49 protein-coding genes and 1 riboswitch (2 of these 50 cut by a window edge) are annotated in these 57,671 nt (G+C 49.6%); of the genes, 43 read left to right on the top strand and 6 right to left on the bottom strand.

Going from position 1 to position 57,671, the window contains the following annotated elements; genetic code table 11:
- The 13 genes from OCV96_RS06120 to gatB form a co-directional block, all read left to right on the top strand.
- Positions 1–133: the final stretch of an ABC transporter substrate-binding protein gene (locus tag OCV96_RS06120; RefSeq protein ID WP_262593824.1), read on the top strand. Its footprint begins 1,223 nt before the window's first position; the window shows 133 of its 1,356 coding nt (coding positions 1,224–1,356); the start codon falls outside the window, past its left edge; it ends in the stop codon at positions 131–133.
- A gap of 73 nt (positions 134–206) precedes the next feature.
- The gene (locus OCV96_RS06115) at positions 207–1,085 is read left to right on the top strand and encodes a carbohydrate ABC transporter permease (RefSeq protein WP_117464603.1); all 879 of its coding nucleotides are present in this window, start codon (positions 207–209) and stop codon (positions 1,083–1,085) included.
- A 70-nt stretch (positions 1,086–1,155) separates the two neighbouring features.
- The gene (locus OCV96_RS06110) at positions 1,156–1,884 is read left to right on the top strand and encodes a carbohydrate ABC transporter permease (protein ID WP_117464792.1); all 729 of its coding nucleotides are present in this window, start codon (positions 1,156–1,158) and stop codon (positions 1,882–1,884) included.
- Positions 1,884–2,357, top strand: a complete 474-nt coding sequence (locus tag OCV96_RS06105; RefSeq protein WP_227064135.1) for a hypothetical protein — start codon at positions 1,884–1,886, stop codon at positions 2,355–2,357. Before OCV96_RS06110 ends, OCV96_RS06105 begins: the two co-directional genes overlap by 1 nt.
- Positions 2,308–3,597, top strand: a complete 1,290-nt coding sequence (locus OCV96_RS06100) for a right-handed parallel beta-helix repeat-containing protein (RefSeq protein WP_262593821.1) — start codon at positions 2,308–2,310, stop codon at positions 3,595–3,597. Before OCV96_RS06105 ends, OCV96_RS06100 begins: the two co-directional genes overlap by 50 nt.
- 193 nt (positions 3,598–3,790) lie before the next feature.
- Complete coding sequence (locus tag OCV96_RS06095; protein ID WP_262593820.1) at positions 3,791–4,786, top strand: ABC transporter ATP-binding protein; 996 nt, start codon at positions 3,791–3,793, stop codon at positions 4,784–4,786.
- Positions 4,761–5,639 (top strand): ABC transporter permease, encoded by an 879-nt coding sequence (locus OCV96_RS06090; protein ID WP_262593819.1) that lies wholly within the window; start codon positions 4,761–4,763, stop codon positions 5,637–5,639. The genes OCV96_RS06095 and OCV96_RS06090 overlap by 26 nt, the downstream gene beginning before the upstream one ends.
- 3 nt (positions 5,640–5,642) lie before the next feature.
- Positions 5,643–6,443 carry an ABC transporter permease gene (locus OCV96_RS06085; RefSeq protein WP_118502243.1) on the top strand — a complete coding sequence of 267 codons (801 nt, stop codon included), beginning with the start codon at positions 5,643–5,645 and terminating at the stop codon, positions 6,441–6,443.
- A 94-nt stretch (positions 6,444–6,537) separates the two neighbouring features.
- Positions 6,538–7,587: a polyamine ABC transporter substrate-binding protein gene (locus tag OCV96_RS06080; RefSeq protein WP_118668983.1), complete on the top strand. Its 1,050-nt coding sequence runs from the start codon at positions 6,538–6,540 to the stop codon at positions 7,585–7,587.
- Positions 7,588–8,172: 585 nt separating this feature from the next.
- Entirely contained in the window at positions 8,173–9,909 is a 1,737-nt protein-coding gene (aspS, locus tag OCV96_RS06075) for an aspartate--tRNA ligase (protein WP_227733004.1), read from the top strand.
- Positions 9,910–9,942: 33 nt separating this feature from the next.
- A complete protein-coding gene (gene gatC / locus OCV96_RS06070) occupies positions 9,943–10,236 on the top strand; it encodes an Asp-tRNA(Asn)/Glu-tRNA(Gln) amidotransferase subunit GatC (protein WP_227733008.1) in 294 nt (97 codons plus the stop codon).
- Between the two features lie 114 nt (positions 10,237–10,350).
- Positions 10,351–11,787, top strand: coding sequence for an Asp-tRNA(Asn)/Glu-tRNA(Gln) amidotransferase subunit GatA (gene gatA, locus OCV96_RS06065; RefSeq protein WP_227733005.1), 1,437 nt, complete (start codon positions 10,351–10,353; stop codon positions 11,785–11,787).
- 138 nt (positions 11,788–11,925) lie between these two features.
- Positions 11,926–13,371: an Asp-tRNA(Asn)/Glu-tRNA(Gln) amidotransferase subunit GatB gene (gatB, locus tag OCV96_RS06060; RefSeq protein ID WP_262593817.1), complete on the top strand. Its 1,446-nt coding sequence runs from the start codon at positions 11,926–11,928 to the stop codon at positions 13,369–13,371.
- 462 nt (positions 13,372–13,833) lie between these two features.
- On the opposite strand, the gene OCV96_RS06055 is transcribed toward gatB, so the two are convergent.
- A complete protein-coding gene (locus tag OCV96_RS06055) occupies positions 13,834–14,595 on the bottom strand; it encodes a hypothetical protein (RefSeq protein WP_262593815.1) in 762 nt (253 codons plus the stop codon).
- A gap of 358 nt (positions 14,596–14,953) precedes the next feature.
- Here OCV96_RS06055 and OCV96_RS06050 point away from each other — a divergent pair, with 358 nt between their 5' ends.
- The 9 genes from OCV96_RS06050 (at position 14,954) to pdxR (ending at position 28,293) form a co-directional block, all read left to right on the top strand.
- The gene (locus OCV96_RS06050; protein ID WP_227064849.1) at positions 14,954–15,448 is read left to right on the top strand and encodes a hypothetical protein; all 495 of its coding nucleotides are present in this window, start codon (positions 14,954–14,956) and stop codon (positions 15,446–15,448) included.
- A gap of 299 nt (positions 15,449–15,747) precedes the next feature.
- Positions 15,748–17,205 (top strand): IMP dehydrogenase, encoded by a 1,458-nt coding sequence (gene guaB / locus OCV96_RS06045; RefSeq protein WP_022312118.1) that lies wholly within the window; start codon positions 15,748–15,750, stop codon positions 17,203–17,205.
- A 268-nt stretch (positions 17,206–17,473) separates the two neighbouring features.
- Positions 17,474–20,065, top strand: coding sequence for a sensor domain-containing protein (locus OCV96_RS06040; RefSeq protein ID WP_262593814.1), 2,592 nt, complete (start codon positions 17,474–17,476; stop codon positions 20,063–20,065).
- Positions 20,066–20,293: 228 nt separating this feature from the next.
- A riboswitch (ZMP/ZTP riboswitch) is annotated at positions 20,294–20,387 on the top strand.
- A gap of 148 nt (positions 20,388–20,535) precedes the next feature.
- Positions 20,536–21,243, top strand: coding sequence for an IMP cyclohydrolase (locus OCV96_RS06035; RefSeq protein ID WP_022312120.1), 708 nt, complete (start codon positions 20,536–20,538; stop codon positions 21,241–21,243).
- Positions 21,244–21,321: 78 nt separating this feature from the next.
- Positions 21,322–22,500, top strand: coding sequence for a phosphoribosylaminoimidazolecarboxamide formyltransferase (locus OCV96_RS06030; RefSeq protein ID WP_022312121.1), 1,179 nt, complete (start codon positions 21,322–21,324; stop codon positions 22,498–22,500).
- 131 nt (positions 22,501–22,631) lie between these two features.
- A complete protein-coding gene (locus OCV96_RS06025; RefSeq protein WP_262593812.1) occupies positions 22,632–24,179 on the top strand; it encodes a DHH family phosphoesterase in 1,548 nt (515 codons plus the stop codon).
- A gap of 70 nt (positions 24,180–24,249) precedes the next feature.
- A complete protein-coding gene (locus tag OCV96_RS06020) occupies positions 24,250–25,944 on the top strand; it encodes a glutamine--tRNA ligase/YqeY domain fusion protein (protein WP_022312123.1) in 1,695 nt (564 codons plus the stop codon).
- 87 nt (positions 25,945–26,031) lie between these two features.
- Entirely contained in the window at positions 26,032–26,877 is an 846-nt protein-coding gene (locus OCV96_RS06015; RefSeq protein WP_022312124.1) for a DUF2225 domain-containing protein, read from the top strand.
- A gap of 9 nt (positions 26,878–26,886) precedes the next feature.
- Positions 26,887–28,293 carry a MocR-like pyridoxine biosynthesis transcription factor PdxR gene (gene pdxR, locus OCV96_RS06010; RefSeq protein ID WP_022312125.1) on the top strand — a complete coding sequence of 469 codons (1,407 nt, stop codon included), beginning with the start codon at positions 26,887–26,889 and terminating at the stop codon, positions 28,291–28,293.
- Positions 28,294–28,312: 19 nt separating this feature from the next.
- On the opposite strand, the gene OCV96_RS06005 is transcribed toward pdxR, so the two are convergent.
- Entirely contained in the window at positions 28,313–28,726 is a 414-nt protein-coding gene (locus OCV96_RS06005) for a hypothetical protein (protein WP_022312126.1), read from the bottom strand.
- Positions 28,727–28,839: 113 nt separating this feature from the next.
- Here OCV96_RS06005 and OCV96_RS06000 point away from each other — a divergent pair, with 113 nt between their 5' ends.
- Positions 28,840–29,478 carry a TetR/AcrR family transcriptional regulator gene (locus OCV96_RS06000; RefSeq protein ID WP_262593810.1) on the top strand — a complete coding sequence of 213 codons (639 nt, stop codon included), beginning with the start codon at positions 28,840–28,842 and terminating at the stop codon, positions 29,476–29,478.
- Between the two features lie 39 nt (positions 29,479–29,517).
- Here the strand turns inward: OCV96_RS06000 and OCV96_RS05995 are convergent, their stop codons facing one another.
- Positions 29,518–30,279: a DUF6062 family protein gene (locus OCV96_RS05995; RefSeq protein WP_227733803.1), complete on the bottom strand. Its 762-nt coding sequence runs from the start codon at positions 30,277–30,279 to the stop codon at positions 29,518–29,520.
- 194 nt (positions 30,280–30,473) lie between these two features.
- Between OCV96_RS05995 and OCV96_RS05990 the strand changes: the two genes are divergently transcribed.
- The 4 genes from OCV96_RS05990 to OCV96_RS05975 all read left to right on the top strand — a co-directional run bounded on the left by OCV96_RS05990 (position 30,474) and on the right by OCV96_RS05975 (position 35,596).
- Complete coding sequence (locus OCV96_RS05990) at positions 30,474–31,820, top strand: MBOAT family O-acyltransferase (RefSeq protein WP_255713384.1); 1,347 nt, start codon at positions 30,474–30,476, stop codon at positions 31,818–31,820.
- Between the two features lie 17 nt (positions 31,821–31,837).
- Positions 31,838–32,863: a GDSL-type esterase/lipase family protein gene (locus OCV96_RS05985; protein ID WP_262593809.1), complete on the top strand. Its 1,026-nt coding sequence runs from the start codon at positions 31,838–31,840 to the stop codon at positions 32,861–32,863.
- A 145-nt stretch (positions 32,864–33,008) separates the two neighbouring features.
- Positions 33,009–34,376, top strand: a complete 1,368-nt coding sequence (locus OCV96_RS05980; RefSeq protein ID WP_022312131.1) for a uracil-xanthine permease family protein — start codon at positions 33,009–33,011, stop codon at positions 34,374–34,376.
- A 113-nt stretch (positions 34,377–34,489) separates the two neighbouring features.
- The gene (locus OCV96_RS05975) at positions 34,490–35,596 is read left to right on the top strand and encodes a dipeptidase (RefSeq protein ID WP_117467015.1); all 1,107 of its coding nucleotides are present in this window, start codon (positions 34,490–34,492) and stop codon (positions 35,594–35,596) included.
- A gap of 106 nt (positions 35,597–35,702) precedes the next feature.
- Here the strand turns inward: OCV96_RS05975 and aroA are convergent, their stop codons facing one another.
- A complete protein-coding gene (aroA, locus tag OCV96_RS05970; protein WP_262593808.1) occupies positions 35,703–37,043 on the bottom strand; it encodes a 3-phosphoshikimate 1-carboxyvinyltransferase in 1,341 nt (446 codons plus the stop codon).
- 386 nt (positions 37,044–37,429) lie between these two features.
- On the opposite strand from aroA, the gene cysK reads away from it, so the two are divergent.
- The 6 genes from cysK to OCV96_RS05940 all read left to right on the top strand — a co-directional run bounded on the left by cysK (position 37,430) and on the right by OCV96_RS05940 (position 43,084).
- A complete protein-coding gene (gene cysK, locus OCV96_RS05965) occupies positions 37,430–38,368 on the top strand; it encodes a cysteine synthase A (RefSeq protein WP_262593807.1) in 939 nt (312 codons plus the stop codon).
- A gap of 123 nt (positions 38,369–38,491) precedes the next feature.
- Positions 38,492–39,502 carry a methionine ABC transporter ATP-binding protein gene (locus OCV96_RS05960; protein ID WP_262593806.1) on the top strand — a complete coding sequence of 337 codons (1,011 nt, stop codon included), beginning with the start codon at positions 38,492–38,494 and terminating at the stop codon, positions 39,500–39,502.
- Positions 39,492–40,154: a methionine ABC transporter permease gene (locus OCV96_RS05955; RefSeq protein WP_262593805.1), complete on the top strand. Its 663-nt coding sequence runs from the start codon at positions 39,492–39,494 to the stop codon at positions 40,152–40,154. Before OCV96_RS05960 ends, OCV96_RS05955 begins: the two co-directional genes overlap by 11 nt.
- An 83-nt stretch (positions 40,155–40,237) precedes the next feature.
- On the top strand, positions 40,238–41,143 hold the full coding sequence (locus OCV96_RS05950) for a MetQ/NlpA family ABC transporter substrate-binding protein (RefSeq protein WP_262593803.1): 906 nt from the start codon (positions 40,238–40,240) through the stop codon (positions 41,141–41,143).
- A gap of 240 nt (positions 41,144–41,383) precedes the next feature.
- Complete coding sequence (locus OCV96_RS05945) at positions 41,384–41,824, top strand: RrF2 family transcriptional regulator (RefSeq protein WP_022311798.1); 441 nt, start codon at positions 41,384–41,386, stop codon at positions 41,822–41,824.
- Between the two features lie 360 nt (positions 41,825–42,184).
- Complete coding sequence (locus tag OCV96_RS05940) at positions 42,185–43,084, top strand: DegV family protein (RefSeq protein WP_262593802.1); 900 nt, start codon at positions 42,185–42,187, stop codon at positions 43,082–43,084.
- Here the strand turns inward: OCV96_RS05940 and OCV96_RS05935 are convergent.
- A complete protein-coding gene (locus OCV96_RS05935) occupies positions 43,077–43,955 on the bottom strand; it encodes an HAD-IIA family hydrolase (protein WP_262593801.1) in 879 nt (292 codons plus the stop codon). The two genes, OCV96_RS05940 and OCV96_RS05935, sit on opposite strands and share 8 nt — an antisense overlap.
- A gap of 259 nt (positions 43,956–44,214) precedes the next feature.
- Here OCV96_RS05935 and OCV96_RS05930 point away from each other — a divergent pair, with 259 nt between their 5' ends.
- The 8 genes from OCV96_RS05930 to OCV96_RS05895 all read left to right on the top strand — a co-directional run bounded on the left by OCV96_RS05930 (position 44,215) and on the right by OCV96_RS05895 (position 54,831).
- Positions 44,215–44,658 carry an SseB family protein gene (locus OCV96_RS05930; RefSeq protein ID WP_262593800.1) on the top strand — a complete coding sequence of 148 codons (444 nt, stop codon included), beginning with the start codon at positions 44,215–44,217 and terminating at the stop codon, positions 44,656–44,658.
- 21 nt (positions 44,659–44,679) lie between these two features.
- A complete protein-coding gene (locus tag OCV96_RS05925; RefSeq protein ID WP_262593798.1) occupies positions 44,680–45,345 on the top strand; it encodes a hypothetical protein in 666 nt (221 codons plus the stop codon).
- Between the two features lie 84 nt (positions 45,346–45,429).
- Positions 45,430–46,182, top strand: coding sequence for an exodeoxyribonuclease III (locus tag OCV96_RS05920; RefSeq protein ID WP_022311792.1), 753 nt, complete (start codon positions 45,430–45,432; stop codon positions 46,180–46,182).
- A gap of 25 nt (positions 46,183–46,207) precedes the next feature.
- Positions 46,208–49,639: a helicase-exonuclease AddAB subunit AddB gene (gene addB, locus OCV96_RS05915; RefSeq protein WP_262593797.1), complete on the top strand. Its 3,432-nt coding sequence runs from the start codon at positions 46,208–46,210 to the stop codon at positions 49,637–49,639.
- 115 nt (positions 49,640–49,754) lie between these two features.
- Complete coding sequence (addA, locus tag OCV96_RS05910; RefSeq protein ID WP_262593796.1) at positions 49,755–53,798, top strand: helicase-exonuclease AddAB subunit AddA; 4,044 nt, start codon at positions 49,755–49,757, stop codon at positions 53,796–53,798.
- Between the two features lie 26 nt (positions 53,799–53,824).
- The gene (locus tag OCV96_RS05905; RefSeq protein ID WP_262593795.1) at positions 53,825–54,358 is read left to right on the top strand and encodes a GNAT family N-acetyltransferase; all 534 of its coding nucleotides are present in this window, start codon (positions 53,825–53,827) and stop codon (positions 54,356–54,358) included.
- 106 nt (positions 54,359–54,464) lie between these two features.
- Positions 54,465–54,716 (top strand): hybrid sensor histidine kinase/response regulator, encoded by a 252-nt coding sequence (locus OCV96_RS05900; protein WP_262593794.1) that lies wholly within the window; start codon positions 54,465–54,467, stop codon positions 54,714–54,716.
- A complete protein-coding gene (locus OCV96_RS05895; protein ID WP_182439128.1) occupies positions 54,673–54,831 on the top strand; it encodes a response regulator in 159 nt (52 codons plus the stop codon). The genes OCV96_RS05900 and OCV96_RS05895 overlap by 44 nt, the downstream gene beginning before the upstream one ends.
- Before the next feature lie 107 nt (positions 54,832–54,938).
- Here the strand turns inward: OCV96_RS05895 and arcC are convergent, their stop codons facing one another.
- A complete protein-coding gene (gene arcC, locus OCV96_RS05890; protein WP_227064739.1) occupies positions 54,939–55,874 on the bottom strand; it encodes a carbamate kinase in 936 nt (311 codons plus the stop codon).
- Between the two features lie 234 nt (positions 55,875–56,108).
- On the opposite strand from arcC, the gene OCV96_RS05885 reads away from it, so the two are divergent.
- Both OCV96_RS05885 and OCV96_RS05880 read left to right on the top strand, forming a co-directional pair.
- Positions 56,109–57,236 (top strand): acyltransferase, encoded by a 1,128-nt coding sequence (locus tag OCV96_RS05885; RefSeq protein WP_262593791.1) that lies wholly within the window; start codon positions 56,109–56,111, stop codon positions 57,234–57,236.
- Positions 57,233–57,671, top strand: the 5' end (the start) of a protein-coding gene (locus OCV96_RS05880; protein ID WP_262593790.1) for a hypothetical protein. It continues 1,523 nt past the right edge of the window; the window shows 439 of its 1,962 coding nt (coding positions 1–439); the start codon lies at positions 57,233–57,235; the stop codon falls past the right edge of the window. Before OCV96_RS05885 ends, OCV96_RS05880 begins: the two co-directional genes overlap by 4 nt.

The following is a 57,671-nucleotide window of genomic DNA, read 5'->3' as shown; positions in this document are numbered from 1 at the left end:
CTACGGTGCATACTACTCTGACATCAGAAGCGCACTGACAGATGCGATCACCAACGTTGTACAGAAGAACGCTGATATCGATACAGAGATCAAGAACGCTCAGGATACCGTAGAGTTTAATATCGCCGAATAATCACCAGAGTATGGAAACTGGATAGTACCGGGGGTGCAGCAGTGCGTTCCCGGTACTGTTGTAGGAGAGAAACATGGAAAAGAAGAAAGCAAAATTAAGTTTGGAAAAAAAGCATAATCTGACCGGATGGGCATTCCTGCTCCCGGCATCGATTTTAATATTTGTATTTTGTTTCTATCCGATGTCACAGGCCATCCTTCTTTCCTTCCGGAAGACAGGAGGAGTCTTTAATGGTGCAGCGAATTATGCCAGGATCCTCAAGGATAAGACATTCCAGCAATGCTTGTTCAATACCTTCTTTTATTTTGTGATTCAGGTACCGATCATGCTTGTGCTGGCACTGATGCTGGCGCAGCTGCTGAATAATCCTAAGATAAAAGGAAAAGGTATTTTCCGCACTTTAATCTTCCTTCCGTGTGCAACGTCACTGGTATCTTATTCCATGATATTTAAGTCATTGTTTGCTCCGGATGGAGTGGTCAACAGAGTGCTGATGGCCATCGGACTGTCTTCTGTGGACTGGTTCCAGAGTACATGGCCGGCGCGATGGGTCATTGTGATCGCACTGATCTGGAGATGGACCGGATATAATATGGTATTCTATCTGGCAGGATTGCAGAATATCGATTATTCTGTATATGAGGCAAGCTATATCGACGGAGCGACACCGTTCCAGCAGTTCATGAAGATCACGATACCGTTGTTAAAGCCGACCATTCTGATGACGGCGATCATGTCTACTTCGGGAACACTGCAGCTGTTCGATGAGTCTATGAACCTGACGGCAGGCGGTCCCGGAAAATCTACAATGACATTGGCGCATTACATTTACAATATCTCCTTTGTGGAGACACCGAAATTTAATTATGCGGCAGCGTTGTCTGTATGCATACTTGTGATGGTAGCGGTTCTGTCTGCAATTCAGATGAAGGTGGGTGACAAACGTGACTAAATTCAAACAAATAATTTCCTACACGATCTTAGTGATAGCAAGTTTTCTGTCGGCATTTCCACTGTATTATATGCTGTGCGGTGCGACTAACCAGAGTATTGATGTGGTAAGAGGACGGCTGATCCCGGGTACCTATCTGATCGAGAATTTCAAGACCCTGGTCGACATGCAGAATCTGGGACTTGCGATGTTTAACTCCTTCCGCAATGCGATCGTGATCACGGTTGTGACACTGCTGATCTGTTCCATTGCCGGTTATGGATTTGAGATCTATCATGATAAGGGCAAGGATATTCTGATGAGTATTCTGCTGCTGGCAATGATGCTTCCGTTCGTAGCGATCATGATCCCCCTGTTCAAGATGTTTACCTCCTGGAAGCTGGTAAATACCTGGATCGCACTGGCACTGCCATCCATCTCAACTCCGTTTATGATCATGCTTTTCCGGCAGGCGGCACGTTCTTTCCCTCATGATATTATCGAGGCTGCCAGACTGGAAGGTCTGAGCGAAATACAGATTTTCTTCCGGATGTTCATTCCGGTGATGAAATCTACCTATGGAGCGGCGATGACGGTTACATTTATGAATGCGTGGAACAATTATCTGTGGCCAACGATCATTTTACAGGACAGCAAGGCGATCACCATGCCGATGTTAGTAGCCAATCTGAAGAGTGGATACAGTGTGGATTATGGTATGCTGATGCTGGGAGTATTGATCTGTACACTTCCTACAGCGATCATCTTCCTGTGTTTACAGAAGAGCTTTGCAAATGGAATTACGGGAGCAGTGAAATAATGCAACAGAAAATGCCAAAACAGGAAACTATGACACAGGCGCATATCAGGAAGGCTCAGGGAGCCTTCCTTTTGGCGCATAGAATGGGCCTGATCGAGGATCCCACCATGGAGGGTCTGGAGACCCGACGACAGAAGCACAATGAAGAGCTGCGGAGAATGGAACAGGAAGGACAGCGGTTCTACGGACCGCATTATTTTTCCGCACCGGCGTATCTGCAATATGAGCTGACCCGCCTGAAGCTGGATTTTGTGCAGCCGTGTGAGAAGGTCCGGGAAGGTGGCTTCTGCCCGGATTTCACGGAGCAGGAGAAACGGGATTTTTACGAACAGAACAGAGATCTGTTCGGACGCTATCATGGGGATTATTTTACCTATGAGGAGGTGTCACAGATCATTGAGAAACGGTTACGGGAGGATGCATATGACAAGCTTATCTGCGACATATTATGTGAGTCAGAGAACAGGCAGTGATGAAAATGACGGACGCACATGCAGTACGGCGTTTGCCAGTCTGTCTGCTGTCAATCGAAGACACCTGCAGCCGGGCGACCGTGTCCTGCTGGAGCGGGGCAGTGTATTTAACGGACAATATCTGCATGTGACAGACAGCGGTACGAAAGAGGCACCGATCGTGATCGGAGCATACGGCACAGCAGATGCACCGCCGCGGATCGATGCCTGCGGACAGGGGATCTGGTATCAGGATTATGGGACTCCGCTGGATTCGCCTACGCATGTGTATCACGGCTATGTATCTTCCGCAGTGCTTTTGTACGATGCGGAGCATATTGTGGTCGAGGATCTGGAGATCACGAATGAAGGTAGCATGATCCCGGGAGAGCGTTATAGTCTGGGTGAGAAAATGAACCGTACCGGTGTGGCTGTGGTGGCTAAGGACAAAGGGGTGCGGGGCGGCATCACACTTAGGAATCTGTGGATCCATGATGTCCATGGGAATGTCTACGATAAACACATGAACAACGGTGGGATCTATATGACAGCGCTCCGTCCGGAATGTGAGGAGCTGACGGGTGTGGCACGGTATCGGGATGTCGTTATAGAAGGCTGCTTCGTGCACCGGGTCAGCCGCTGGGGCATTGCAGCAGGCTATACCTATGCCCATGATAAGTTCCGGGGAGCAGAACTCGATGAAGGGGTTTTTCTGAAATATGGGCATGAAAATATGCAGATACGGAATAATTATGTAAAAGAGGCCGGTGGGGATGGGATCACGCCGATGTATGCCCTGCGTCCTCTGGTGGAGCATAATATGGCAGACTCTGTGGCCTGCGAGATCAATGACCGGATCTATTGCGAGCCGGGCGACCGGATGGGAAAAGTGGCAGCCGGGATCTGGCCCTGGAAATGCAAGGATGCCCTGTTTCGTTATAATGAAGTCACGGACACCAGACTCAATCAGGACGGCATGGCATATGATGCGGATTCCGGGGACGGAACGGTGTATGAATCCAATTACAGCAGGCAGAATGAAGGCGGCTGTGTGATGTTCTGTCTGCAGGAGGCGATCCATAATACCTTCCGCGATAATATCAGCTATGATGATCTCGGTGGTACGATCAGCCCGTCAGAGAATCCGGATGCCCTGCTTCAGGATAATGTATACTATGTGCGCAGGGGTGTTCCCTTTGTACGTAAAAATATGGACGGAGGCAGCTTTACACAGGTGAATGACCGGGTTGTTGAGCTGTAAAATATGGTGCTGAGCCCAGGATGAAAACCTGTGGCTTGGCATTTTTTTAATGCCTGATATTCTGGCGGCTCTGAAGCCCGCAGCCTGTTTCTATCGTTTTTATCGCCTGGGGATAAAGGATTGACTGAGATAAAAAAATACGGTAGAATCTGTATCAAAAATGATATACGAAAATGAGGAAAGGAGCCGGTGCATGGGCGAAAGTATATTACAACTGCGGCAGATCCGGAAATCATTTGACAATACAGAAGTATTAAAAGGCATCGATCTGGAGGTGGCACAGGGAGAATTTATTACCCTGTTGGGAGCTTCCGGCTGCGGCAAGACCACGACGCTGCGTATTATTGCGGGGTTGGAACTGCCGGATGCCGGACAGGTGATCCTGGAAGGACAGGACATTACGAACCGTGAGCCGAACAAACGGGATGTCAATACGGTGTTCCAGAATTATGCCCTGTTTCCGCATATGAATGTGTCGGACAACGTAGGATATGGATTGAAGATCCGAAAAGTTCCCAAGGCAGAGATTGCAGAGAGAGTGGAGCAGGCCCTTCGTCTGGTACAGCTGGAAGGGTATGGAAAACGGATGCCGGATCAGCTGTCCGGTGGACAGAAGCAGCGTATTGCCATTGCCAGAGCGGTGATCAATGAGCCGAAAGTATTGCTGTTAGATGAACCGCTGGGAGCACTGGATCTGAAGCTGCGCAGGCAGATGCAGCTGGAACTGAAACGTCTGCAGAAGCAGCTGGGGATCACGTTTATTTACATCACTCACGATCAGGAAGAAGCCATCAATATGTCGGACCGCATCGGTGTCATGCACGAAGGCATCCTGGAACAGCTGGGGACGCCCAATGAGGTGTACTATCAGCCGCAGACCAGCTATGTGGCGGATTTTGTGGGAAATGCGAATATTCTGCATAAAAATGGGGAGACTTTTGCCATCCGCTCGGAAAACATTCTGATGAACGGGGAGGCAGTCTGCACACAGGAGGCTGTCGTGGTGGAAAAAAGCTTTGCCGGAGGGCAGCTGCGCATTCTGTTTGGCCTGCCGGACGGACAGACTATAACCGCCAGCCGCTATGGAATCGACAATGACTTACAGCCGGGACAGAAGGTGCAGATCGGCTGGGATGCGAAAGACGCAGTAAAGGTAATAGATAATGACAAAGACGAAAATCACAAGTAACAGCCGCAGGAGAAGCGGGAATGTCGGACTGATGATCCCTATGTATGTGTTCACGATTCTGTTCGTGGCTCTGCCGATCCTGTATCTGTTTCTGTTAAGCTTTTTACAGAGAGCACAGGTCTGGGGTGTGGACTTTACGTTCACGCTGGACAATTACAAAAGAATATTGGAACCGCTGTATCTGGATACTTTCTGGCAGTCGTTGAAGCTGGCGTTTACCGCCACCTTTTTCGTGGCGCTGATCGGATATCCGTACGGCTATTTCATGGCAAAAATGAACGCTGTCTGGAAGCGCAGGATGCTGTTGCTCATTATGATCCCTTTCTGGACCAGTGCGCTGATCCGCCTGTACGGCTGGATTATTGTCTTTCGCAGCAATGGTGTACTGGATAAGATCCTGATGGGGCTGCACCTGACGAAGCAGCCGTTAAAGCTGCTTTACACTTATCCGGCGGTGGTAGTGGGAATGGTTTATTCGCTACTGCCTTTTATGATCCTGGCGGTGTATTCCAGTGCGGAGAAGCTGGATGCCTCTCTGGTGGAAGCCTCCAGAGATCTGGGAGCCTCGGCGTGGAAAGCCTTCTGGACCGTCAGCTTCCGGCTGACGCTGCCGGGACTTTTGTCCGGCGTGGTGCTGTCCTTTATTCCGTCCATGGGACTGTTTTTCATAGCGGATATCCTGGGCGGCAATAAGATCGTGCTGGTGGGCAGTGTGATTCAGGAACAGATCACCAAGGGACGGAATCAGCCCTTTGCGGCGGCGCTGTCCGCAGTACTGATGGTGCTGACTTCGGTGATGATTCGTCTGTACCGCAAGATCACCGGAACCTCACAGCTGGAAGGGATGATGTAGCGTATGAAAAAGAAAAAATGGCCCTTTGTATATGTGGCGGTGATCACAGTGCTGACCTATATTCCAATCCTGCTGACGGTGGCGTATTCCTTTAATGCTTCCAAACTGACCTCTGTGTGGGAAGGCTTTTCCCTGAAATGGTACCGGGAGTTGTTCCGGGACAGAGATCTGGGGGAAGCACTGATCAACAGCCTGATCCTTGCGGTACTTAGCTGTGCCTTTGCGGTGTTGATCGGCACTTCGGGAGCACTGGGGATGAGCCGCAGAAAACGGAAACTGGACGATGCAGTGGCCTATGTGTCCACACTCCCCATCATGATCCCGGAGATCATTCTGGGCATGGTATTTTTGTCCGTATTTTCCCTGATGGGACTGCCCTTTGGTATGGTCACGCTGGTGATCGCCCATACCACGTTCTGTGTGCCCTATGTGTTCACTATGGTGCGGGCGAGACTGGTGGGAATGGACCGGTCGCTGGAAGAGGCGGCACTGGATCTGGGAGCCACAAAATGGCAGGTATTCCGGGATGTGATATTGCCGCAGATCCTGCCGGCGATCCTGTCGGGAGTGCTGCTTGCATTTGCCATGTCCTTCGATGATGTGGTGATCAGTATTTTCGTCACCGGACCGAAGGTCAACACCCTGCCGGTGAAGATCTATACGAAATTAAAGACCGGCGTGACCCCGGAGATCAATGCACTTGCAACAGTGATGCTGTTTGTGATATTGTTGTGTCTGGCGGGAGCGTATGTGCTGGGACGTAAGTCGCAGACAGCTGTAGAGAAAGCTGCCGGGGGAAAATGAGGAAAGAACGATTCCGCAAATGCAATTGCGGATAAATAACAACATAAAAATGCATAGCAGATGATGCAGGAGAACTGTATCGAAGGAGGAGATTATGAAGAAAAAGCTGGCAATGCTGTTGGCAGCGACCATGCTGGCCACGTTGTTTACCGGCTGTGGAGCAGGCGGGAAAGAAGATAAGGGAGAACTGAATCTCTATACCTGGGACGGCATGTTCCCCCAGGAGATTTTAGATGGTTTTGAAAAAGAGACCGGTATCCGTATCAATTATTCCAACTTTGATTATGATGAAGACATGCTGGCGAAGCTGGAAGAAACCAAGGGCGGTGATTACGATCTGGTCATTGCGGATGACTATATCATTGAGCTGGCCATTCAGGAGGGCCTGGCTCAGAAGCTGGATACTTCCAGGATCAGTACTTATGATAACCTGAATCCTGTATTTATGTCTCAGTTCTATGACCCGAAGAACGAATATACCGTGCCCTACGGAGCGGGCATACCTCTGATCGTATACGATCCGGGACTGACGGATGTGAAGATCACAGGCTATGAGGATCTGTGGAATCCGGCACTGGAAAATAACGTGGCACTGACGGCAAACTATCGTGTTATCGACGGCATCACCTTAAAGACCATGGGAGAATCCTTTAACACCGAGGATCTGGATGTGATCCGGGCAGCAGGAGAGAAGCTTCTGAGTCTGGCTCCCAATATCCGTGTGATCAATGACAATAATACGCAGGATTATCTGATCAGCGGTGAGGTGGCAGCAGCGTTCCTGTATACTTCCCAGGTATCTGCGGCACTGCAGGCGAGACCGGATCTGGAAGTGGTATATCCCAAGGAGGGACTGGGCTTCGGCATCATGGCCGGATTTATACCTTCCCAGGCACCCAATGCAGATGCGGCTTATGCATTTTTGGACTATATCAACGATCCTGAGAATGCGGCGAAATGCTATGAGTATATCGGCTACTACTGCACCAACAAAGCTGCGGAAGAGTATATTTCCGACGACATGAAGAAAATGATCGTATTGCCGGAAGATGCAGCGGAGGGCGAGATCGTGCAGAATATCTCCCAGGAGGCAGAGGATCTGCATGCGGAGATCTGGAATCAGTTCAAGAGTGCATGCAACTAAAGTTGCAGCAACTAAAGTTGCAGCAACTAATCTTCCGTTCAGCCCGCGCCATTCGCAAAGTCGCGTTGACACGCTTTCCATCACTTCGTGACTACCTTTGCTCATAAACCGGCGCTCATCTCATGAACATATTCGTTCGAAAAATCATTCAAGCATGATTTTTGCGCTCGGATATGTCCATGGCTGAACTGTTACAATAAAAAACGCTTGACAGATTTGATTTGTGCGAATATTATAAATCTAAGTTGAAAAACTATTTTGTAAATGCTATGAAAGAGACTCTTGCCAAGGGAAACGACAGGAATACAGCGTCACCGACTGAGAGCGCTGTTTGCGGAAGCTGGCGAAGGGAACACTCCGGAGCAGGTGATCTGAACTGCAGAATATCACATGCAGCTAGGATGACACGTTGCACGCGTTAAGTGACAAGAGTGGATAGGCAAAGGCGCCTGTCAATTCGGGTGGTACCACGGATTAGATGATTCGTCCCGGGATATGTTTTAACATGTCCCGGGGCTTTTTGTATTCAAAAATAAGCTGTACAGGGAGCGCACATTCGGGACACTATATAACAGGAGGTGCGATATGTACAGAGATTTAACAATGAAAGAGATCAGTGAACAGCAGATCGGACAGACTTTGCAGGTGGCAGGCTGGGTGGAGAACATCCGTGACCACGGCGGCGTATCCTTTATCGATCTGCGGGATATGTACGGTGTATTACAGGTGGTCATCCGTAAGCCGGAGCTTTTAAAGGGCATCACCAAGGAAATGTGCCTGTCCATAACCGGTCTCATGGAGCACAGAGACGAAGAAACCTACAACCCGAAGATTCCTTCCGGCACCATCGAACTGGAAGCACACAAGATCGATGTGTTGGGAAGAGTATATAAACAGCTTCCTTTCGAGATCCAGACGTCTAAAGAGATCCGGGAAGATGTGAGATTAAAATATCGTTATCTTGACCTTAGAAATGCAAAAGTAAAGGACAACATTGTATTTCGTTCCAAGGTGATCAGTTATCTGCGTCAGAAGATGACGGACATGGGATTTTTGGAGATCCAGACCCCGATCCTGTGTGCTTCTTCTCCCGAGGGCGCCAGAGACTATATTGTTCCCAGTAGAAAATTTAAAGGAAAATTCTATGCGCTGCCCCAGGCACCGCAGCAATATAAGCAGCTGCTCATGGCTTCCGGTTTTGATAAATATTTCCAGATTGCCCCCTGCTTCCGCGACGAGGATGCCAGAGCAGACAGATCTCCCGGAGAGTTCTATCAGCTGGATTTCGAGATGAGCTTCGTGACTCAGGAGGATGTCTTCAAGGTAGGCGAGGAAGTATTGCATGATACCTTTGTAAAGTTTGCTCCCGAAGGCAGCAGGATCACTGAGACACCGTTCCCTATCATCAGTTACAAACAGGCCATGCTGGAGTTCGGCTGTGACAAGCCGGATCTGCGCAATCCTTTGAGAATTATGGATGTGACGGAGTTCTTCCAGAGATGTACGTTTAAGCCGTTTATCGGCAGAACCGTCCGTGCCATCAAGGTACATGCGGAGATGTCCAAAGGCTTCCATGAGAAGCTGCTAAGCTTTGCAACTTCTCTTGGTATGGGTGGACTTGGTTATCTCGAAGTGGCAGAGGATATGAGCTACAAGGGACCCATCGATAAATTTATTCCCGAAGAGATGAAGGGAGAACTGGCAGAAATGGCAGGACTTTCTGCCGGAGATACCATCTTCTTTATTGCGGACAAAGAGGATAAGGCGAACTACTATGCCGGTCATATCCGTACTGAGCTGGGCGAGAAGCTGGATCTGATCGAGAAGAATGCTTACCGTTTCTGCTATGTGAACGATTTCCCGATGTTTGAGCTGGATCCCGAGACGAAGCAGATCGGATTCACCCACAATCCGTTCTCTATGCCCCAGGGCGGTCTGGAAGCACTGAACACCATGGATCCGCTGGAGATCCTGGCTTATCAGTACGACATCGTATGCAACGGTGTGGAACTCTCCTCCGGCGCAGTACGTAACCATGACATCGAGATCATGAAAAAAGCTTTCGCCATCGCAGGTTATGACGAAGAGACATTAAAGACCAAGTTTGGAGCACTGTATCAGGCGTTCCAGTTCGGAGCACCCCCTCATGCGGGAATGGCTCCCGGCGTGGATCGTATGATCATGCTGCTTCGGAACGAGGATAACATCCGTGAGGTGATCGCTTTCCCTATGAACGGCAATGCACAGGATCTGATGTGCGGGGCTCCCGGCGAAGTGACGGAACAGCAGCTGCGTGAGGTACACATTAAAGTGAGAGATTAGTGCGGAAAGAACAGGAAAGGAATGGAAATTAGTATGGCGAACGTGATCAGTGACGAGACCATAGAATATGTAGGCATTCTGGCAAAACTTGAGCTTTCTGATGAAGAGAAGGAAGCGGCGAAAAAGGATATGGGCAGAATGCTGGATTATATCGACAAATTGAGTGAACTGGATACAACGGGAGTGGAACCTATGTCTCATGTATTCCCGGTTCAGAATGTCTTCCGTGAGGATGTGGTGACCAATGGGGATGAGAGTGAACAGACCCTGGCCAATGCACCCGGTGAGAAGGACAACATGTTTGTGGTACCAAGGACTTTTGACTAATGTCAAAAGACTTGGACCTTCGATTAGAAATCGAGTAGAATACCGCTTTATAATCTGGTTACAGCATTTAGGCGGTAATGGTTTTCCGTCAGACATTAAAAAAGGAGAATGGATATGGATATTTTATCCCTGACAGCAGTAGAGCTGGCTAAGGCAATCCGGGAAGGTAAGACTACGTCGGTGGAAGCCACGCAGGCCGTTCTGGATAAGATCGCAGCCAGCGAAGATACCTACCACTGCTATGTGACCGTAGAACGGGAAAAGGCATTGCAGCAGGCAGCGGGAGTACAGAAAAAAATCGAAGCGGGCGAACTGACCGGGCCTCTGGCCGGGGTTCCCTTTGCTATCAAAGACAATATGTGCACCGAGGGAACCCTGACTACCTGCTCTTCTAAAATCTTAGAGAATTTTGTGCCGACCTTCAGTGCGGAAGCAGTGCTGAATCTGGAAAAGGCAGGCGCAGTGATTCTGGGCAAGACCAATATGGATGAGTTTGCCATGGGCAGCACCACGGAGACTTCTTATTACGGAGTGACAAAGAATCCCAGAAACCCGGAGCATGTGCCCGGCGGTTCCTCCGGCGGCTCTGCAGCGGCAGTGGCAGCGGAAGAATGTTTTGCAGCACTGGGTTCCGATACCGGCGGTTCCATTCGACAGCCCGCATCTTATTGCGGAGTCGTCGGCATGAAACCCACCTACGGAACGGTATCCCGTTACGGACTGATTGCTTATGGTTCTTCTCTGGACCAGATCGGACCGCTGACGAAGGACGTGACGGACTGTGCCACCGTACTGGAGGCCATCACCTCCCATGACCCTAAGGACTCCACTTCCATGAAGCGGGAGAACACAGATTTCACCTCTGCGCTGGTAGCGGATGTGAAAGGAATGAAGATCGGTATTCCCAGAGACTATTTCGGGGAAGGACTGGATCCCGAGGTCAGGGATGCGGTACTGGCAGCAGCGGAAGTGTTGAAAGCGCAGGGGGCAGAAGTGGAGGAGTTCGACTTAAGTCTGGTAGACTATGCGATCCCCACTTATTATACGATCGCGGCTGCAGAGGCAAGTTCCAATCTCGAGCGTTTCGACGGTGTAAAATACGGTTACCGTGCACAGGATGCGGAGGACCTGCACACCATGTACAAGAGAAGTCGTTCGCAGGGCTTTGGACCCGAGGTGAAGCGTCGTATCATGCTGGGCTCCTTTGTATTAAGCTCCGGTTATTATGATGCTTATTACCTGAAGGCACTCCGTGTGAAAGCATTGATCAAGAAGGCTTTTGACGAAGCTTTTGCAAAATACGATGTGATCTTAGGACCGGTGGCACCCACTACCGCACCGAAGCTGGGCAGCAGTCTGGCGGATCCCATCAAGATGTATTTGGGAGACATCTACACCATCTCCATCAACCTGGCGGGACTGCCCGGTATCAGCGTTCCCTGCGGTACGGATTCCCAAGGCCTGCCTATCGGCATGCAGCTGATCGGTGACTGCTTCAAAGAGAAGACACTGATCCGTGCAGCATATACCTATGAGCAGAGCGTGAAGTAGAACAACGGAAATATATACACATATGCATAGAAGCAATGCAGATACGGAAAGGTATTTAGCCCTTATCGCAGAATCAAATTTGAAATTTGATTTGCGATTCCTTCGATGAAAGGAAACGTCTGCGGAATGGAGATTACTATGGCAAAACAATATGAAACCGTCATTGGTCTGGAAGTTCATGTAGAGCTTGCCACGAAGACGAAAATATTCTGCGGCTGTTCCACAGCGTTCGGTGGCAGACCCAATACCCACACCTGTCCGGTATGTACCGGTATGCCGGGCTCTCTTCCTGTGCTGAACAAACAGGTGGTGGAATATGCGGTGGCAGTAGGACTTGCGACGAATTGTACCATCACACAGTATTGCAAATTTGATAGAAAAAATTATTTCTATCCCGATAACCCTCAAAACTATCAGATCTCCCAGTTGTATCTGCCCATCTGCAGGAATGGCTCGGTTGAAATCGAGGTAGCGGGAGAGAACGGCAACGCTTACACGAAGCCGGTGCGTATCCACGAGATCCACATGGAGGAGGATGCCGGTAAACTGGTGCATGACGACTGGGAAGATTGCACACTGGTGGACTACAACCGTTCCGGTGTGCCTCTGATCGAGATCGTATCCGAGCCGGATATGCGCAGCGCGGAGGAGGTCATTGCCTATTTGGAAAAATTACGTCTGCTGATCCAGTATCTGGGAGCGTCCGACTGTAAGCTTCAGGAAGGCTCCATGCGTGCCGATGTCAATCTGTCCGTGAGAGAAGTGGGAGCGGAAAAGTTCGGAACCCGTACCGAGATGAAGAACCTGAATTCCTTCAAGGCCATCGCCAGAGCCATTCAGGGGGAGCGGGAGCGACAGATCGATCTGCTGGAGGCCGGCAAAGAGGTCATTCAGGAGACCAGACGCTGGGATGATAATAAGGAATATTCCTATGCGATGCGTTCCAAGGAGGATGCGCAGGATTATCGTTATTTTCCGGATCCCGACCTGGTACCGGTCTATATCAGCGATGAGTGGCTGGATAGCATCCGCAGCAGACAGCCGGAATTCCGCACCGAGAAGATGAAGCGTTACAAGGAAGAATACGATATTCCGGAATATGATATCGATATCATCACCGGCTCCAAGCATCTGGCAGATATCTTTGAAGCTTCCGTGGCACTGGGAAGCCAGCCCAAGAAGGTGTCCAACTGGCTGATGGTGGAGACTATGCGCCTGTTAAAAGAAAAAGAGATGGAGCCAGAGGACATCCGGTTCTCCCCGGAGCATCTGAGCAGGCTGATCGCTCTGGTGGATGGCAAAGTGATCAATTCCTCCGTGGCGAAGGAAGTTTTCCAGGTGATGTTTGAGGAAGATGTAGATCCCGAACAGTATGTGGAGGAGAAGGGACTGAAGACCGTCAATGACGAAAGTGCATTGCGTAAAGTCGTGGAGGAAGTCATTGCCGCTAATTCCCAGTCTGTCGAGGATTACCACAACGGCAAGGAGAAAGCCATCGGCTTCCTGGTAGGCCAGACCATGAAGGCCATGAAAGGCAAGGCAGACCCCGCCAGCGTCAACCAGATGCTGAAGGAACTGCTGTAACTGGAAAGTTAGTGAAATACATTGGCAAAATCCACGAACTCCCGGAGCATGCGATACACATGTCTCGATGTAAGGTCTCCGGATGTGAATTTTCTACGAAAAGTGATGAGTAGTTCTCGTCATGACGGGGCCGCCTACAGTCGACATCCATGTCGACAATCGGCTGACGCGGACATCGTGTCCGCTTTCCCCCTGCCTTTCAGCACTTTTCTAGAAAATATCAACATCCTCCGACAAACATCTTCGACATGGCACCGCATACGCCGGGAGTTCTGCGTTTTGGAAAGTTTAAAAAAAACAGTAGCCCCGGCTGGGTATAAGAATAAGCAGTGCCGTAAGCAGACGTCGGTACTTAGCGGTCGTACTGTGACCGCTTATGTACCGCTACGCTCTGCGACAGAGCGCGAGCGTGCCGCGTTTCTTATACCCTGCCAAGGGCTACGGGGATATTTCGCTAACTTTCTATTTATTCAACAGATACTCCGCCAGATCCACCGCGGTCTGCACATGTTCCGCATTGGCATAGATGCCCATGACGATGCCGTCACCACGGAAGTAATAAGTATCAGTCAGATCCTTGCAGTCTGTGAGGCAGATGCCTACCGGTACGGGATCCTGCATGTCCTCCGGGTGGAGGGGATCGGGATAGTCTGGGGTATAATCGGTATTCATATCATCGTTGGCTGCTTCGATGGCCAGTACCACTTCTCTGTCTACGTAATAGAAATAAGGCTCCAGTGCCTGTACCTGCTCTTCAGTAAGAATATCCCGCAGATCATGAAACATGCTGCTGTTGGCATATTTCTGGAAAGAAGTGAAATCTGTGATCATACAGTCCAATTCATTGGCTGCCACATACACCATCAGCTTCTGGGAAGAAGTGATAGAAGTTTCATCCATGCTGTCTTCCACGATACGGATGGAAGTATCAAAAGTGATATCGCTGGTGTTCAGATCAATGCCCTCTTTTTCTGCAAAATCCGTAACAAAATCCGGCTGTTCCGAGGTCATCTGATCTAAGAGGCTGGCATTCAGCATTACGGCATAAAAAGCGGGATCCTTCCGGTCTGTAAGCTGTTTTACAAAACTGACGATCATAATGATCACCACCAGGGCAATGATCACATGCCACTTGTAATAATACCAGAAATACGCCAGTTTCTGCTTTGGCGTACCGTTTTTCAATGCCTCTCGTTCTTCTTTGAATTCATCCATTACTGCCATGGGGAGATCCGCCTTTCTGTTGCCGAAATATGGCAGAACGCCACATTCCGGGTAACTTTCTTCGCAATATACTAATGATAAAGGTTCGCTATCTGAAAGTCAATGAACGAAGTGTGAGGGGAATCTAAAAAAACAATTAAATCGATGGGAAAATCCGGGCATGCCTTGCAAGTTTTGTGAGGATGATATATCATAATAGAAAACGATTGTCAGGAGAAAACAGAATCCGGACAGCCGTAAACAGAGATTTCCCCAAAGAAAGGTGCGGGCGGTTTCAGAACCGGCCCGAAATAGAAGACCTTCCTTAAGAGGGGACAGACTCTGTCATAAAATAAACGAAGAGAAAAGGAAACAAAAAATGAGTGATTCTTACGTAGAATGTCTGGTAAAAGCAAAACAGCCTGCATGGGCAAAGATTTTAAAGGTATTATTGATCACACTGACGGTATTGAGCTGTCTGGTGATGTTCGTGTTTATCATTTTCCTGCCGGTGGCACTGGCAGCAGGTGTGGGAGCATATTTCCTGAATATGTACACTGACCTGGAATATGAATATCTCTATCTGGACAAGGAACTGTCCGTGGACAAGATCATGGCTAAGAGCAAGAGAAAGCGTGTCGGTACTTACAGCCTTGACCGCATGGAAGTATTTGCACCGGTTTACTCCTATCATCTGGATAACTTCAAAAACCGTCAGGTGAAGGAAAAGGATTATAGTATCGGCGAGGTATTGCAGCCAGACGGACGTTATGCTATGTACTATGAAGGTGGCGAGAAGATCCTCTTAAGCCCTAATGAGGAGCTGGTCAAGGTGCTCAAAAACATGGCACCCCGCAAAGTGTTCAGCGAATAATATTTCGCAACAGTCCGGTGCAGGGAACAGCATCAAAGCAGTTGAATGCCTGGCGAGTCAAAAATATAGGTCTGGTGTACATGATACGCCGGACCTTCTTTATTGCAGAAACAGAAATAAACGCAGTAATATGATTGCTAAATGATAAAAAATATAAGATATCCGGTTGACAGTCCTACGAAACTCTGCTAAACTCATGAAAATGCTATAAGTACAACGAATATGTAATATAATTACAACTTATAGCACAACAAGATATCATTCACAAATCTTATCAAATGAACACAGGAGGAAAGAAAATGGGACAGATTATTGGTGAAGGCATTACCTTTGATGACGTACTGCTCGTACCGTCTTACTCTCAGGTAGTCCCTAATCAGGTGGATTTGACCACATGGCTGACAAAGAAGATCAAGCTGAACATTCCTATGATGAGCGCAGGAATGGATACTGTTACCGAACATCGTATGGCGATTGCCATGGCTAGACAGGGTGGTATCGGTATCATTCACAAGAATATGTCTATCGAGGCACAGGCAGAAGAGGTAGATAAGGTAAAGCGTTCCGAGAATGGTGTCATCACCGATCCGTTTTCTCTGTCTCCTGAACATACTCTGGCAGATGCAGATGCTCTGATGGCTAAGTTCCGTATCTCCGGCGTACCTATCACCGAGGGCAGAAAATTAGTCGGCATCATCACCAACCGTGATCTGAAGTTCGAGACCGACTTCACCAAGAAGATCAAAGAGTCCATGACCAGCGAGGGCCTGATCACCGCTCCCGAAGGTATCACTCTGGAAGAGGCAAAGAAGATCCTGGCCAAGGCAAGAAAAGAGAAGCTGCCTATCGTAGATAAGGACTTCAACTTAAAGGGTCTGATCACCATCAAAGATATTGAGAAGACCATCAAATATCCTCTGGCAGCCAAGGATTCCCAGGGCAGACTGCTCTGCGGCGCCGGTGTAGGTATCACCGCCAACGTACTGGATCGTGTGGCAGCTCTGGTAGCAGCCAAGGTCGATGTTGTGGTACTGGATTCCGCACATGGTCATTCCCAGAACGTATTAAACTGCCTGAAGATGATCAAGGAAAAATATCCTGATCTGCAGGTTATCGCAGGTAACGTGGCTACTGGCGATGCTACCCGTGCCCTGATCGAGGCCGGCGCAGATGCGGTTAAGGTAGGCATCGGCCCCGGTTCCATCTGTACCACCCGTGTCGTTGCAGGCATCGGTGTTCCTCAGGTATCCGCTATCATGGATTGCTACAGCGTGGCAAAGGAATATGGTATTCCCATCATTGCTGATGGTGGTATTAAGTATTCCGGAGATATCACCAAGGCTATTGCAGCCGGTGGTAACGTATGTATGATGGGTTCCATGTTTGCAGGATGTGAGGAGAGCCCGGGAGAATACGAGCTGTTCCAGGGTAGAAAATACAAGGTATACCGTGGCATGGGTTCCATCGCAGCCATGGAGAACGGCAGTAAGGATCGTTACTTCCAGGAGAATGCGAAGAAACTGGTTCCCGAAGGTGTTGAAGGCCGTGTGGCTTACAAGGGCAGCGTGGAAGATACCGTATTCCAGCTGCTGGGCGGTCTCCGCTCCGGTATGGGTTACTGTGGTGCGCAGGATATCGAGACTTTGAAGGAGACCGGCAGATTCGTGAAGATCTCTGCAGCATCCCTGAAGGAGAGCCATCCTCATGATATCCATATCACCAAGGAAGCTCCGAACTACAGCGTGGATGATAAATAAGTTGTGAAAATAAGGCTATAATGAAAGAGGCGATTGTAAGTCTGACTTGCAACCGCCTCTTTATGGAAAAAGAAATCATTTGAATCTCAAAATATTTGCAATAATTGACAAAAACTTTGCAATTTTTCAAGCAATTTAACGAATATGGCAAAAAATGTAAAATAATATCTTGTATGAATTTCCCGTCACATGGTAAAATATATTTGTTCGGGTGCCGAGGAAGGGCGTATTCCCCGAATATTTAAAAGAGAAGCAGGGGAGCAAAAAAGTGGCTGAAATTTCATTTCGAGAATTGATCGATCCCAGACGTCTGCAGCATTTGCAGAATGAATTCTGCAAGGTGACAGGCGTGGCAGCTGTCTGCCTGGACAGTGAGAATCAGGTGGTGACGGAGCCGTATGTGGACAAGACATGGAAGAGACTGGATGGGGAAGACCCGATCAGTACGGAATATCGCAGGAAAGCAGCACAGGCACTGGACAGAGTGCAGGCCGGTTCGTTGGAGGAACAGGTGGTGGAAGAACTGCCGGACGGCGGACATGTGGCAGCAGTGGCTGTCAGTGTGGAGAACAACACGATCCTGTACTGGCAGGTGTATGATCTGAAGAAGATCGACACCATTTCCTTTTATCAGATATTGGATCTGCTGCGGGATACCAGCGTAGATATTTACAGAGATCGTATGTCCTGCTTCAGCGCGGAGGCAGAGAGCAGAAGGAGCCGTTCCGCTGAGGAAGAGATGAGTCGGAATCTCCATACTATTGAGGCAACCACGGAGATCGTCCAGCTCTTAGACAGTGATGAACAGATTGAACTTGCCATGAATAAGTGGCTGAAGATCCTGTCAGAGCATATCTGTGTAGATACTGCGGATATTTTTCAACTGCATTCCGACACGGATACCATGAACGTGGTCTGTGAATGGCGTGCCCCGGGACAGATTTCTTATTTTGACAAGATAAACGGAGTGGAAGTATATTCCTTCCTTCATGCTGAGAAACCACTGGTGGTATCCACGGACAGCCTGGGCAATGCCGGCTCGAAGGAAATCGAGGAGATCGGCATGAAGGCCGTGATGATCTTCCCGATCCTGAAGCAGGAGAGCGGAAATATGGTGCTGTCTCTGAATCATAGAACCCAGGGGCATGTGTGGAGCATGGCGGAGATCAAGTTCACAGCGGATGCAGTGAAGATCCTGCAGAGCATCCTCACCAGAAGGATCCAGAAGAATTCCCTGGCCGGTTCCTACGCAGCATTGGAGGAGATTCTGGACAACGTGGGCTGTGCCATTTATGTGACAGACCAGACCACAGGACGGATGCTGTTTGCCAACCAGATCCTGAAAAATACCTTTGCCAAGGAACTGCTGGATCACAATTTTGATGCTTTGTTACAGAGCAGTGTCCGCAAGGAAAAAACCAAGTCAGTCAGTGTAGTCTACCATGCGGAGAAGGAGACCTGGTACGATCTGCTGTGCAAGGAGATTGCCTGGGTGGACGGTAAAAAGGCCAATCTGTACTCTTTGTATGACATTACAGATAAAAAACTGTACCAGCGCCGCATCGAGCAGCAGGCCTATACGGATTTTCTGACGGGACTGTATAATCGTATGTGCTGTGAGAGGGATCTGGCAAGACAGATCGATCAGGCGAAGAAGACCGGCGGCGAAGGTGCTCTGCTGTATCTGGATCTGGATGATTTCAAGCATATCAACGACGGACTGGGGCACCAGTACGGAGATGTGCTGTTAAAATCCATTTCCCATGCATTAAAACGGATCAACGGCATCGAGAATACCTGTTACCGCATGGGCGGCGATGAATTTGTCATCGTGATCCCGCCCGACAGCTATTCCCGGTTTGAAAATATTGTGGAAGATATTAAAAAGATCTTCAGCAAGCCCTGGTTTTTGAAGGACGCGGACTATTACTGTACCATGAGTATGGGTATCGTCACTTTCCCGGATGCCGGGGATTCCGTGGCTGATCTGATCAAAAAAGCGGATATTGCCATGTACGAAGCAAAAAAGACCGGTAAGAACCGGGTGGCAACCTACCGCGAGGGCATTGATTCCGTATCGGGACGCCGCCTGGATATGGAAAAGAACATGCGTGATGCCACGGTGGAGGGCTACCGGGAGTTCGAGGTCTATTATCAGCCCATCATTGATATTCAGGGCGGCAGGGATGTCTGCGCCGGAGCTGAGGCACTGATCCGCTGGAACAGTGCAAAGCTGGGATTTATCTCCCCGGCGGAATTCATCCCGTTGGCAGAGTATCTGGGACTAATCAATCCCATCGGCAATTATGTGCTGACCGAGGCCTGCACCCGCTGCAAACGCTGGAACGAATCCGGTTATTCGAATTATAAAGTGAACGTAAATCTTTCCGTAGTACAGCTCCTACAGCCGGACATCGTGGAGACGGTGGAAAAGGCGCTTGCGGACACCGGTCTGTCCCCGAAGAATCTGACCCTGGAAGTGACAGAGAGCCTCGCCATCAACGATATGGAGCGCATGAAGGAGATCCTGAACCGGATCAAATCTCTGGGTGTTTCGCTGGCGCTGGATGATTTCGGTACCGGCTACTCCTCCCTGAATCATATCCGGGAGATTCCCATTGATGTCATCAAGGTGGATCAGAGCTTTGTCAAAGATCTGGCGGAGGATGCCTACTCCCAGTCCTTTATCAAAATGGTGGCGGAGCTGGCGGAGACCATCGGCGTCAGCGTCTGCGTGGAAGGTATCGAGACCCCGGAGCAGTTCAGAGTATTGCAGGGCATGAAGGTCAAATACATTCAGGGCTATTATTTCGACCGCCCTATGGAGAGACATGCCTTTGAGGCAAAATATGTGAAGTAACAGTTCAGCCATAGAATAGTAAAAGCGATGATCGGGTGCTTGCACACGGAGCATCGCTTTTGCTATTCTATGAGCGGAGCGCCCAAAACATGAATAAAAGATGAGCTGCATAGCAGCGACGGCTGCGCAGCAGACGCTTTTATGAATGTTTTGGGGCAGAACTGTTACGGAAGCAACAAAATTATCAAAATCCCTCTTGTCAAGTATCGGGGAACCATGCTACTATTAAAACAGCTACACGACTGGCGGAGCGCAGCTTGCTGCAGTGGAGATACCCACGGGGAGTGTAGAATAGTGAAAGCCGACCGCCTGGGCACCGTCTATTTCTGGTGCTTAGGCGGTTTTTTGTAACTATTCAGAGCCATAAAATATTGACAGGTGTTCGTCGAATGCTGACATTCGTAAGAACATTCGGCAATATTTTATGGTTCTGAATAGTTACGCGATATATAGTAAACGGAGGAAAAACTATGTTACAACTGGAACAGGAATTGAAAAGCAATGCTTATCCCGGCAGAGGTATCGTGATCGGACGTTCTGCTAACGGTAAATATGCCGTGACCGCTTATTTCATCATGGGAAGAAGCGCCAACAGCCGCAATCGTGTGTTCGTAGCAGAAGGAGAGGGAATCCGTACCCAGGCTTTCGATCCTTCCAAACTGGAAGATCCCAGTCTGATCATCTACGCACCCGTACGTGTCCTTGGTAACAAGACCATCGTGACCAACGGTGACCAGACAGATACTATCTACGAGGGAATGGACAAACAGCTGACCTTTGAGCAGTCCCTGCGCAGCAGAGAATTCGAGCCGGACGGCCCCAACTATACACCGAGAATTTCCGGTATCATGCACATCGAGAACGGCAAGTACAATTACGCTATGTCCATTCTGAAGAGTGACAACGGCAATCCTGATTCCTGTCTGCGTTTCACTTATGCTTATGAGAATCCTCTTCCCGGAGAGGGACGTTTCATTCACACTTATATGCACGACGGCAATCCGCTGCCCAGCTTCCAGGGCGAGCCGAAACTGGTAGAGATCCCCGATGATATGGATGCTTTTACCGATATGCTGTGGAACAGCCTGAATGAGGATAACAAGGTCTCTCTGTTCGTACGTTTCATTGATATCGAGACCGGTAAATATGAGACAAAGATCGTGAATAAGAATATGTAAAGTAGGTTGTGAAGACGCGTTTTGCGAATGCAGGTTCTGAATAGTTAATATCGTAGAATAGAATAGGAGAAAAATAAGATGAACGAGATTCAGTTAAAATACGGATGTAACCCGAACCAGAAGCCTTCCAGAATCTTCATGGAAGACGGCAGTGATCTGCCGGTGACCGTGCTGAACGGCAAGCCCGGATATATCAATTTCCTGGATGCTTTCAACGGCTGGCAGCTGGTAAAAGAGCTGAAGGAAGCTACAGGACTTCCCGCAGCCACTTCTTTCAAACATGTGTCTCCGGCCGGTGCTGCGGTAGGACTTCCTCTGAGTGATACTCTGGCGAAGATCTACTGGGTGGATGATCTGGGAGAGCTTTCTCCCCTGGCATGTGCTTATGCGAGAGCACGTGGTGCAGACAGAATGTCCTCCTTCGGTGACTTCATTGCATTGTCTGATATCTGCGATACCGATACCGCCCGCCTGATCAAGAGAGAGGTATCCGACGGTGTCATCGCTCCCGGCTACACCGACGAAGCACTGGAACTGCTGAAGCAGAAGAAAAAAGGCGCCTACAACATCATCCAGATCGATCCTTCCTATCAGCCTGCTCCTATCGAGCGCAAGCAGGTATACGGCATCACCTTCGAGCAGGGGCGTAACGAACTGGATATCAACGGCGATCTGCTGTCCAATATCGTGACTGTGAACAAGGAGATCCCGGAGAGTGCCCTGATCGATATGAAGATCGCTCTGATCACCTTAAAATATACCCAGTCCAATTCCGTATGTTATGTCAAGGATGGTCAGGCTATCGGTATCGGTGCAGGACAGCAGTCTCGTATCCACTGCACCAGACTGGCAGGCAGCAAGGCAGACAACTGGTTCTTACGCCAGTCTCCGCAGGTACTGGGCCTGCAGTTTGTAGACAGCCTGGGCAGAGCCAACCGTGACAATGCCATTGATGTCTACATGGGCGATGAGTACATGGACGTGCTGGCGGACGGTACCTGGGAAGGCATCTTCAAGGTAAAGCCCCCTGTATTTACCAGAGAAGAAAAGAGAGCATGGCTGGATCAGATGCAGGATGTGACTCTGGGAAGCGATGCATTCTTCCCCTTCTCCGATAACATCGAGAGAGCACATAAGAGCGGCGTAAAATACATCGCACAGCCAGGTGGATCCGTGCGTGACAGCGATGTTATTGCATGCTGCGACAAATATGATATGGTGATGGCATTTACGGGCATCCGTCTGTTCCACCACTAAGACAGATAGTTACAGGCAGGGCTGCGTTCAGGACCTGCCTGTAACTATTCAGAGCCATGAAAAGGCATTTTTGCGAATGTGGTTCTGAATAGTTATGGAATTTTTATGAGGAAGAAGAGGAAAGCGTAGTTATGGACAGACGAGGGGATGCAAAGAGCAGAGAAATGATGCTGGATGAATTATTGGGCTATGACCACGTGACGATCCAGTGCCACGACAATCCGGATGCGGATGCCATAGCCTCCGGCTATGGGCTGTACTGTTTTTTCCGGGACAAGGGAAAGGATACCAGGCTGCTGTATTCCGGACGGAATAAAGTCAGAAAGGCCAACCTGATGCTGATGGTGGAGAAACTGCACATTCCGCTGGAGTACCAGCCTCAGATGGAAGATACAGTAGACGGACTGCTGATCACTGTGGATTGTCAGTATGGCGCGGGTAATGTGACGGAGCTGCCGGCGGAGGAGATCGCTGTCATCGACCATCATCCACTAGAAGTCATCTGTACCGAGCGGATGCGTCTGCAGCCCAATATGGGAAGCTGTGCAACCCTGGTGTGGACAATGCTGCAGGAAATGCATTATCCCGTGGGAAAAAACAGAGATCTGGGAACTGCGCTGTATTACGGGCTGTATATGGATACCAACCAGTTCTCCGAACTGTCGAACCCGGTGGACATGGATATGCGTGAGAGTCTGAATTTTGATAAGAACCAGATATCCCTGTTCCGTAATTCCAATATTTCCCTGAGAGAGCTGGAAATTGCCGGTGTGGCAATGCTGCGCTGCAATTATAACGACGATTACCAGTTCGCCGTGATCCATTCCCAACCCTGTGATCCCAATGTACTTGGCCTGATCAGCGACTTCCTCCTGCAGGTGGCGGGCGTCAATACCTGCGTGGTCTATAATGAGGACAGCGGCGGATACAAATTTTCCGTCAGAAGCTGTATCCGGGAGGTCAATGCCAGCGAACTGTCGGATTATCTTTCGGAGGGCATCGGTTCCGGCGGCGGACATTACGAGAAGGCCGGCGGCTACATCAGTATGAAATTATATGAGGAAAAATATCCAACACTGCATTCCGAAGCGTATTTCAATAACCGCATGACGCAGTATTTCGATACGTTCCGGATCCTCTACGCCAAAGACCGGGCATTCCCGGTAAGTGAGGGCACAAGATATCAGAGAAAGAAAATCCCTCTGGCCTGTGTGAGGGCCTCTGATCTGGCGGAGCTTGGCAGGGTGGTGTCCGTCCGCACCCAGAACGGCACCATGGACATCGATACCAGACAGAATATCTGCTACACGCTGGAGAGAAACGGTGAACTTCACAGGGTGGCGGGAGAGCGGTTCCACAGGATCCTGGAACTGTCCGACGCTCCGGTGTCCGAGGACTACTGCAGGAATATGACATACGTTCCCAGGGTCAAGGACGGTACGGACGGCAGAAATCATCTGATCACGGAATATGTGCGCATGTGCATGCCGAAGGATGAGTTCCGCATCTATGCCATCCGGGTGACACAGGGGGTAAAAGTGTTCCCGGTATGGGATGAGGACGGCTATATGACCGGAAGGGCCGGAGATTATCTGGCGGCCAGTGAGGATGATCTGCACAATATCTTCATCGAGACGGAGCAGAATTTGCTGAATTATTTTGAAGAGAAGGGTTTATAAAAGTTTTCTTGTGTGGTAAGATAAAGGATACGAAAACAGTATTAAGTAAACGAAAGGCAAGGACATTACCATGAGCGAGATCGAAAAGGAAATCGTAGATTCCGCAGAAGTAAAGGAATCGAAGAATTTTATAGAGCAGATCATTGAGAAAGATCTGGCGGAGGGCGTATACGATACTGTACACACCCGTTTCCCTCCGGAACCCAACGGATATCTTCATATCGGACATGCCAAGAGTATTCTGCTGAACTACGGCCTGTCCCAGAAATACAACGGCAAATTCAATCTGCGTTTTGACGATACCAACCCCACCAAGGAGAAGGCAGAGTTCGTAGAGTCTATCAAGGCTGATGTAAAGTGGCTGGGAGCAGACTGGGAGGACAGACTCTTTTTCGCATCCAACTATTTTGACCAAATGTATGAAGCAGCCGTAAAGCTGATCAAAAAAGGCAAGGCATATGTCTCTGACTTAAGTGCGGAGCAGATCCGTGAATACAGAGGAAGCCTGACCGAGCCCGGCAAGGAAGATCCCGGCAGCACCAGAAGCGTAGAAGAGAATCTGACACTGTTCGAGGATATGAAGGCCGGCAAATACGAGGACGGCACTAAGGTACTGCGTGCCCGCATCGATATGGCCTCTCCCAACATCAACATGAGAGATCCCGTCATCTATCGTGTGGCACATATGTCTCACCAGAATACCGGTGACAAATGGTGCATTTACCCTATGTACGATTTCGCGCATCCCATCGAGGATGCTATTGAAGGCGTGACCCATTCCATCTGTACGCTGGAATTTGAGGATCACAGACCCTTATATGACTGGGTGGTAAGAGAACTGGAATATCCTCATCCTCCCAAGCAGATCGAATTCGCAAAGCTGTACCTGACCAATGTGGTGACCGGTAAGCGTTATATCAAGAAGCTGGTAGAACAGGGCATCGTGGACGGCTGGGATGATCCCAGACTGGTATCCATCGCAGCACTGCGCAGAAGAGGATTCACACCGGAATCCATCAAGAAGTTCGTAGAATTGTGCGGTATCTCCAAGGCACAGTCTTCCGCAGATTATGCAATGCTGGAGTATTGTATCCGTGAGGATCTGAAGGCAAAGGCACCCCGTATGATGGCTATTCTGGATCCTGTGAAACTGGTAATTGATAACTATCCCGAAGGACAGACGGAGATGCTGCCTGTAGTCAACAATCCGGAAAACGAAGCTCTGGGCAGCCGCGAGGTTCCCTTCGGCAAAGAACTGTATATTGAGAGAGAGGACTTCATGGAAGAGCCTCCCAAGAAATATTTCCGTATGTTCCCCGGCAACGAAGTGCGCCTGATGAGTGCTTATTTCGTAAAATGCACCGGCTGTGTCAAGGACGAGAACGGAAAAGTCGTGGAAGTACATTGTACCTATGATCCGGAGAGCCGCGGAGGCAACAGCCCCGATGGACGTAAAGTAAAGGGAACGATCCACTGGGTAAATGCAGAGCAGTCTGTAAAAGCACAGGTGCGCCTGTATGAGAATATCATCGATGAAGAGAAGGGTGTATACAATGAAGACGGAAGTCTGAATCTGAACCCCAATTCTTTGACCACACTGACAGAGTGCCGTCTGGAGCCTGCATTTGCACAGGCACAGGCGTATGACCGCTTCCAGTTCGTAAGACAGGGCTTCTTCTGCGTGGACTACAAGGATACCAAGCCGGGAGAACTGGTATTTAACCGTATCGTATCTCTGAAGAGTTCTTATGTACTGCCTAAGTAAGCAGTAGGACAACCGATAAGGGGAATTGGGAAAGTTGTATTCGTATTGTCACCGGGAATGGACAGTACAAAAGAAAAGGAGAGACATATGTCGGACAAATTGTTTGGACTGGCCGGTCTGGGTCTGGATGACCTGGAGAACATGAACATTTACGGACAGGATAAAAAAGAAGAGAAGGCAGCAGCCGAGGCCCAAAAAATAGAAGAAAAGGATCTGATCTTTGACAAGACATTTACCTGTCCTGTCTGCGGAGAAGATTTCCCGGCGAAGATCATGAAGACCGGAAAGGCAAGACTTTTAAGTACCGATCAGGATCTTCGTGCAAAATACGAAGGCATTGATGCGGTGAAATATGATGTTATTCTGTGTCCGCATTGCGGCTATGCAGCACTGAACCGGTATTTCAACAGCCTGAATAAGGTTTATATAAAGCTGATCAAGGAAAATATCAGCAGTAAAGTGCAGCTGCATACCTACGATGACGATATTTACAGCTATGAAGAAGCCATTGAGCGCTATAAGCTCTGCCTGGCCAACGCTGTGGTAAAACGGGCCCATGCCAGTGAAAAGGCTTATATCTGTCTGAAGAGCGGATGGCTGATGCGTGGTTATCAGGAGCATCTGGAAGAGTCCGGGGATACGGATATGGCCAGACTCCGGGAAGTGAAGACCATGGAGGAGACTTATCTGAAGAACGCTTACACTGGTTTTACGGAGGCCCTGCAGACCGAAGGATTCCCCATGTGCGGTATGGATGAGATCACGGTAGAATTTCTGATTGCGGTACTTGCTGCCAGATTCCAGAAATATGATGTGGCCAGCCGTATGGTAGCCACGATCCTGACGTCCCCTTCCGCCAATGCCCGGACTAAGGACAAGGCAAGAGAGTTAAAAGACCAGATTCTGGAAGAACTGAAGAACCAGAAAAAGTAGGATAACCGTATGTATGATATGACGATCCGGCTGCGTACAGACAGTGACAAATGTCTGTACCAGCAGATATATGAGCATATACGACAGGAAATCAGGGAAGGGAAGCTTCTGGCAGGAGAGAGGCTTCCCTCCACGCGTTCTCTGGCAGAATATCTGCAGGTGGCGAGAAGCACTGTGGACTATGCCTACGACCAGCTGTTAAGCGAGGGATATATCGAGGCACGACCTTATAAGGGCTATTTTGTCTGCCGTCTGGAAGGGATATTTGCCATGGAACCGCGGGAAGAGAACGAACCGGAGCCGGACACTTCAGGAGAAGAATCTGTTCCGGAAGAGGGATGCATTGATTTTTCTCCTTATGGTATTGATATGAACGGTTTCCCTGTGGGCGTATGGAAGCGGATCACGAAGAATATTCTGAATGACAACAACAGTGACCTGTTTGCGCAGGGAGAACCTCAGGGAGATTATGATCTGCGGCTGACCATCAGCCGGTATCTGCATTCTTCCCGGGGGGTGAACTGCCGCCCGGAACAGATCATTGTAGGAGCAGGAAACGATTATCTGCTGTTGCTATTGGAGAAAATACTGGGCAGACATGTGGGCATTGCCATGGAGAATCCCACGTACAAGCGGGCATACCGCATCTTTGAATCTTTTGCCTATCGCATTCACACGGTAGACATGGATGATAAGGGAATGCGGGCGGACAGACTTTCGGGACTGCCTGTCAGAGTGGCCTATGTGATGCCTTCCCACCAGTATCCCACCGGTGCGGTCATGACCATCGGCAGGAGAGCAGAACTGCTTCGCTGGGCAGAAAGGGAGCCGGATCGTTATCTGATCGAGGACGATTACGACAGTGAATTCCGGTATCGGGGCAAGCCTATTCCTTCCCTGCAATCTTCCGATGAAAAGGGAAAAGTGATCTACATCGGTACATTTTCCAAGGCTATTGCACCGGCAATCCGTGTCAGCTATATGGTATTGCCGGGGGATCTGCTGGATATCTACCGCAGGGATTGCTCTTTTTATTCCTGCACGGTGTCCAGAATCGACCAGCGGATCCTGAATGAATTTATCCGGGACGGGTATTTCGAGCGGCATCTGAATAAAATGCGGATGCGCTACCGGGCCAAACATGACCTGCTGCTGGCCGGGCTGGAACCGTTTAAGAAGCAGTTTGTGATCTCCGGGGAGGATGCGGGACTGCATCTTCTGTTGACAGCGAAAGGGAATGTCACGGAACAGGAACTGTTGGAGAGAGCAGCGGCGGAGAAAGTGAAAGCCTATGGGATGTCAGAGAATATGGTGGAAGCCACAATGCGGAAAGCTACCGTGCTGTTGGGCTTTGGAAGTATTGATGAGGCGGAAATGCAGGAAGGTCTCAGACGCTTGCAAAAAGCATGGCTCTGAGACCTTCGAAATAGAACGATTATTCTTCATTTACGGGAGGCTCTTCGTCCTCGGCATCTTCTTCATCGAAGAACTCTTCCACGTCTTCGACGGTCTCGCCCTCTTCGCCGGACAATCCGGTAGCCTGATCGGTGAGCGGTGTGAAATCAGATGCCTCTGCGGAAGCGGGTGCCGCCTCTTCGGAAGCCGGTGTGGACTCTGTGCCTGTCTCTTCCTTCGGGGCAGAGGTCTGCACGGGTGTATTCAGAGGAACATAATTGCGGGAGAACTCGGTACTCTTGTCCAGATCCTCGTGGAAATCATCATAATCATCATCTGCATCGGAAGATTCCTTCAGCTGAGAATCTTTCTGTTGCATATAGTAGTAAGCAGCTGCGGCTGCGGTACCTACTGCTGCGGTAAACAGCAGAAATTTGCCAAATTTTTTAGCCATAGGGTTGCTCCTTCCATGTTGTAGTGTATGTAACTGGTCTGAATTTCATGCATATGCCCATACAGTTACATAATAAACCTTATTGATGAAAATGAAAAGGGATATGTTGCGATATGAATGAGAAATTTTTTGATTTAAAAAAAGAAAAACAGGACCGGATGATCAATGCAGCTCTGAAGGTATTTGCCCTGAACGGTTACCGTCATGCCAGTACGGATGATATCGTGCGGGAGGCAGCCATCAGTAAGGGATTATTATTTCATTATTTTGAGAACAAGCTGGGAGTCTATGCTTTTGTCTATGACTACAGTGTGCGGTATCTGTTGCTGGAATTTTCCACAGCGGTAGATGCGAAGGAGACGGATCTGTTCACTCTGATGCAGCAGGTGGAGACCGGGAAAATGCATGCCATGTGTGGCTATCCTTATCTGCAGCCGTTCCTGAACCGGGCACAGGCAGAGAATGTCAATGAGGCACTGGTGGCGGTAGAAGAGCGAAAACAGCAGATGGAAGAGGCTTATGAGAATATTTATGCCAGAGCGGATCTGGGAAAATATGCGGCTGCGGAAGACGTGATGAAACTTCGTAAGATGATGGAACTGACCATTAAGGGATTGATGAACGAGAGAATCCTGGAAGATGCCTTTCAGCCGGAGATGCTGTATGAGGAAATTCTGGAGTATCTGCAATTAAGCAGAAGACTGGCGGAACGGTCCGGACAGCCCTCTGACGAAGAAATTACGGAAAAATAGCATCATAATTGCATCGTATTTTTGAATAAAATTTTGCGGCTATTTAGACATCTTATAGGCGGGATCTGCGGGATATCCGCCTTTTAATTTCTGCATACCGCGCTGGATGGCATCCCTGGAGCTCTTCCAGTCGGCGTCTTTGTTGCGATAGTCGAATTTTTCCACCAGCCAGGAGACGTCTTCGGAAATGCGCTGCATGTTGGATTCCATGACCGGCAGCAACTGATCGTAAAAGTCCTGTTTTTCCTTATCGGAAAGTTTGCGGTCAGCGGCTTCGCAGAGATCGCCGAAGTGGGGCAGGCAGAAGCCTTTGCCGTTTATGACTTTATTGCGGAAGTTTTCATCATTTTTCCACAGGTAGAAAAAGGTGTCCAGATATCTGGCGTAGGTATCTTTATACTGGGAACAGATATAGCAGGAATCCTCTTTTGCACGAACCCACATGCCGATGGTATTTTCATTGCCTTCGGCTTTTTTGAATTTACCCAGGAGAGAGCTTTTGCCGGGGCGGAAGGAGGCAAATTCCTGCTGCATTTCCCGGATCATGCGCTGGTAGTGGGTCTTTAAGATCCAGGCATTGCCCAGAGTATTGCCGTAGTCGAACATTTTCTGAAAATGATACCGGCAGAAGCCTGCTTTGTCGGTTTGTTCGCGGATGTCCGCTTCCATATAAGAGGAACCGGAGCCTAACACGAAATCCAGAAGATCCTGTTCAATACTGCGGTGGATAAAGCAGAAAGGGCATTCGTCCTGTGCATTTACGGCATCGTTTAAAGGGATGGTATATAACTGTTCTTTCATGGAAAATATCCTTTCTCGGGCGCAGCCCTGTGGTGTTAAAACTATTGTAAACGATGCGGTGAAAAATTGCAAAAAGATTAAGCAGTTGTAAAATTCTGTCATTTAAAATTAAGAATTGTTTTGTTGTAATAGAAACGGTTTCAAGCTACTATGATAGTAAGACAGATAAACAGAAATAGAAAGATGTGATTTTTTTGATATTCAGCAGTATTGAATTTCTGCTGTGGTTCCTGCCGATCTTTCTGATCGTCTACGGGATCACACCTCGCAAATACAGGAACCTGACACTGCTCGTGGGAAGCATTGTTTTTTATGCCAGGGGAGACGTCAGGTATCTTCCCCTTTTAATGATATCTATATTGTGCAATTATTTTCTGGGTCTTCATCTGGCAAAACGCAGTCCTAAGACGTTGTGGCGGAAAAAGCTTCTGCTGATCCTGACACTTGGCGCGAATCTGGCGGTACTGCTCTGGTTCAAGGACTGGGGAGGCTCTGCGGGGCTGCCGCTGGGGATCAGCTTTTACACCTTCCAGATATTGTCTTATCAGATCGATGTGTACCGGGGAGAGGTGAGCAGGGAGTATTCTTTTTTGAAGTTTGCTACTTATGTGATCATGTTCCCGAAACTGATCTCCGGACCGATCACAAGATATGGCGATATCTCGGACAGCCTGACGGAGCGCACTTTCACGGTGCGGGGGCTGGAAGACGGTATGAAGCTGTTTATTCTGGGACTGGCGGCCAAGGTGCTACTGGCAGACCGGGTGGGAATCTTGTGGCACGAGGTGCAGGTGACCGGATTTGAAAGCATCTCGACACCGTTAGCATGGCTGGCAGCCATCGCCTATTCCATGGAGATCTATTTTGATTTCTGGGGCTATTCCCTGATGGCCATGGGACTGGGCCGGATGATGGGGATCGAACTGCCGGCCAACTTCCGCAGACCCTATATGGCCAGAAGTGTCCGGGATTTTTACCGCAGATGGCATATGACGTTGGGACAGTGGTTCTGCCGATATGTGTATATTCCGTTAGGCGGCAGCAGACAGGGAGAGCTTCGCACGATTTTTAACCTCCTGGTGGTATGGATGCTGACCGCTTTCTGGCATGGTGCCGGCTGGAACTTCTTCTGCTGGGGCGGACTGCTCTGGATCTGCATCGTACTGGAACGGCAGTTGGGCAGATTAAAATTTGTACATAAAATGAAGGTATTGCCGCACATTTATCTGTGGCTGGTCATCCCAATGAGCTGGATGTGCTTTGCTATCACGGACCTGTCACAGTTACAGGTCTATCTGGATAAGATGCTGTGGCTGGTACCGGGCTTCAGCGGCGGTTACGAGGATGCCTGGAAGGCACTCAGTACCTATGGAGGACTGCTTCTGGTCTCCGGACTGGCCTGCACACCGGTCATTGAGAAGCTGTACCATAAGTGGCAGGATAAGCTGCCGGTGAAGGTGCTTCTGTCGGGGCTCTTCTGGTATTGCATCTGGAGACTTTTATTAGAAGGAAATAATCCTTTTATGTATTTTAGCTTTTAGGAAAAGGTCATTATGCAATGAATCATGCAGAAAATAAAAATATTTGGTCGAAAATGAAGGAAAAATTGCATAAATACTCCTTTTTGGGATGTCTTTTGCTGGCGGGAATTGTATTCTTTACCTGGACGGATAACTGGCAGGTATATACGGAACCGCTGCAGGAGACCTATACGAAAGGAGTGCTTCTGGCGGAGCAGCTGGTGGAAGGAAAATGGCCGGGAATATCCGGGGAACAGAGTGATGCAACGGGATCCGTATCCGGCAATGTGCCGGGGGAAAACGTAAAGACCGGAGATACAGTGAGTGACGGGAACCAGACGGATCAGACGATGGGGACGGTGCAGAGTCCAGCTACGGGAGAAGAGGCCGCAATGCCGGAGACCACCGGAACAGAGACGCAGGATCCCGCCGCGACGGTTCCTGTGGAAGAGATACCGCAGGAAGTGGTCTATCACACGGTGGATGACAGTTATTTTGATGATGCGGTATTTATCGGGGATTCCCGGACGGTAGGCATGTATGAGTACGGCGGACTGGAGGAGACATCCACGTTTTATGCTTCCACCGGACTGACAGTCTACAAGATGTTCGACAGTGCCATTGTATCGGTGCCTGGACAGAAGAAAAAGATCACGGTGGAGGAAGCCTTGTCGGAGAAGCAGTTTGCCAAGATCTATCTGATGATCGGTATCAACGAAATGGGTACCGGTACGGTGGAATCTTTTATGAAGGCCTATGGGGAAGCGGTTCAGCATTTGCAGGAACTGCAGCCGGATGCGGTGATCTATCTGCAGGCCATCATGAAAGTAACAACGGAACGCTCCGAACAGGGGGACTATATCACCAACGAAGGAATCGAAGCCAGAAATGCAGAAATCGCAAAGCTGGCGGATGATCAGAAGATATTTTTTCTGGATGTGAATCCGCTGATCTGCGATGAGACCGGAGGGATGGTGGCTTCCTATACTTACGACGGGGTGCACCTGAAGGCACAGTATATTCCTATCTGGCTGGATTTCCTGAAAGAGCATGCGGTGGAGTGATTTTCCTCTTGACTGTAGAACGGTGAAAAGCTATCATGTAACTAATAGGGTCACATAGGTGTGGGCAGATAGAGGTCTATCTGCCCGAATTTATGCGACGAAAAATAGTTACATGTTCACATGTCTATGACACAGGAGGAAAAAAATGAGCGAGAAGACTACACTCGGCGAAAACGGCATTTACGATGCCAGATCCTTGGGCGTGCCCAAGATGCTTCTGTTGGGACTTCAGCACATGTTCGCAATGTTTGGTGCCACTATTCTGGTACCCATGCTGACAGGTCTGGATGTTTCCACAACACTGTTATTTGCAGGTCTGGGAACTTTACTGTTCCATCTGCTGACCAAGAGAAAGGTACCCGCATTCCTGGGTTCTTCCTTTGCATTCTTAGGCGGTTATGCCGCGATTGCCCCTATGGCAGACGGAGCGGACAATTCCGCACTGCTTCCTTATGCCTGCTTCGGCGTGGCCTGCTCAGGTCTGCTGTATCTGGTATTATCCCTGTTAATCAAGATATTCGGTACCGGCAAGGTAATGCGTTTCTTCCCGCCCATCGTAACCGGCCCCATCATCATTGCCATCGGTCTGACCCTGTCCCAGTCCGCTATCAACAACTGTTCCGCAGACTGGCTGATCGCAGTGGTTGCTATCGCACTGGTAGTGATCTGCAATATCTGGGGTAAGGGAATGGTGAAGATCGTTCCTATTATCATCGGTGTTATCGGTTCTTATGTGGTGGCAGCCATCCTTGGCCGTGTGGATTTCACACCGGTAGCGGAAGCTGCATGGATCGGACTTCCCATTCACTGGAATGAGACCGCCTTCTGGGCACTGTCCGACGGCAACACTTCCCTGCTGATCACTTCCGTGATCACCATCATGCCTATCGCACTGGCTACCATGGTAGAGCATATCGGAGATATCTCCGCTATTTCTTCCACCGTCGGTGTGAACTATATCAAGGATCCCGGACTGCACCGCACTCTGTTAGGTGATGGTCTGGCTACCATTATCGCGTCCCTGTTCGGTGCTCCTGCGAATACCACTTACGGTGAGAACACCGGTGTACTGTCTCTGACCAAGGTATTTGATCCCAGAGTTATCCGTATTGCAGCAGGCTTTGCTGTACTGTTCTCCTTCTCCCCGAAGGTAGCAGCATTGATCGGTTGTATGCCTACCGCTACCTGCGGTGGTGTATCCCTGGTACTGTATGGTATGATCTCCGCAGTCGGTGTTCGTAATATCGTTGAGACTCAGGTAGATTTCACCAAGAGTCGTAACGTTATCATCGCCGCTCTGATTCTGGTACTGTCCATCGGTATCAACTATAGTGCAGCAGGTGCTATCGCATTCCACATCGGTGAGATCACCATCAGCCTGTCCGGACTGGCAGTCGGCGCGCTGGCCGGCATTATCCTGAACGCTATCCTGCCCGGCAAGGACTACAAGTTTGATGAGGATAAGCCCGACGATACCGGCGTATGCTTCGCAGTCAAGGGTGAAGAGAACTAAGGTATTTTTTGCTGACAACAGCATAAATTGAACAAAGAAAGTAAGAGGGAGTATTCATGGCAGGAACATAGAGCTGTGGATGCTCTCTTTTTCATAGGGGATCAGGAGAAAACATGAAGATCATAGATATGCATTGCGACACCATATCCGAACTGGCGGATCGGGGCGGGGAACTTTGGAAAAACAGCGGCCATCTGGATCTTAAGCGGATGCAGGAGAGCGGATATCTGTTGCAGAATTTCGCCCTGTTTGTGGATATCGGAAAGTGCACACCGACACCCTGGGAGCGGGTGTGTGCTCTGTATGAGGTCTACCGGACGGAGCTGGAGAAAAACAAGAACCGGATTGTCCCGGTACTGTGCTATGAAGATATTTTGAAAAATGAAGCCTGTGGGAAACTGTCGGCACTTTTGACGGTGGAAGAAGGGGCGGTCTGCGGCGGAAGTCTGGAGAGGCTACGGGAACTGTATGACATGGGGGTGCGGATGCTGACGTTAACCTGGAATTATCGGAATGAACTGGGGTGGCCAGCCACGCGTCGGTGTCTGGGGCAGAGCAGGGGCGACGTAGATGGGAGACTAACGGAGAAATCTGTTCAGGAGAAAATACCGGGAACCGGGAGGAGCAGCTGTGCGGGGGAAAATCCGACAACGGCGATAGAGACGGAGAAAGGTGAGACTGGGATACGTGGATCCGATGGCAGGGATGCGGCGTGTGGTCTGACGGAAACCGGCCGCGATTTTGTCACAGAGATGGAGCGTCTCGGAATGATCCCGGACGTCTCCCATCTGTCGGATGCCGGCTTTGACGATGTATGGGAATGTACGAAGAAGCCCTTCGTGGCAAGCCATTCCAACGCAAGGGCTGTATGTCCGTCCCTCCGGAATCTGACGGATGACCGGGTCCGCAGACTGGCGGAGCGGGGCGGCTGTATGGGACTGAACTATTATGATAAATTTCTGGTGGATGGCGGAAGCAAAGATCCAGAGGTGCTGTGGGAAGCACTGATACGGCAGGCAAGACATATCACTGATGTCGGCGGTATGGAAATACTGGGTCTGGGCAGTGACTTCGACGGCATCCCCACAAATCCGGCTCTTCCCGGTGCGGAGGCAATGCCGGTATTGTGGGACAGACTAAAAACAGCCGGCTTTACGGAAAACCAGCTGGATGGGATTTTCTGGGGAAATGTGATGCGGGTATATCGGGATGCTTTGTGAATTGTACGTGAAAAAGGAGCCCACGCATGGGCTCCCCTGGCTGTGTACCTCGCAAGCAACACAGCGCAGCCACTTATAGTTTATGTGAGTACGGATGATTCTATTCCTACATTTCGATTATCTTCGCAATCACCTGATCCAGTACTTCAAAATAGTTCTCGAAAGTTTTGCGGCAGCATCCGGGATCGTCGATCACGATACCTTCGGCCCGGAGCCCGGTCAGGGCAAAGCCCATGGCCATGCGGTGATCATCGTAGGTCGCTACGGAGCAGGGGTGCGGCATGCCGGGATAGATAGTGATGCTGTCCTGTGTCTCTTCGCAGTGGATGCCCATGCGGGTCAGTTCCGTGCAGATGGCATGGATACGGTCACTTTCCTGGAAACGGATGTGACCGATGCCTGTAATACAGGTGGGACTGTCAGCAAAAGGCGCAATAGCTGCCAGAGTGATGGCCTGATCGGAGCAGGAAGACATGTCCACGGTGATGCCATGGAAGGCAGGAACCTGCGTTCCGGTATCCGTCTGCCCTGCGGGAGGCAGCAGGAGTACCCCATTTTCCGTCTCCTGTGCGGTGCAGCCCATTTTCTCTAAAATATGTAAGAATTCCACATCTCCCTGCAGACTTTCAAAGTGCACATGCTCCACACATACGGGAATACCCAGTAACGGTGTCATTGCATAAAAATAGCAGGCGGCGGAGACGTCCGGTTCAATCTGATAATCCAGTGCACGATACTTTTGACCGGTGCAGATACGGAACTGATCTGCGGCGGGATGTTCCACCCTGACACCGAACTGCTCCATCATTTTCCGTGTCATTTCGATATAAGCCATACCGTGGGTACCCTCTACCTGAATCATAAAATCTTCCGAAGACAAAGTCGAAGCAATCAGCAGCGCACTCAGAAACTGACTGCTGTGCCCGATATCGATGGAGATATGATCCTGTCCGAACCCATGAGCGGTCAGCGTAAAAGGAAAATGCCCATCTTCTCCTTCACAGCGGACCTCACACCCCAATTCTGCCAGAGAGGACAGAAGCGGATCCATGGGGCGCCTCTTCATCTGCTCCGAAGAATCCATGTGAAAAACACCTTCCGAGACACCTAACGTAGCTGTCAGAAAACGCGCTGCCGTTCCTGCACTTCCCACATTTAACGTAGCCTCTTCACAGGGAAGCTTTCCTCCCAGTCCTTCTACCGTGACGATATAGCTCTCCTCATCCACCGTCGTCTCAAATCCCAGATCCTGCACACACTTAAGAAAATGTCTCGAATCATCCGAGAACAACACTCCACGCAGCGTGGACTTCCCCTCCGCCAGCATCGCCAGAAGGAGACTGCGGTTCGTGATACTCTTAGAACCCGGTACCCGGACTGAGAGAGGTTCAGTCGTTTTTTTGATATCACTATATATAGTAGGAACGCGGTAAATGTTATTTGCCATGGATGGTGTTTCCTTCCTGATTAATGAATAACCCAGTAGTCACGACAGCAAGTAAAAATAAGCAGGCCGTAAGCAGACGTCGGTACCATAGCGTCCTAAGGGACGCATTGCGGTCGTACTGTGACCGCTTATGTACCGCTACGCTCTGCGACATGAGCGCATCGTACTAAAGTACGAGCGTGCCGCGTTTCTTACTTGCTGTTGGGACTACGGATTAATTACCTAAATCATACCATTTTCCGTTCCACGGCACAACTCTCAAAAATTTTAAAAAATAATGGTTGACATTCCTAGCGGAATAGTATAGTATAAAATCATAACATCCCTATCAGATAAGTAGGAAATAGAAAACGAACACAATTTTCAAGTATAAGGAGGATTTCATTATGAGTAAGATTTACACATCCGCAACCCAGCTGATCGGACATACACCCCTTTTAAAAGTAAACAATTACTTGAAAGACCAGAACATTGAAGGCGTAGAACTGTTGGCAAAGCTGGAGTACTTCAATCCCGCAGGAAGCGTTAAGGACAGAATCGCACTGGCAATGATCGAAGATGCCGAGAAGAAGGGTATTTTAAAAGAAGGCTCCACCATCATCGAACCCACCTCCGGCAACACCGGTATCGGCCTGGCAAGTGTGGCTGCAGCCAAGGGCTACAGAACCATTCTTACTCTTCCCGAGACCATGAGTGTGGAGCGCCGTAACCTCCTGAAGGCATACGGTGCAGAGCTGGTACTGACCGAAGGCTCCAAGGGCATGAAGGGAGCTATCGCCAAGGCAGAAGAGCTGGAGAAGTCCATCCCGGGAGCCGTGATCCTCGGACAGTTTGATAACCCCGCGAACCCCGCTGCACATGCAGCTACCACCGGTCCCGAGATCTGGGAAGACACCGATGGCAAGGTAGACATCTTCGTAGCAGGCGTAGGTACCGGCGGAACCGTGACCGGTATCGGCACATACTTAAAATCCAAGAACCCCAATGTGAAGGTCGTAGCAGTAGAACCTGCGGATTCTCCCGTACTTTCCGGCGGACAGCCCGGACCCCACAAGCTGCAGGGTATCGGTGCCGGATTTGTTCCTTCCGTTCTGAACACCGGTATTTACGATGAGATCTTTACCGTTACCACAGACCAGGCATTTACCACCGGCCGCCTCATCGCTCATAAGGAAGGTATCCTGGTAGGAATCACCTCCGGCGCAGCTCTGTACGCAGCAGCACAGATCGCAAAACGCCCTGAAAATGCAGGCAAAACAGTCGTAGCATTGCTTCCCGATTCCGGTGACAGATACCTGTCCACCCCTATGTTTGCAGAAGCTTAAGACGAAATTTGCAGAACTGGACAGACTTGCATTCTTGTGTTAGAATGTATGGCATGGTACTAGGAATTCAAGGAATTTGCGCTTTTCTCCCCTTAAAAGTGCGAACCTGGAATGGAGGAACTTATGGAACCGATCATTCAGATCAAGAATGTAACAAAAACTTTTATAGGTAAGGATAATCAGGTAGAGGCCCTGAAGGGCATCAGCCTGGATATCAACAAGGGAGATATCTATGGCATCATCGGTATGAGTGGTGCCGGAAAGTCTACCCTGGTGCGTTGCCTGAACTACCTGGAGAAGCCCACCACCGGAACTGTTGTGGTAGAGGATCAGGATCTTTCGACCTTGACAGAGGCGGAACTTCGTAAGGTTCGTACAGGCATTGCGATGATCTTTCAGCATTTTAATCTGCTCATGCAGAGAAGTGTTCTGGACAATGTATGCTTCCCCATGGAGATCGTGGGTGTGAAGAAGCAGGCGGCCAGAAAGCGTGCTATGGAACTGCTCGAGATCGTAGGACTGAAGGAAAAAGCAGACGCTTATCCTTCCCAACTCTCCGGTGGACAGAAGCAGCGTGTGGCAATCGCAAGAGCTCTTGCCAATACGCCGAAGATTCTGCTGTGTGATGAGGCGACCAGTGCGCTGGATCCCACGACGACCAAGGAGATCCTGAAATTATTACAGGACATCAACAAACAGTACGGCATCACCATCGTGATCATCACTCATGAGATGGCTGTGGTACAGGAGATCTGTTCCCATGTAGCCATTATCGATGCCGGAGAACTGGCAGAGCACGGTACTGTGGAGGAGGTATTCTCCAGACCCCAGTCCGCAGCCGCAAGAAAGCTGGTGTTCATGGTGGATCCCAAGGCAAAGGAAATGTCCGGCAAACGCTGCATCCGCATTGTTTTCACTGAGAATTCTTCTTTTGAACCTGTGATCGCCAATATGGTGCTGGAGTGCAAGGCTCCCGTTAATATCCTGTTAGCGGATACCAAGGACATCGGCGGTATCGCCCATGGACAGATGATCCTGCAACTGCCGGAGGATGAACTGGCAGCGAACAAGATGATCCATTATTTGCAGGAGAGAAAACTGGAAGTGGAGGAGTTGAGAGACTATGTGGGATAATGCAACGACTATGATGGTGGTGGAAGGCATCTTTGTTACTTTGTACATGACGTTGGCAACAACGTTTATGGGGTATGTGCTCGGACTGCCGATGGGAATTGCCCTGGTAATTACCGCACCGAAGGGACTTCGACCGAATAAGATTATTTATAAGGTATTAGATGTGGTCGTGAATGTTGTTCGAAGCTTTCCGTTTTTGATTTTGCTGATCGTGATTCAGCCGTTGACACGGATCATCGTAGGAAAAAGCTATGGACCGACCGCAACGATCGTTCCGTTGACACTGTCAGCGGCACCGTTTATAGCCAGAATGGTAGAGTCCTCTCTGTTGGAAGTGGATCACGGCGTTATTGAGGCGGCACAGAGCATGGGAGCGAACCTCTGGACCATCATCTGGAAAGTAATGATCGGAGAGGCAAAGACTTCCCTGATCGTCAATGTAACGATTGCCCTGGGTACGATTCTGGGATACTCCGCTATGGCGGGTATCGTCGGCGGTGGCGGACTGGGTGATATCGCAATCCGTTACGGTTACTACCGTTACGATAGCAGCATCATGTGGGTGACTGTGGTATTGCTGATAGTGCTGGTACAGCTGATGCAATATATCGGAATGACGATTTCCAAGAAATTGGATAAGAGAACCCGTTAGGGAAAACGAAAAGATTGAGGCAGATGTAAGGCATCTGATTCAATAGACTAAAATTTTTTACCAAAAGATTTAGGAGGAGAATTATGAAAAAGAAAGTGATTGCTTTGATTGCAGTTGCAGCATTGTCTGTGAGCGCACTGACCGGCTGCGGCAGCAACGAAACAGCTGCGCAGACCAGCGAGGCAGCTGCAACAACAGCTAACCAGGAAACCGCTGCCCAGACTACCGAGGCAACAGAAAGCAAGGAAGTAGCTGACACTGATACCACTATCAAGGTAGCTGCAAGTGCAGTACCTCATGCAGAGATCCTGGAGGCAGCAAAGCCTCTGTTAGCGGAGCAGGGTTATACTCTGGAGATTCAGATTTTTGATGACTATGTACAGCCTAATTTAGTAGTAGAGTCCGGTGATTTCGATGCAAACTACTTCCAGCATATTCCTTATCTGGAGAGCTTCAACGAGGAGAAAGGTACCCATCTGGTAAATGCCGGCGGTATCCATTACGAGCCCTTCGGGCTGTATCCCGGAACTGAGACCAGCTTAGACAACATTGACAATGCAACTATCGCAGTACCCAACGATACCACCAATGAGGCACGTGCTCTGTTACTGTTACAGGATAACGGTTACATCACCCTGAAGGATGGTGTAGGTCTGACCGCTACTACCAAGGATATTGTAGAGAATCCTCACAACATCACCTTCGTAGAGCTGGAGGCAGCACAGGTTCCAAGAACCCTTCCCGAGGTATCCTTCGGTGTCCTGAATGGTAACTACGCTATGGAAGCAGGCCTGACTGTTGCAGATGATGCTCTGTTATTCGAGAGTGCTGATTCTGAGGCAGCAGCTACTTATGTAAACGTTATCGCTGTAAAGGAAGGCAACGAGAATCTGCCTAAGATCAAGGCACTGGTAGATACTCTGAAGTCTGATGAGATCAAGCAGTATATCAATGACAATTATAATGGTGGCGTTATCCCTTACAAGTAAGATGAAGCGACAGTAAAGTAATGCGAAATCCGGAGAGCATTCCATCAAGTAGCATTCATGGGTGCTCTCCTGATTTTTCTGTTGTTTCCACAAATCCTATATGAACTCTGGGAAAAGAGAAAAGAAGATAGAATCTGTGGAAACCGTGGAAAATTTGGAGCAGTTCAGAATCGCTTTGGTATAAGCCGGCGGACATTAAAAGTGAAACAGAGCAGGAAGATGCTCGGAAATGAGGATAGGATGAAAATTTCAACCAAAGGAAGATATGCAGTACGTGTCATGCTGGATCTGGCATTGAACAACAACGGAGAGTGTATCAAGGTAAAAGAAATTGCTGCCAGACAGGGGATTTCCGAAAAGTATCTGGAGCAGATCATTGCTGTTTTGAACAAGGCAGGTTATGTAAAAAGCGTCCGTGGTGCCCAGGGTGGTTATCGTATTGCCAAGGATCCGGCAGATTTTACTGTAGGAATGATCTTACGACTGACGGAAGGCTCACTGGCTCCGGTGGCATGTCTGGAGGAAGGCGCTGATATCTGCGAACGATGTGATACCTGTGAGACTCTGGAGGTATGGCAGGAATTGTATGATGCAGTGAACAAGGTAGTGGACGGAGTCACCATTGCGGATCTGGTGGAACGACGGAACAAGCGCCTGGAGAATCTGGATTACTCCATATAAAGATAGGAATAATAGAAGACAATAACGCAGCCCGACAGGAGATCCTGCCGGGCTGTTTTTTGGGTTTGCAGAGAATGAAAGGGGGTCATTCCTGCAGAAAATGTTAACTGGGGGAATGAATGGTTAACAACTCAAGTATATCGAGAGAACTGCCCATTGTCAACGAATGTTGTATGTTGGTTGACAAACTTTCATCGACAAATATCGCGTAATTCGGATTTTCCATACATATAGTAATAAAAACTACATAAAACAACATAAAACACCACGAAATGAAATATAATAACAAAAACTCATTGCTTTTTACTCCACAACGTGGTAAGCTAAACTCTGCAAACAAGTAGAAAGGTGTATGCGATAATGAGCGAAGCATTTCATATTATATCAGACGGTTCCTGTGATCTTCCCATGGAGCTGACCAAAGAAAAAGACATTACGGTAGTTCCCTTTTATGTATCTTTTGAAGAGGGGAAATACCAGAAGGAAATGATAGAGATCGGTGTCCGTGAGTTCTATCAGGAAATGGTGGATCACCCGGATGTATATCCGAAGTCTTCCATGCCTTCCGTGCAGGATTATGTAGATGCATTTCTTCCTTTTGTCAAGGCGGGAACTCCCATCATCTGCATCTGTATCACCACCAAGTTCAGCGGCTCCATGCAGTCTGCTCTGAATGCAAAAGCGATCCTGGAAGAGGAATATCCCAATGCACAGATTTATGTCTGCGACTCTACTGTGAATACCGTATTGCAGGGCATCTATGTATTGGAAGCGGTACGCCTTAGAGATGCGGGGAAGAGTTACCAGGAGAGTATCGATCGCCTGAATGAGATCAAGATCTCCGGCAGAATCTTTTTCACCGTAGGAAATATGGAATATTTAAAGCACGGCGGACGTATCGGCAAAGTAGCCAGCGTGGCCGGCAGCCTGCTTGGCATCAAGCCCATCATTACCTTAAAAGAGGGAGAAATCTTCCCCTCCGGTATCGGCAGAAGCCGTCGCAAGACGGTAGATAAAAATATCGATTTGCTGTTAGCATATTTTGCAGAGGAAAAGGCAGATATTGCCAATTACAACGTCTGCGTGGGATATGGCTACGATTATGAAGAAGCCGTAGAGTTCCGCGACAGACTGGCAGGCAGACTGAAAGAAAAGGGATACGACATCGACACCATTCCCATCATCCAGATCGGTGCCACCATTGGCGTACACACCGGACCTTATCCGTTGGGAATCGGTGTCGTGAAGAGAGCTATTTAAAATTTATTTCACCCTGGCAGGCATTTAATAATTCCTGCACATTTTCAAAAGCATAGTCCGGCAGATATTGGGTATTCGGCTCCCCCTCGGGAGTCAGAATATCCTTTTTTTGTGCCTCGCCGGTGAAGAGAACACAGGTGTCCACACCACCGTTGATGCCGCAGGCAATATCGGTGTACAGACGATCGCCAACCACCAGAGTCTCCTCGGGAGTGAAGCCGGAGACTTCAAGGCAAAGCTTTACGACCTCTTTGCTGGGCTTGCCCAGATAGATGGGCTGTTTGTCTGTGGTGGCGGTGATCATGTCGCAGATGGCACCGCAATCGGGGATAAAGCCGAAGTCGATGGGGCAGCGCAGATCCGGGTTGGTGCCGTAGAAAGGAACATCCTGGGTGAATAAAATCTTGCAGACTTCGGTAAGCTTTGCATAATTTAATTCACTGTCATAGGCAACGACCACGCAGTCAATGCTGTCCTCGCAGACCTCGGTTACCCAGAGGCCATTCTTTCGCAGTTCCGCCACAAAGGAAGCGGTTCCCAGAACGAAGATTTTCTTGTCTGCATAATTCTCCTTCAAAAAACGCAGCGTCATATAGCCAGAGGTGATGAACTGATCCTCCGTGTTGTCCAGGTGAAATGCATCGTGGAATTTTTTCACATAGTCCAGTCCGCTTTTTGTGGAATTGTTGGTAATGTAATAAGCCCTGCCGCCGATGGCCTGAATGTAGCGGAAAAGATCCGCACTTCCCTCATACAAGGTATCGCCTACGGCAATGGTGCCGTCGATATCGAACAGGAAAAGCTTTTTATCTTTCAGACGAGCCAGCTTTGCGGCATCGCTGTAAATGTGCTTCGGGTCAAAAGTATCCATAATTATCCTCATTTCTAAGCATCAAACGCTCAGGTTCATGTTAGCAACGAATATCCCCACTGTCAAGGAAAAGACAGCTTCTGGAGGGAAACGTGAGTGGAATTGCGGAGGCATTTATGGTATGATAGGCATAGGCATGAGCTGTGTTGCCTGGGGCTCTTATGGAATTCGACGGATTGCATACAAGATTGCGTAAGGGACATGGGAAACAGGATGAAGCGATTTAACGACTACAATTAAAAAGGACAACATTACGGTTATGGACGAAAAGAAAGATAAAGGTTTACAGGGAAATGAGAAAATAGAGGAGGCAATTCTGGCATTACAGCAGGAGCCGACAGAAAAACTTCTGGCGCATGCCCTGACGGTGGTGCGCAGACGTATGCGGGAGCAGGGACAGCTTATCGTGGCGGTGGAACCGCCCTCAGCAGATGTGCAGGAAGCGGTGACACAGGCCGCCGGAACTGCCATGCGCCTGCAGGCGGTGCAGACCTCCGATGGGAAAAAATGGTGGTCGGCCTTCACCGGATTTGAGGAAGAATTAAAGGGAAGCGGCAGCGTAATGTCCACTTTTCTCACAGATATGGAGCAGCTGTTCCGCATGACGTTGACTGCCGATGGTATCGAGGGTGTGATCCTGAATCCCTGGAACCGGACGTTGATGTTGGACAAGCGGTTCCTGCATATTATTCTCGGAGAATAGCAAAAGAGGGAGAAGCGGAGCATGACAGAGAGCTATGAACTGCCCGTGCTTTTTACGGACGATGAATGCAAGGCTTATGCCGCATGGGGCATGAAAAAAGAAAAAGTACTGATGCCGTTTGCCCTGATCACTATACTGATCTATATGGTAGCAACCGTGCTGGTAGTGATGAAGGTCTGGGGTGTGCGGGAGAGTGACCATCTGCTGTTCCAGATGCTGTTGTGGGGTGACTGGATTCCGGAACTGACGGGAGCGCTGGCGTTTTTCATGACGATCCTGTTGCTGGGACCGTTGAACTTTATACTGGATAAATTATGGAAAAAACCGGCAGAGCCCATGTGGCTGTGTGTAGTACCGGAGGGTGGAACTGTGAAGGTCACTGCCGTGAGAGGTCTGGAAGGTAATCCCCGGACGCCGGCAGAGATCTATCTACTGACGGAACTGGAAACCTTTTTAAACCCGGCGGACAACACGATCTGCTATCAGAAGAAATGGTATCGGATCGGGGAAAATACCATAGAAAATATTTATCCGCCGGAAAAACAGCATCCATGGATGGATCACCCGGAAAATAAAGCCAGCGGCATCATCGATGTACAGAGACTTATGGAGATCCTGAAAGGGTACGAAGCGTCTCTGAAGGCTGCCCGGAAGGAATGTGAATGGATGGAAAAGCACGGCGGATAGAACGAATAGATGACAGAAAAGCGGATAAAAATTATGACCGGGATAAGATGGCATAAGACAAATCAGGAAAGAGGTAGGGAAAATATGAAACTGATCTCATGGAATGTGAACGGGCTGAGAGCCTGCATGCAGAAGGGATTTCTGGATTTCTTTCAGGAAACGGATGCAGATATTTTCTGCTTACAGGAGACAAAATTGCAGGAGGGACAGATCGCACTGGATCTGCCCGGATATCATCAGTATTGGAATTACGCAGAGAAAAAGGGCTATTCCGGCACTGCAATTTTTACAAAGGAAGAGCCCATACAGGTGACTTACGGCATCGGCGTGGAGGAACATGACCATGAGGGCCGGGTGATCACTGCAGAGTATTCGGAGTTCTATTTTGTGACAGTCTATGTACCGAACGCCCAGAGAGAGCTGACGAGACTGGAATACCGCATGCAGTGGGAAGCGGATTTCCTGGCGTATCTTAAGAAGCTGGAAGAGAAAAAGCCGGTGATCTATGCGGGAGACCTGAACGTGGCGCATCAGGAAATCGACCTGAAAAATGCGAAGACCAACCGTGGCAATGCGGGCTTCACTGATGAAGAGAGAGCCTGCTTTTCGAAGGTACTGGAGAACGGATTTATCGATACGTTCCGCTATTTTTATCCGGACCTGACCGGGGTGTATTCCTGGTGGTCTTATATGTTCCAGGCGAGAGCAAAAAATGCCGGATGGAGAATTGATTATTTCGTGGTATCGGAGTGTCTGAAAGACCGGCTGGCGGATGCGAAGATCCACACGGAAATTTTGGGATCGGATCATTGTCCCATTGAACTGGATCTGAAATAAACGGACAGCATAACGGAGGAGACTTATGAGCTTACGTTTCTGTTTTGGCCCTTCCGGGTCGGGCAAAAGCCACAGAATCTATGAAGAGATCATGCAGCGGGCGGCAGAGGAACCGGGCAGGAATTTCCTGATCATTGTGCCGGATCAGTTCACCATGCAGACCCAGAAGGATCTGGTCATGCGCAGTGACCGGGATGGCATCCTGAATATCGATGTCCTGAGCTTCGGCCGACTCAGCCACCGCATTCTGGAGGAAGTGGGGACCAAAGAGATGCCGGTACTGGATGACACCGGCAAAAGCCTGGTGCTGCAAAAAGTGGCGGCGGATCTGAAGGAACAGCTTCCGGCCATGGGAAGTCTCCTGCACAAGCAGGGCTATATCCATGAGGTGAAAAGTGCGATCTCCGAGTTCATGCAATACGGTATCAGCACACAGGATATGGACAAGCTGATCACCAGTGCACAGAAGCGTGGCGCGCTGGCCATGAAACTGAAAGACTTAAAGACTCTGTACCGGGGCTTTCAGGATTATATCAGGGATCATTTTATCACCACCGAGGAGACACTGGATGTACTGCGCAGATCCCTGTCCAAATCAAAGATCTTAAAGGGCAGTGTAGTGGTGTTTGACGGCTTTACGGGATTTACTCCCATACAGAACCGGCTGATCCAGGAACTGATGCGCGTGTGCGCAGAGACCATCGTTACCGTGACCATTGGAGTGGGAGAGGATCCGTATAAAATGGATGGTGAACAGAAGCTGTTCCATCTGAGCAAGAAGACGGTGGCGGATCTGGAAAAGCTGGCAGCGGAGGCAGAGGTAGAGCGGGGAGAGGATCTCTTTGTCAAGGGGGGGCCCAATCGCTTTGCCAAGGCACCGGCATTACACTATCTGGAACAGAATCTGTTCCGGTATCAGTATGAACCGTATGCGGGAGAACAGCAGGAGATCCATATGTTTGAAGCCCTTTCCCCCAGAGAGGAAGTCCATCAGACAGCGCTGTACATCCGGCACCTGATCAGAGAGCAGGGGATGACCTACCGGGACATTGCCGTGGTCATCGGAGATCTGGAAGGATACGCTTCCTATGTGGAAACAGAATTCGGACAGCTGGAGATCCCATGTTTCCTGGACCGTACCAGAGGGATCGTGCTGAATCCCATGATCGAATATATCAAGAGCGCATTGCAGCTGTATATTAAGGACTTTTCCTATGATACGGTGTTTCATTTTCTGCGCAGCGGCATGGCGGATATTTCCAGAGAAGAGATTGATGAGCTGGAAAACTATGTGATCCGCACCGGAGCGAGAGGCTATCGGACCTATAGCCGTCTGTTTACCCGCAGAACGGAAGAAATGCAGGGAAATGCGGAGGGGAGCGAACAGGCGGAAGAGAAGACCATGGAGCGTCTGAACCGTATCCGGCAACAGTTCATGGATGCGGTGGAGATTCTGCACATGGGAAGCCGGGAAAAGGCTGGAGACTATGTCAGCCATTTGTACGATTTCCTGGAACAGAATCAGGTGCAGCAAAAGCTTTTGAACTATCAGCAGCAGTTTGAAAAAGAGGGAGACTTATCCAGAGCCAGAGAGTATGCACAGATTTACCGGCTGGTCATGGATCTGTTGGATCAGGTCTATGAACTGTTGGGAGAGGAAGAAATCTCCAGACAGGAATTTGCGGATATTTTAGAGGCCGGTTTCGGCGAGATCACTGTCGGTACGATCCCTCAGAGCGTGGATCGTATTGTGGTGGGCGATATGGAGCGAACCCGTCTGAAACAGGTGAAGGTATTGTTTTTCCTGGGAGTCAATGACGGAAATATTCCGAAAAATGCTTCCAAGGGCGGGATCATTTCGGATATGGATCGGGAATTCCTGATTGAATCCGGGACAGAGATGGCACCCAGCCCGAGACAGCAGATGTATATCCAGAGATTATATCTGTATCTGAATATGACCAAGCCCTCAGAACAGCTGTATCTGTCCTATGCCAAGGTAAACAGTGAAGGAAAGGGCATAAGACCTTCCTACCTGATCGATACGGTGCGGAAGCTGTTCCCGGCAATGAGCGTGGAGTATCCCCAGAACCGCAGCCGACTGGAACAGATCGAGGGCAGACAGGAAGGTGCCAGATATCTGGCGGAGGAACTGCGGGAATATGTGGAAGGAACCCTGCCGGAAGAAGAGAGGCAGGACTTCTATCTCATGTACCGTGCCTACGAGGCGGATGCGGCTGGCAGAGACCTGCTGACCCGGGCGGCATTTCGCAGATACAGGGAGAGCGGTCTATCCAGGATCGTGGCCAGAGCATTGTACGGACAGCAGCTGGAAAACAGTGTCAGCCGTCTGGAAACTTATGCTGCCTGTGCCTGCAGACACTTTTTGCAATATGGTCTTTCCCTGCAGGAACGGGAAGAATTCGGCTTCGAGGCTTCGGATATGGGTACGGTATATCATGCAGTACTGGAAAACTTTGCAGGAAAACTTGCAGAATCCAACCTGACATGGTGGGATTTTACGGAGGATTTTGCAGCCAAAGCCGTCAAAGAATCCGTGGAAGCCTATGCGGCAACCTACGGGGAGACGGTATTATACAGCTCTGCGCGGAATGAATATGCCATTACCCGCATGAGCAGGATCCTGACCCGCACAGTGCTGACCTTGCAGAAACATTTGAAACAGGGCAGTTTCCAGCCAGATGATTATGAACTTTCTTTCCGGTTTGCGGAGGATCTGGACAGCATTCATGTGGATCTGTCTGAGGACGAGAAGATGCATTTGCAGGGACGGATCGATCGTATCGATGTGTCGGAAGATACAGAGCATGTCTACGTCAAGGTCATTGATTATAAGTCCGGCAACCGGAAATTTGATCTGGCGGCCTTGTATTACGGTCTGCAGTTGCAGCTGGTGGTATATATGAATGCAGCCATGGAGATGGAGAGCCGAAAGCATCCGGACAAGGAGATCGTTCCGGCGGCACTTCTGTATTATCACATCGATGATCCCACCATAGAGACACCGGTGGAGCTCACGGATGAGCAGATCAATGAACAGATCCTTGCAAAGCTTCGTATGAACGGTGTAGTAAACAGTGATCCTGGGGTCGTGGAGCGGCTGGACCGCTATATGCAGGATAAGTCTGTGGTCATTCCGGTGGAGAAGAAAAAGGATGGAAGCTTCAGTGCCAGATCCGGTGTCTTAAGCCGGGAGGAGATGCAGCTGATATCTTCTTATGTAGATGCCAAGATCCGCAGCATCGGGCGGGAGATCCTGGACGGAAAAATAGCAGCCAATCCCTATGAGAAAGGCAATGAAGAGGCTTGTACTTATTGCGCCTATAAAAAGGTCTGCGGTTTCGATGGCAGTATTCCGGGCTATGAGAAGAGACAGCTGGAAGATCTGGATAAGCAGGCGCTGATGCAGCGGATGCAGGAGACCGTGGAAGCTTAGGGCAAAGGGTGCCCGGCGGGAGTGTGTGCCTGACAGGAAGCTCGAAGAGAAAGCACCCGCTGCCCGGAGGAACAGGACGGCAACAGGAGAAAAGAAACAGGAACAGAGGTAGCGTATGGGAATGAATTTTACCCCGGAACAGCAAAAGGTAATCGAACTGCATAACAGCAACATTCTGGTATCGGCGGCCGCGGGAAGCGGTAAGACGGCGGTACTGGTAGAGCGTATCATCCGTATGATCTGTGAGGGGGAGCATCCGGCGGACATTGACCGCCTGTTGATCGTGACTTTCACCAATGCGGCGGCTGCGGAGATGCGGGAGCGTATCGCAGCCGGGATCGCCGCCAGACTGGAAGCGGATCCGGGGAACGACCATATCCAGAAGCAGTCCGCCCTGTTACACAATGCCCAGATCACCACGATCGACAGCTTCAGCCTGTTCCTGATCCGGAATCATTTTAATGAGATCGGTCTGGATCCGGATTTCCGTGTGGCAGACGAGGGTGAGATCAAGCTGTTGCAGCAGGAGGTGCTGGGACAGCTGCTGGAGGATGCCTATGCGGGGAAATTTGTTCCGGATGATGTTCCGACGTCCCGGGAAAACCGTGACAGCGGAGCGATGATACCGGAGGAAGCGTCAGGGAATGATTTTGCGGAAGAGGTTCCGGGAAAACGTGACAGCGAGGACCCATCCCGGGAGGCACGGGAACGTTTCCACGCCTGTGTGGAATATTTCTGCCCCGGCGGCAGAGAGAGCGTGCTGGAACAGCATATCCTGAACCTGTCCCGCTATGCCGGAAGTTTTCCCTGGCCCGCAGAATGGCTGGAAGAGCGTAAAAACGATTATGCGGCGGGAGATCTGGATGCCCTGCTGCACAGTGATTACGGACAATATCTGGCAGAGCGTGTGAGCCGTGTCCTGCAAGGGTGTCTGGAAAAACTGGTGGAAGTGAAAAAGCTGTGTGAGCTGCCGGACGGTCCATATATGTATGGAGAACTGACAGAAGCGGAGAGCGAACAGCTGGAACGCCTGGCTGCCTGCAAGGATTTGAAGGAACAGGCAGCAAAGGTTCCAGCAGTGACTTTCGGCCGTCTTTCTTCCAAGAAGGATGAGAGCGTGGATCCAGCCAAACGGGAGCTGGCGAAATCCATCCGTAATAGCGTAAAAGACACGCTGGCGGATCTGACGGAACAATATTTCAAGACACCGTTAGAGTTGGTGGTGGAACAGGGAAAAGCCTGCAGAGAGCCGCTCCGGATGCTGCTTAACCTGGTGCTGGAATTCGACAGAAGGCTTCTTGCGGCCAAACAGGAGCGACATCTGATCGACTTTTCCGACATGGAGCACTATGCGTTACAGATTCTGCTAAAACGGGAAAAAGTGGAAGAGACCGGCGATGCAGGGACGGACAGCACCGGTGATACAGGAATGGATAGCACCGGTGTGAAATATGACATTGTGCCAAGTGACGTGGCATTGGAGTATCGCCAGTATTTTCAGGAGATCCTCATTGACGAATACCAGGACAGTAATCTGGTACAGGAATATCTGTTAAGTGCCATCTCCGGGGAAGTGGAGGGACATTATAACCGCTTCATGGTAGGTGATGTGAAGCAGAGTATTTATAAATTCCGTCTGGCCAGACCGGAACTTTTCCTGGAAAAATACGACACCTATCAGGAGAGTGGGGATCTGTGCCGGATCGACCTGGCGAAGAACTTCCGAAGCCGTGTGCAGGTGGTGGATGCGGTAAACGATGTGTTTTCCCGCATCATGAGCCAGGAGATCGGCGGCATTGCCTATGATGATAAGGCAGCATTGTATCCCGGGGCCACATATCCCGCCACAGAGGATCCTGCATACGGCAGTGAACTATTACTGATCCGTAAGCCGGAGAAGGGGGATGGTGCGGAAGGCGGCAGCGGAGAACAGCGTCCCGACGGGGCAAGAGGTCCCGTGGACTATGACAACGTAAGACAGCTGGAAGCACTGGCTATTGCGGCACGTATCAAGCAGCTGAAGGGCAGTCTGAAAGTCATGGAGAAGGCTACGGGAGAATTGCGCCCGGTGCGGTACTCGGATATGGTGATTTTGCTTCGTACCACCAGTGGCTGGGATGAGGAATTCAAGAAAGTACTGGAACAGCAGGGAATCCCTGTCTACATTACATCCAAGACCGGATATTTCGGGGCCCTGGAAGTACAGGAACTGCTGCAGTTTTTACGAGTGCTGGACAACCCGAGACAGGATATTCCGCTGTTCGGCGTGATGCAGTCGATCTTCGGAGGCTTTACCCAGGAAGAGATCGCCCGGATCCGCAGCGGAAGCAAAGGGCATTCCCGGAAGAGAATGACACTGTATGAGGCATTGAAAGAAGTGGCGCAGAGGGGACGGATGGCGGAAGCGGGAGAAGAGGCATCAGCGGGCGAAAGCGCCGGAGAAGAAACCGCCGGGGCCGGACAGTACTGGCAGCGCGCATTGGAAGCTGCAACAGTACCGGAGGACATGGAAGCGGAGACAGAACTTTCCCAAAAGGCAGATACTTTCTTACAACGTATTGATCATTACCGTGATCTGACTCCCTTCACCTCCATCCGCGACCTGCTGCAGCGGATCCTGGACGATTACGATTATCTGAACTATGTGACGGCACTTCCTGCTGGCAGCAAGCGCCGGGCCAACGTGGAGATGCTGCTGACGAAGGCTTCTGCTTTTGAGAAGACCAGTTATTTTGGACTGTTCCATTTCATCCGTTATATGGAACAGTTGGAAAAATACGATGTGGATTACGGTGAGGCGGATACCCTGGACGAAAATGCCGATGTGGTGCGGATCATGAGCATCCACAAGAGTAAAGGTCTGGAATTCCCCGTGGTATTTGTCTCCGGGCTGTCGAAGCGTTTCAACATGCAGGATGCGAACCAGTCCCTGATCGTGGATATGGATCTGGGAGTAGCGGTGGACTATGTGGATTCCGGCCGCCGCATTAAAAATAAGACCCTCCGCCGGGCCGTTCTGTCAGCGAAAATGAAGGAGGACAATCTGGCGGAGGAACTGCGTGTGCTTTACGTGGCACTGACCCGTGCCAGAGAAAAACTGATCCTGACAGCGGTGTTGGATAAGGCGGAGGAAAAATGGGAGCTGTCCCGGATGACAGGACAGGAGAAGCTGACCTATCTGGATTTCTGTGAGGCGGGGAGCTATATGGATTTTCTGCTGCCGATCCTGCCTAAGACAGGAATTGCAGTAACAACGCTGGGAACAGAAGATCTGGCGGCAGAGGAGATCAGGGAACAACTGCGCATGGGAGACCGCAGGGAACTGTTGCAGCGTGTGACGGACGGCGAGACTCCTTTGCCTGGGGACCCGGAGGAGAACGAACGAAAGCTTGCGAAACTGCGGGAGCGATTTGCCTATGCCTATCCGTATCCCGGCCTGCAGAAGCTCTATACCAAGACCACGGTATCGGAACTGAAGATTGCGGCCATGGCGGAGAAGGATGAAGTGGCATTTCATACCTTCGAAGAAAAAGAAGTGGTGCCTTATATCCCGGCTTTCCGCAGAGAACAGGAAAAGGTCAGCGGAGCCGTCCGCGGTAACGCGTTCCACCGGACCATGGAACTGTTGGACTTTTCTTATCTGTTTATGGAATCCGGACTATTTGCCGGATGCCCTGGGACTTATGAGGAATACCGTCAGGGTCTGGATACGGACCGGTTACAGGTACGTCTGAAGGAATTCCTGCAGCGGGAGACAGCTTCCCTACGACTGACAGAAGAGTATGCGCAGGCCGTAAGCCTTCCCAAAATCCGGCATTTTCTGGAACAGGAGCTGGCCTACCGCATGTGGAGAGCTTTCGAACAAGGCCTTTTGTACAGAGAGCAGCCCTTCGTGCTGGGCATTGATGCGAAGCGCCTGGATCAGGACCTTCCTGAAGGGGAAAAGGTTCTCATTCAGGGTATCATCGATGTCTTCTTTATAGAAAACGGAGAGATCGTCCTGCTGGACTACAAGACCGATGTGATCGATTCCCTGCAAGCCCTCTGGAACCGCTACAGCGTCCAGATCCAATACTATGAGGAGGCATTGACGAAGCTGATGCAGCTGCCCGTGAAGGAGAGGATCCTGTATTCCTTCTATCTGGAAAAATACGAGTAAAAAGCCGGAGTAAATGGAGGTTTCATATGAGTCAATATTTTGATTTATCAATAAGAAGGATTGAGATAAGGAAACCAAAAAGAGACTTGAAACCTGTTATTAAATTACAGGATGAAGTTAATAAGACTTTGCTGCATGATGAATATTATTATCCTACAGATGAAAGAACTATACAGGAATGTTTGGATGGTGATTATATCTTATTAGGCGTATATAATAAAGATAAGCTTATTGCAGCAAGCTTTGCATTTGAAGGTGGTTTGTTCTTCTCTAAGCCTATTACTGATTGGATGGAAATTCCTGGCAATAAAATTATGTGTCATGAATTCGTTGTGGTTGATATGGAATATAGAGGTAATGGTATACAGAAGAGATTCATGGATGCTACTATAAGAGAAGCTAGACAGATGGGTTATGATACTATTTGGTGTTGTGCTCATCCTAATAATACTCCGTCTGTATGTAGCATAGAGAGTACAGGCTATAAATTTGCCGATCAGTTTGTTGTAGATGGCTGGCCTAGGAATGTTTATTACAGAAGTACATCTATACAGAGATAGCAGTTATTTAGAGGGAGAGTATAAGTTAAGTATGGCATGGTATGCAGAACGAAAAAGAAAATGTTGGTATTGTATCTGTGGTGTAGAAATGAAGTAGGATGACAAGGTGGGAATCCGGTTTCGTGTGAGGGATAACGGTATCGGAATGAGTCCGGAGTTCCTGCCGCACCTGTACGATCCGTTCTCCCAGGAGCGTTCCGAGGAAAACATCACGGAGAATCTGATGGATGCCAGAATTTTACTGGTGGAAGATAACGAGATCAACATTTATGTGGCCCAGCTGATCCTGGAAAAAGACGGATGTGTGGTGGAGATTGCAAACGGTACCTATCATTGCCATGACAGCGGATGCTTTTGAAGAGGAGAAGAAAAAGACGCTGGAGGCCGGAATGAACTATCACCTGTCCAAGCCCATCAACCCGAAGACATTGTATAATATCCTGTCGAACCATCTGACCGGAAAAGAGGCATAGAGATCAGAGATATAGAACCCAGAGATATTAGAATCATGACATGTAAAAAGGAGGTATCCGTGGCGGATATCTCCTTTTGTGTTGCCTTAACTGCTTACGATATAAAATTAAGCGGTGATCACGGTGCCGGCCTTGCCCCTGATGGCATCCTTGACGTGATCCATGGAAGTGATCAGGACCTTTCCTGCTGGAACCTTCTCCAGATAAGCAATGGCTGCCTCGATCTTGGGAAGCATGGTGCCTTCCTCGAACTGACCCTCTGCCATCAGTGTCTTGGCTTCCGCAACGGTGAGAGTCTCCAATGCAGTCTGATCCTCTTTGCTGTAATTTTTATAAACGCAGGGAACACTGGTCAGGATGATCAGCTCATCACAGCTTAAATCGGAAGCAAGCTTACCTGCAATGGCATCCTTCTCAATCACAGCGGAGGCACCCTTCAGCGCATGCTTCTGCTCAATGACGGGAATTCCGCCGCCACCGCAGGCAATAACGACCTGATCTGCGGCTGCCAGAGCACGGATGGCTTCGATCTCCACGATGTCGATGGGCTTGGGAGCAGCAACGACACGACGGAAGCCTTTACCGGGATCTTCCTTGACATAATTGCCCTTTTTCACTTCGATCTCGGCGTCCTCTTTGGACATGTAACGGCCAATGACCTTGGTGGGCTCATAGAAAGCCTCGTCATAAGGGTCTACGGTTACCTGGGTGAGGATGGTGCTGACCGGCTTGGAGATACCGCGGTCCAGCAGCTCTGCCCGGAGAGAGTTCTGGATATCGTAGCCCACATAACCCTGACTCATAGCGGAGCAGACACACATAGGTGCGGGGGTATAATCGATGTAGACACGACGCAGCTCTGTCATGGCCTTGTGGATCATGCTGACCTGAGGACCGTTACTGTGGGTGATGGTCAGCTGATAATCAGCCTCCACCAGATCTGCCAGTGCTTTTGCGGTTACTTTTACCGCATCCCACTGCTCGGTAGTGGTATAGCCCAGGGCATCATGTCCCAGAGATACAACAACTCTTTTTTTGCTCATAAGATTACCTCTCTATATGTATTTTTCCTAAAAATTTCTTTGTCAGAAGATGTAATCAGTATAACATATTTTCTATGGAGTGTATAGCAATTTCTATCCTTTACATCCCGTGCCGCAAAGTAATATAATGATACAGAGTCAAAGGTCATAACTCGTTCCTGCCTGAAGGAAGAGAGCTATGCCTTATTGACCCGAATGGGTGTAGAATCAATGGCAGGAAGGAACAGGAGCATTATGCAGAAAAAAGAACGTATGGCAAATCTGGAGGTATTGCGCTGTGTGGCAATGATGATGGTGGTCGTGTTGCACTATCTGGGCAAGGGAGGATTGCTGCCGGATCTGACGGCGCCTTTATCGGTGCAGGATATGGTAGCCTGGCTGTTGGAAGCATTCTGCATTGTAGCTGTGAATGTGTATATGATGATCAGCGGATACTTTTTATGCGAAAGCTCTTTTAAACTGAGCAGACTGCTCACGCTGTGGGTACAGCTGTGGCTGTATTCTGTGGGAATCGGTGTGCTGGCGGCGGTGACTGGGATCGTTCCCGCAGCGGAAGTCAGCACTCACTATTACCTGACCCTGTTGTTCCCGGTGACTATGGGACATTACTGGTTCCTGACAGCGTATCTTTTCTTATATATATTGCTCCCCTTTGTGGGAATGGGACTGCGGCGGATGACGAAGCAGCAGTTTCAGGTGGCATTAGTACTGCTGTTTGTCACCTTCTGCCTGTTAAAATCTGTTCTGCCCTTCCGGCTGGAAGAAGACGGTAAAGGCTATGATTGTCTCTGGTATCTGTGTGTATTTTGCGCGGCGGCTTACCTGCGCCGATTTGGAATCCCGTTTTTACAGAAAAAATCCCGGGCATTATTGTTGTATCTGATCGGTATCTTCGGAACCTTTGGAGAAGCCATGCTTTTGCACCTGTTTTATTTGAAAACAGGCAGTCTGGAGCTGATCCTGAAGATTCCGTATGAGTATAACCATATTTTCCCGTTTCTGGCTTCACTGGGGCTGTTCTGCCTGTTTTTGGACAGCAGCATACAGGGAAAGATCGGCAGTGTGGCGGTGAGGATCGCGCCCTATACGCTGGGAGTGTATCTGCTGCATGAAAATCTGGGTGTGCGCTATGCCTGGCAGAAGTGGCTTGGTGTGGAGCAAATCGACGGTGTACTGCCGTTGCTGTTGTGGACGGTACTTGTTGTGGTGGTAGTATTTGTACTGGGAATTCTGGTGGATTTTGTGCGGAAAGCTATCTGCGACGGACTGCATAAGATATTCCTGCATATCCGTCCCTATCGCAGTCTGACAGAGAAAATACGGGACGTAGATACTATGTTCAAAAGAGAGGTAATGGAGTGACAGAGATAATAAAAAATAAAAAAGCGGGTATTGACAGTCAGAGACGTCTCTGGGAATTTGTATTCGTGGCAATCCTGGTGCTGTATCCTCTGCGGCATATTGCCTGGGGACTGGATCTGTGGGATACCGGTTACGGCTATGCGAACTTTGAATATATGGGGACGCAGCATATGGATCCCATGTGGCTGTTTTCCACTTATCTGACCACAGCCATCGGACATTTTTTCAGTTTGCTGCCCGGGGCCGGGACTTTGATCGGCATGAACTTTTATACCGGACTGAGTATCAGTCTGCTGGCGGTGCTTGGGTATTATTTCTGCACGAAAGTACTGAAGATCCCGGCACTTCTGGTATTCCTGGGAGAATTTACGGCGGTGAGCTTCTGCTGGTGCCCCACGGGCTCTTTTTACAATTATGTGACCTACGTGTTCTATC

This window comes from Waltera acetigignens, assembly GCF_025567015.1.
GTDB lineage: Bacteria > Bacillota > Clostridia > Lachnospirales > Lachnospiraceae > Acetatifactor > Acetatifactor acetigignens.
Note: the sequence above shows the minus strand (reverse complement) of the source record. Positions and strands in the feature narration are given on the sequence as shown.

Coding starts and splice junctions, on each gene's coding strand:
- OCV96_RS06115 (WP_117464603.1), top strand. CDS start 207: ATGGAAAAGAAGAAAGCAAAATTAAGTTTGGAAAAAAAGCATAATCTG.
- OCV96_RS06110 (WP_117464792.1), top strand. CDS start 1,156: ATGCTGTGCGGTGCGACTAACCAGAGTATTGATGTGGTAAGAGGACGG.
- OCV96_RS06105 (WP_227064135.1), top strand. CDS start 1,884: ATGCAACAGAAAATGCCAAAACAGGAAACTATGACACAGGCGCATATC.
- OCV96_RS06100 (WP_262593821.1), top strand. CDS start 2,308: ATGACAAGCTTATCTGCGACATATTATGTGAGTCAGAGAACAGGCAGT.
- OCV96_RS06095 (WP_262593820.1), top strand. CDS start 3,791: ATGGGCGAAAGTATATTACAACTGCGGCAGATCCGGAAATCATTTGAC.
- OCV96_RS06090 (WP_262593819.1), top strand. CDS start 4,761: ATGACAAAGACGAAAATCACAAGTAACAGCCGCAGGAGAAGCGGGAAT.
- OCV96_RS06085 (WP_118502243.1), top strand. CDS start 5,643: ATGAAAAAGAAAAAATGGCCCTTTGTATATGTGGCGGTGATCACAGTG.
- OCV96_RS06080 (WP_118668983.1), top strand. CDS start 6,538: ATGAAGAAAAAGCTGGCAATGCTGTTGGCAGCGACCATGCTGGCCACG.
- aspS (WP_227733004.1), top strand. CDS start 8,173: ATGTACAGAGATTTAACAATGAAAGAGATCAGTGAACAGCAGATCGGA.
- gatC (WP_227733008.1), top strand. CDS start 9,943: ATGGCGAACGTGATCAGTGACGAGACCATAGAATATGTAGGCATTCTG.
- gatA (WP_227733005.1), top strand. CDS start 10,351: ATGGATATTTTATCCCTGACAGCAGTAGAGCTGGCTAAGGCAATCCGG.
- gatB (WP_262593817.1), top strand. CDS start 11,926: ATGGCAAAACAATATGAAACCGTCATTGGTCTGGAAGTTCATGTAGAG.
- OCV96_RS06055 (WP_262593815.1), bottom strand. CDS start 14,595: ATGGCAGTAATGGATGAATTCAAAGAAGAACGAGAGGCATTGAAAAAC.
- OCV96_RS06050 (WP_227064849.1), top strand. CDS start 14,954: ATGAGTGATTCTTACGTAGAATGTCTGGTAAAAGCAAAACAGCCTGCA.
- guaB (WP_022312118.1), top strand. CDS start 15,748: ATGGGACAGATTATTGGTGAAGGCATTACCTTTGATGACGTACTGCTC.
- OCV96_RS06035 (WP_022312120.1), top strand. CDS start 20,536: ATGTTACAACTGGAACAGGAATTGAAAAGCAATGCTTATCCCGGCAGA.
- OCV96_RS06030 (WP_022312121.1), top strand. CDS start 21,322: ATGAACGAGATTCAGTTAAAATACGGATGTAACCCGAACCAGAAGCCT.
- OCV96_RS06025 (WP_262593812.1), top strand. CDS start 22,632: ATGGACAGACGAGGGGATGCAAAGAGCAGAGAAATGATGCTGGATGAA.
- OCV96_RS06020 (WP_022312123.1), top strand. CDS start 24,250: ATGAGCGAGATCGAAAAGGAAATCGTAGATTCCGCAGAAGTAAAGGAA.
- OCV96_RS06015 (WP_022312124.1), top strand. CDS start 26,032: ATGTCGGACAAATTGTTTGGACTGGCCGGTCTGGGTCTGGATGACCTG.
- pdxR (WP_022312125.1), top strand. CDS start 26,887: ATGTATGATATGACGATCCGGCTGCGTACAGACAGTGACAAATGTCTG.
- OCV96_RS06005 (WP_022312126.1), bottom strand. CDS start 28,726: ATGGCTAAAAAATTTGGCAAATTTCTGCTGTTTACCGCAGCAGTAGGT.
- OCV96_RS06000 (WP_262593810.1), top strand. CDS start 28,840: ATGAATGAGAAATTTTTTGATTTAAAAAAAGAAAAACAGGACCGGATG.
- OCV96_RS05995 (WP_227733803.1), bottom strand. CDS start 30,279: ATGAAAGAACAGTTATATACCATCCCTTTAAACGATGCCGTAAATGCA.
- OCV96_RS05985 (WP_262593809.1), top strand. CDS start 31,838: ATGAATCATGCAGAAAATAAAAATATTTGGTCGAAAATGAAGGAAAAA.
- OCV96_RS05980 (WP_022312131.1), top strand. CDS start 33,009: ATGAGCGAGAAGACTACACTCGGCGAAAACGGCATTTACGATGCCAGA.
- OCV96_RS05975 (WP_117467015.1), top strand. CDS start 34,490: ATGAAGATCATAGATATGCATTGCGACACCATATCCGAACTGGCGGAT.
- aroA (WP_262593808.1), bottom strand. CDS start 37,043: ATGGCAAATAACATTTACCGCGTTCCTACTATATATAGTGATATCAAA.
- cysK (WP_262593807.1), top strand. CDS start 37,430: ATGAGTAAGATTTACACATCCGCAACCCAGCTGATCGGACATACACCC.
- OCV96_RS05960 (WP_262593806.1), top strand. CDS start 38,492: ATGGAACCGATCATTCAGATCAAGAATGTAACAAAAACTTTTATAGGT.
- OCV96_RS05955 (WP_262593805.1), top strand. CDS start 39,492: ATGTGGGATAATGCAACGACTATGATGGTGGTGGAAGGCATCTTTGTT.
- OCV96_RS05950 (WP_262593803.1), top strand. CDS start 40,238: ATGAAAAAGAAAGTGATTGCTTTGATTGCAGTTGCAGCATTGTCTGTG.
- OCV96_RS05945 (WP_022311798.1), top strand. CDS start 41,384: ATGAAAATTTCAACCAAAGGAAGATATGCAGTACGTGTCATGCTGGAT.
- OCV96_RS05940 (WP_262593802.1), top strand. CDS start 42,185: ATGAGCGAAGCATTTCATATTATATCAGACGGTTCCTGTGATCTTCCC.
- OCV96_RS05935 (WP_262593801.1), bottom strand. CDS start 43,955: ATGGATACTTTTGACCCGAAGCACATTTACAGCGATGCCGCAAAGCTG.
- OCV96_RS05930 (WP_262593800.1), top strand. CDS start 44,215: ATGGACGAAAAGAAAGATAAAGGTTTACAGGGAAATGAGAAAATAGAG.
- OCV96_RS05925 (WP_262593798.1), top strand. CDS start 44,680: ATGACAGAGAGCTATGAACTGCCCGTGCTTTTTACGGACGATGAATGC.
- OCV96_RS05920 (WP_022311792.1), top strand. CDS start 45,430: ATGAAACTGATCTCATGGAATGTGAACGGGCTGAGAGCCTGCATGCAG.
- addB (WP_262593797.1), top strand. CDS start 46,208: ATGAGCTTACGTTTCTGTTTTGGCCCTTCCGGGTCGGGCAAAAGCCAC.
- addA (WP_262593796.1), top strand. CDS start 49,755: ATGGGAATGAATTTTACCCCGGAACAGCAAAAGGTAATCGAACTGCAT.
- OCV96_RS05905 (WP_262593795.1), top strand. CDS start 53,825: ATGAGTCAATATTTTGATTTATCAATAAGAAGGATTGAGATAAGGAAA.
- arcC (WP_227064739.1), bottom strand. CDS start 55,874: ATGAGCAAAAAAAGAGTTGTTGTATCTCTGGGACATGATGCCCTGGGC.
- OCV96_RS05885 (WP_262593791.1), top strand. CDS start 56,109: ATGCAGAAAAAAGAACGTATGGCAAATCTGGAGGTATTGCGCTGTGTG.